Raw genomic sequence first — 55,834 nt, 5'->3', positions numbered from 1 at the left:
GTGGTCCCATAGATTTCGGCGATCCGAGACCCTTCGGCCAGGGTCGATTCATAGGCGCCCAGCCGCATGGTGCCGCCCAGGTCGCCGCCCTGCTGGCGCAGGACGCGCTGGTTGCCCTGGGTCCATTCGGTCATCAGACCCACGACCGGCTCGGTCGTAGGCCCGAACTCCGTCGAGGAGGCCTTGGGAAAACCGGCCAGGTTCCGCGCCGCCTCGATCACCGCCATCTGCATGCCGAAACAGATGCCGAAATAGGGGATGTTGCGCTCGCGGGCGAACCGCGCCGCCTCGATCTTGCCTTCCGACCCACGCTCGCCGAAGCCGCCGGGCACCAGAACGGCGTGGGCGCCCTGAAGCCGCTCCTCACAGGCTTCCGGATCGCCTTCGAAGGTGTCGGCCTCGACCCAGTCGATATTGACCTTGACGTTGTTCGCGACCCCGCCGTGGTGCAGGGCCTCGATCAGGGACTTATAGGCGTCCTTCAGCACCGTATATTTGCCGACCACGGCGATGGTGACCTCGCCGTCGGGCTGCAGCCGGCGCCGTGCGATCTCCCGCCAGCGCGTCAGATCGGGCTCGGGCGCGTCCTCGATGCCGAAATGGGCCAGGACCTCCTTGTCCAGCCCCTCGCGGTGATAGTCCAGCGGCACGGCGTAGATGTCGGCCGAGTCCATCGCCTGGATCACGCCGCTTTCGCGGACGTTGCAGAACTGGCCGATCTTGCGCTTCTCTTCGGGCGGGATCGGCTGTTCGCAGCGGCACAGCAGGATGTCGGGCTGGATCCCGATCGAGCGCAGCTCCTTGACCGAATGCTGCGTCGGCTTGGTCTTCATCTCACCGGCCGTCTTGATGAAGGGCAAGAGGGTCAGGTGGACGAAACAGCTCTTGCCGCGCGGCAGGTCCTGGCCCAGCTGGCGGATGGCTTCGAAGAAGGGCAGGCCCTCGATGTCGCCGACCGTGCCGCCGATCTCGACCAGGACGAAGTCGACGTCCTCGCCCGCATCCGTCAGGGCCGGGGTCAGGCAGAAGGATTTGATCTGGTCGGTGACGTGGGGAATGACCTGGACGGTGGCGCCCAGATAGTCGCCGCGCCGCTCCTTCTCCAGAATGGTCGAATAAATCCGGCCGGTGGTGATGTTGTCGGACTTGGCTGCCGAGACGCCGGTGAACCGCTCATAGTGGCCCAGGTCCAGATCGGTCTCGGCGCCGTCGTCGGTCACGAAGACCTCGCCGTGCTGATAGGGGCTCATCGTCCCCGGATCGACGTTCAGATAGGGGTCGAGCTTGCGCAGGCGGACCTTATAGCCGCGCGCCTGCAGAAGAGCGCCGAGAGCGGCGGAGGCGAGGCCTTTTCCCAGTGAGGAAACCACGCCGCCGGTGATGAACACATAGCGAGCCATGGGCGAACACCTTACTCCATGATTCGCGAACGACGCATGGGCCTCGGCGAATCGAACTGTTGATCAAAAGAAGAAAGCGCGCCCTGCGGCGCGCTTTCGGAACTCTGGGTCGGCGGGGCCTTACTGGGCCGGGGTGGGGGCCGGCTGCTGCGCCGGCGCCGCCGACGGCAGGCTGGCTTCCAGATCGTCCAGCGACGGGGCCGACGGTTGGGCGGGGGCGGCCGGCTGGGCTTGGGCGGGCTGTTGTTGCTGGGGCCGGGCCGTCGTCGCCAGGGAGCCCACGGCGTCGGCGTCGATCACCGAGGTGGAGGCGCGGTCCATATTGCCGACCACGGTCAGGATGATGGTCAGGCCGAACAGCAGGGCGGCCAGAACCCAGGTCACCTTGGTCAGCAGATTGCCCGCGCCGCGCGCGGTCATGAAGCCCGAAGGTCCGCCGCCCATGCCCAGGGCGCCGCCTTCCGAGCGTTGCAGCAGAACGACGCCCGTCAAGGCGACGGCGACCAGGATGATGGCGACGAGCAGGATGGTCTGGAGCATGGCGTCATTCATGTGGGCGCGGAGCTGCGCCGATCAAGCGGCGGCCTCTATCACCGATGCCGCCCAGGGGCAAACCTATAGCCGCGCCCGACCGCCCTGCCGCGTCGTTCAGGCCGCGCGGATGATCGGAAGAAAGTCCTCGGCCCTCAGCGAGGCGCCCCCGACCAGGGCCCCGCCGACCTCCGCCGTCGCCAGAATATCGGCCGCATTGTCCGGCTTGACCGAACCGCCGTACAGGATCGGGACCCGGCGCGCCGCCTCGCCCAGCCGGTCGATCAGGGCGCTGCGGATCGCCGCATGGACCTCGGCGATCTGTTCGAGGCTCGGGGTCAGGCCGCTGCCGATCGCCCAGACCGGCTCATACGCCACCGCAAACGTCCGCTCCGCCAGTCCGTGGGGCAGAGAGCCCGCCACCTGGGCGCTGACGACCGCGACGGCCTGGCCGGCCTGTCTCTGTTCCAGCGTTTCGCCGACGCAGACGATCGGCTCCAGTCCCGCCGCAACGGCGGCCTGAACCTTGTCCGCCACCTGGGCGTCGGTCTCTCCAAAGGCGGCCCGGCGTTCGGAATGGCCCAGGATCACCAGCCCGGCCCCCGCATCCGCCAGCATTTCCGCCGAGATCGAGCCGGTGAAGGCGCCCGACGGCTTGTCATGACAGTCCTGCCCCCCGGTCTCGATCGCGCTTCCGCTCAGAACCGCGCTCATCTGATGAACCAGGGTGGCGGGGGGGCACAGGGCCACGCGGGCCTCGGTCGGCGTGGCGGAGAGGGCGGTCTTCAGCGCCTCGGCTTCGGACAGGGCGGCCGTCAGGCCGTGCATCTTCCAATTGCCGACGATCAACTTCACGGATTGTTTCATCGCCCCTGTCTAGGGGGCGAAAACCGCCGCGCCAAGAGGGGCGCCCCAATCTGGACATCAAGCCGTTCTTGCGGCGGCCCGCCCGGGCCGACTATACGCCGAAGCGAAGCCATCGTCGGCAAGTCTCCGGGTCCACGAATGATCACCGCCTTCCGCGCCTTCTCGCGCTCCAAATGGGCCGCCGCCCTGCTCGTCCTGATCGCGATCAGCTTCGTGATCGTGGGCGCGCGCATGGACGTCTTCGCCAACCTGGGACCGAAACACGTCATCGACGCCGGCGACCGTTCGATGAACGAGGCCGAGTTCTCGGCCGCCTTCGGTCGGGTGCGCGAGAACATTCAGCAGCAGGCCGGTCGTCCGGTGACGAACGAGGACCTGATCGCCGAAAACATCCATGTCCGCTTTCTGGAAAGCCAGACCGAACAGCTGGGCTTCCTGAACTGGGCGTGGAAGGCGGGCATCCGCCCCGGCAAGGAGTTGATCGTCAAACAGATCCGCCAGATCCCAGCCTTCTTCAACTCGGTCACGGGGCAGTTCGACCAGAAGGCCTATGAGAGCGCCCTGGCCCAGCAGAACCTGACCCCCGCCATGCTGGAACAGGACCTGCGCGACCAGTATGCGACCGAACATTTCAACGCCGCCGTCTTCGCCGGCGCCCGTGCGCCCCGGATCTACGGCGCCCTCCTGGCCGGCGCCGCCTTCGAGAGCCGCGACGGCCGCTGGTTCGAAATCACCCCGGCCATGGCCGGCGACATCCCCGCCCCGACCGACGCCCAGCTGAACGCCTTCATCCAGGAGAACGCCGCCCGGCTGCGCGCGCCGGAGTTCCGCATGGCCTCCGTCGTCCTGTTCTCGCCGGAGCCCGGCGCCGCCCCGGCCGTGTCGGAAGAGCGGATCCGCGAGCGGTTCGAATTCAAGAAGGACAGCCTGGGCAAGCCCGAGACCCGCACCTTCGTCACCCTGACGGCGCCCAGCCGCGACGCGGCCCAGAAGATCGCCGCCGCCCTGCGCGCCGGTCAGTCGCCCGCAGACGTCGGCCGCGCCAACAGCATCCAGCCGGCCCAGTTCGACGCCACGCCTCGCTCCGCCATCGGCGACGCCGCCACGGCCGCGGCCGTGTTCGGCCTTCAGCCCGGCCAGGTGTCGGACCCGGTCCAGGCGGGCGTCGGCTTCGCCGTCGCCAAGCTGACGGCGGTCCAGCCCGGTCAGCCCGCCAGCCTCGAGGGTTCGCGCGAGCAGATCATTCAGGAACTGCGCGCCGAGGACATAAAGGGCCAGACCTACGCCAAGGTCGAAAAGTACGAAGCCGCCCGAACCGCCGGCAAGAGCCTGGCCGACGCCGCGCGTGAAGCCGGGGCGCGGATCGTCGACCTGCCCCCCTTCACCCAGGACGGCAAACTGCCGAACGGCCAGCCGCTGAACGCCCCGCCGCAGCTGTTCGAAACGGCCTGGTCCCTGACCAAGGGCGGTGAAAGCGATGTGGTGGACGCCGGCCAGGGCCAGTATTTCGCGGTCCGGTTGAACGACATCCGTCCCTCGGCCCTGCCGACCCTGGCCGAGGTGCGCGAGCCCCTGGCCGCCCAGTGGAGACAGCGTGAGATTTCGCGTCGCCTCGCCGCCAAGGCCGAGGAGCTGGCCGGTCGCGTGCGCCAAGGCCAGGACATCGCCGCCGTGGCCCGTTCCGTCAACGCCCCCCTGACCGTCCGCACCGGCGTCGTCCGTGATCAGGCCACCCAGGAGGCCCTGGGTCAGGGCGTGCTGCAAGGTCTGTTCGGCCAGTCCAAGGGCCAGGTCTTCTCGCAACCCGGCCAAGGCGGTCTGGTGATCGGCCGGGTGGACGCCATCCACGCCGCAAATCCGGCGGTCGCCGGTCCGCTCGCCGAACAGGCCCGCCCGCGCATCACCCAGGAGATCGTCCAGGCCATGGTTCAGACCGAGATGGCGGCGGCGGCCAAACGCTCCAAGGCCAAGCATGACGTCGGCCTGGCGCGTCAGGCCCTGGGCCTGTCGGCCGAACCGACCGCGCCCGCCGCTCCGGCGCAATGACGCAGGCGGACAGCGAGCCTGATTTCGACGCCTTCGCCGCCGGCCTCAGGGCCGGCCGGCCCCAGGTGATCGTGCGTCGGGTGATCGACGACCTGGAGACCCCGGTCTCGGCCTATTTGAAGCTGGGGCTCCACCGGCCTTACGCCTGTCTGCTGGAATCGGTCGAGGGCGGCGCCGTCAAGGGCCGCTATTCGATCCTGACCCTGGACCCGGACGTGGTCTGGCGTTGCCGGTCGAACGCGGCGGAACTGGCGCGCGGTCCGGCCGTCGCCGAGAGCCGGTTCATTCCCGAGGCCTTGCCGACGCTTCAGTCGCTCCGCGCCCTGATCGCCGCCTCCAAGTTCGACCTGCCCGAGGGTCTGCCGCCGATGGCGGCCGGCCTGTTCGGCGTCTTCGGCTATGACATGGTGCGTCTGCTCGAGCCGCTGGGCGAACCCAATCCCGACCCGCTGAACCTGCCCGATGCGGTCCTGACCCGCCCGTCGCTGGTGGCGATCTTCGATTCGGTAGGCCAGGAGATCATCCTGGTCTCGGCCGCCTATCCCGATACGGGCGGCGACGCGCGGCAAGCCTTCGACGCCGCCGTCGCCAGGCTGGACGCTTTCGAGACGGGCCTGCGCGAGCCCTTGCCGGTGCGCGCCGCGCCGCAGCCCACGCCCGCCCCGACCTTCGCCTCGCCCGTGGACGAGGCCGGTTTCGGCCAGATGGTGGCCCGGGCCAAGGACTATATCGCCGCCGGCGACATCTTTCAGGTCGTGCTCAGCCACCGTTTCTCGGCGCCCTGGACCGAAGATTCGTTCGCCTTCTACCGCTCCCTGCGTCGCCAGAACCCGTCGCCCTATCTCTTCTATCTGAACTTCGAAGGCTTCCAGCTGGCCGGGTCCAGTCCGGAGATCCTGGTCCGGCTGAAGGACGGCCAGGTCACCATCCGACCACTGGCCGGAACCCGGATGCGGGGCGCCACGCCCGAGGCGGATAAGGCCCTGGAGGCCGAGCTGCTGGCCGATCCCAAGGAGCGGGCCGAACATCTGATGCTGCTGGACCTGGGCCGCAACGACGTCGGCCGCGTCGCCGCGCCGGGCACGGTCGAGGTGACCGAAAGCTTCGTCGTCGAACGCTACAGCCAGGTCATGCACATCGTCTCCAATGTACGCGGCAAGGCCGATCCGAAACTGGACGCCGTCGACACCCTGCTGGCGGCCCTTCCCGCCGGCACCCTGTCAGGCGCGCCCAAGGTCCGGGCGATGGAGATCATCGACGAGCTGGAAGCCGAAAAGCGCGGCGTCGGCTACGGCGGCGGCGTCGGCTATATCTCGGCCGGGGGCGAGGCGGACATCTGCATCACCCTGCGCACCGCCCTGTTCGCTGATGACCGGATCTTCGTCCAGGCCGGCGCCGGCGTGGTCGCCGACAGCGATCCTGCGGCCGAATACGCCGAGACCCGGCACAAGGCCCGCGCCCCCATGCGGGCCGCTGACGACGCCTGGCGGTTCCGCACCGGCAACCGCTAGGGCGCGTAGGTCGCCGGGCGTTCGTCGAATCGGACGCCGGGCCCCAGCACCACCACCCCGGCCATGACCACGGCGGCCGCAGCGGCCAGGGCGGCGGCGCCTAGCGCCGCATAGGGGCTGATCGGCTTGGGTTCGACAACGACCAGCTTCGCCTTTGCGGCGGCGATCTTGTCGGCGATGTCTTGTTCGGCGGCGAGTTTCACCCCTCCACCTGCCCCCATGACCGTTAAGATGCGCTTTAGCGACGCATATGCTTGGCGCGGACGCCTGTCACGCCTAGAAGCCTGATCATGATCCTCGTCGTCGATAACTACGACAGCTTTACCTACAACCTCGTCCACTACCTCGCGGAGTTGGGCGCGCCGACCCATGTGGTGCGCAACGATGACCTGACGGCGGCCGAGGCCTGGGCGCTGAACCCCGCCGCCGTCCTGCTGTCTCCCGGCCCCTGCGCGCCGGATCAGGCAGGCATCTGCCTGCCGCTGATCGAAAGCGCACCGGCCTCCATGCCCATCCTGGGCGTCTGCCTGGGCCACCAGGCCATAGGCCAGGCCTTCGGCGGCGACGTGATCCGCGCCAAGACCCTGATGCACGGCAAGACCTCGCCGATCCATCACGACGGCAAGAGCGTCTTCGCCGGCCTGCCCTCGCCCTTCACCGCCACCCGCTATCATTCCCTGGCCGTGAAGCGCGAAACCCTGCCCGACTGTCTCGAGGTGACCGCCTGGACCGCCGACGGCGAAATCATGGGGCTCCAGCACCGCAGCCGCCCGATCCATGGCGTTCAGTTCCACCCGGAATCCATCGCTACAGAACATGGCCACGACATGCTGGCCAACTTCCTTCAGATCGCCGGCGTGAAGCGCCTCGCGGCCGCCTGATCATGGCCGCCTGACCATGGCCGATGGTTTCAAGCCGATCCTCGCCCGACTGGTCGAGGGCCACCCCCTGACGTCCGAACAGGCGCACGACTTCTTCGCCGCCTGCCTGCGCGGCGAACCGACCCCGTCCCAGGTCGCCGCCGCCGTCACCGCCCTTCGGATTCGCGGGGAGACGGTGGACGAGATCGCCGCCTTCGCCCAGGCCATGCGCGAGGCCGCCCTGACCTTGGATCATCCCTATGAGGTGATCGACACCTGCGGCACCGGCGGCGACGGCCAGCACACCTACAACATCTCCACCGCCGCCGCCCTGGTCCTGGCCGGCGCCGGCCTGAAGGTCGCCAAGCACGGCAACCGGGCCATGTCCTCGAAATCCGGCTCGTCCGACGTCCTGTCGATCCTGGGCGTCAACATGGCCGCCAGCCCGGCCCAGCAGCGCAAGGCGCTGGACGAGGCCGGCATCTGCTTCCTGTTCGCCCCCGCCTATCACGGCGCCATGCGCCATGTCGGCCCCGTCCGGGCCGAGATCGGTTTCCGCACCGTCTTCAATCTGCTGGGCCCCCTGTCCAACCCGGCCCAGGCCAGACGCCAGGTCATGGGCGTCTATGACCCCCGACTGCTCGAGCCTCTGGTCGAGGTGCTGGGCCGGCTGGGCGCGACCCGCGCCTGGACCGTCCACGGCCAGGGTCTGGACGAACTGGCGACGTCCGGCCCGACCGAAGTGGCGGAATGGAAGGACGGCGCCGTCCGCCGCTTCCAGGTCACGCCCGAGGACGCCGGCCTGCCCCGCGCCTCCATCGACGCCATTCGCGGCGGCGACGCCGAGGAGAACGCCGCCGCCCTTCGCGCCCTGCTGGCGGGCCAGACCGGCCCTTACCGCGACATCGTCCTGCTGAACGCCGCCGCCGCCCTCGTGGTCGCGGATCGGGCGGCGGACCTGTCGGAAGGCGCCGCCCTCGCCGCCGCCGCCGTCGACGACGGCCGGGCCGCCCAGGCGCTGGATCGTCTGGCCCGCATCACCTCCACGCCGCTGGAGACGGAGGACACCCCATGACCGACGTTCTGGCCCGCATCGCCGCCTACAAGCGCGAAGACGTCGCCGCCCGCAAGGCCGCGACCTCTCAGGACGCGATCGAGACCCTGGCCCAGGCCGCCTCGGCCCCGCGCGGCTTCCGCGCCGCCCTGAATCGAACGGTCGAGGACACCGGCCGCCCCGCCCTGATCGCCGAGATCAAGAAGGCCAGTCCGTCCAAGGGGTTGATCCGTCCCGACTTCGATCCCCCGGCCCTCGCCAAGGCCTATGAGGCCGGCGGCGCGTCCTGCCTTTCGGTCCTGACCGACGGCCCCAGTTTCCAGGGCGACGACGTCTATCTGGGCCAGGCCCGCGCGGCGACCGCCCTGCCCTGCCTGCGCAAGGACTTCCTGGTCGATCCCTGGCAGGTCGCCGAGAGCCGGGCGCTCGGCGCCGACTGCATCCTGATCATCCTGGCCATGATCGACGATCGGCTGGCCGCCGAACTGCTGGCCGAGGCCGAACGCTTCGGCATGGACGCCCTGATCGAAACCCACGACGAGGCCGAAATGGCCCGCGCCTGCGCCCTCGGCGGCGATCTGGTGGGAATCAACAACCGGTCCCTGCGAACGTTCGAGGTCGACCTGGACACGACGGAACGCCTGGCGATGCTCAGCCCCGTCCGCGCCCTCCTGGTCGCCGAGAGCGGCATCTTCACACCGGACGACGTCGAACGCGTCTCCGCCGCCCACGCCCAGGCCATTCTGGTCGGCGAGAGCCTGATGCGGCAAGCCGACGTCGAGGCCGCCACCCGCGCCCTTCTGGCGGCCTGATCTCGCACGGTGCATGGTGAAGCGACGCCGTTAAGTTGACATTAGGAAGGAACACTTACAGAACATCGTCAATGTTCACGGCCCGTTCCGATTCGAGGAAGGGGCTTAAGAGGGCTTGGCGATGCTCACGCGCAAACAGCATGAACTGCTGATGTTCATCCACGAAAGGATTCAGGAGACGGGCGTCTCCCCTTCGTTCGACGAGATGAAGGAGGCGCTGGACTTGGCGTCCAAGTCGGGCATTCACCGGCTGATCACGGCGCTGGAGGAACGCGGCTTCATCCGCCGCCTCGCTCACCGCGCCCGCGCACTGGAAGTGACCAAACTGCCTGAACAGGCCACAGCCGGCGCTCCGCGCGGCCGAGCCGGGTTCAAGCCCGACGTCATCGAAGGCGGCGGCGCACGTCCCGTCGCTGCGGCCTCAGCCGCCAACGATACGCGCGAACTGCCGCTCCTGGGCAAGATCGCCGCCGGCACCCCCATCGCCGCGATCCAGCACGAGCAGGAACGCCTCTCGGTGCCCGAATCCATGCTGGGCAAGGGCGATCACTACATCCTCGAGATCGAGGGCGATTCCATGATCGAGGCCGGCATCCTGAACGGCGACCTGGTGGTCATCCGGCGCGGCGACACGGCGAACAACGGCGAGATCGTCGTCGCTCTGGTCGAAGGCGAAGAGGCCACGCTGAAACGCCTCCGCCGGAAGGGCGGCTCCATCGCCCTGGAGCCCGCAAACCGCGCCTACGAGACCCGCATCTTCGGCCCCGACCAGGTCGAGGTCCAGGGCAAGCTGGTCGGCCTCATGCGCCGCTATCACTGATCCGGATCCGGCCGACGCGCCCAGGGTCGATTCCCACGCACGTCGGCCGTCCACACCGCCTTCCAGCGGTCCGCTCCGTCGCGCCACAGCTCCACCGCCCCGCCGCGTGCGAAATCCGCCCCGTCCAGAACCAGCCGCCCGTCGCATGAGGGCGGCAGGGCGTGAACCACCGCCCGCACGCTGACCACCGGGGCCGCAAGGCACAGGGCGTCCATCTGCTCCATGTCCGGCGTCCGCCTGCCCCACCACAGGGCGACCGGCCCCGCCCCAGTGAGTTCGGGACGGCATGAAGCGCGGTCGCAGGCCCAGCCGGCCTCGGGGCGGTCCGCCAAGATCAGACCGCGCCGCCGGGACCACAGGTCCGTCGCAAACTCACGCACGCCGGGCCGGACGACGATCGCCTCGCCCTCCCGATGAAAGGCCGCATTGGTCCCGCCGTCGCCGATCCAGACGTCCGGCGTCGGCGCGCGCGGCCAGACCAGCACCGCCGCCGCCAGGGGCAGGCCCAGCCACCGCAGCCGCCCCTGCCACAGGCAGATGAACAGCACGCCTAGAAAGGCCACGGGCAGCACATAGTCCGGCGCGCTGGCGACCGTCCGCACCGCGCCGGGCAGGCCCGCGGTCCAGGTTCCGATCGCCAGCATCAGATCGACGCCCCACCCCGCCACCGCAAGGAAGGGTCCGCCCAGCCCCAAGGGCGCCAGCGCCGCCCCCAGGGCCAGGGTCGGCATCAGGACGAAATCGGCCACCGGCGCCGTACCCAGATTGGCCAGTAGGCCGTACACGGCCGTCCGGTTGAAATGCTGCATGGCGAAGGGTCCGGTCGCCAGACCGGCGACCACGCTGGCCGCGACGGCCGCCGCCAGCCAGCCTCCAAACCTCTGAACCGCCACGATCGGCCAGGGAGCCGCGATCTCGCGCACCCGCCGAGGCCAGACCTCCACCAGGGCCACCAGGGCCGCCGTCGCGGCGAAGGACATCTGAAAACCCGGCGTGACGATGGCTTCCGGTTGGATCAGCAAGACCACGAAGGCGGCGACGGCCAGCCCGTGCATGGTCACGGCCTGCCGGTCCAGCAATATGGCGATGAAGGCGATGGCGGCCGTGACGGCGGCCCGCTCCGCCGGCGGCGGCGCGCCCGACACCACCAGATAGGCGCCCACGGCCGCCAGTCCCGCCCATGCGGCGATCTTCTTGCCGGCGACCCGCAGCGCCAGCCACGGCCAGGCGGCCACCCCCAGCCGGACCGCAAAGAAGACGAAGCCGCCGACGATGGCCATATGCAGGCCCGACACCGACAGGATGTGCGCCAAACCCGAATCCCGCATCACCTCCACGTCTTCGGGGCTGATCCACGCCTCGTGGCTGGTGGTCATGGCGGCGGCGATCCCGCCTGTGCGAGGCCCAAGCTGGGCCACGATCCGTTCGGCCAGGGCGTAGCGCGCGCCGTTGACCGCCATCGTCAACCGGACGCGCCAGGGCGGGGGTGGCAGGTCGATGCTCCGCGTCTCCCCAAGCGCAAAGGCCACGCCGCCCAATCCTTGGAAGAAGGCGTTGCGGCCGAAGTCATAGGCGCCCGGCGCCGCCGGCGCAGGCGGCGGATTGAGGATGGCGAACAGTCGGATCGCCTCGCCCGGACGGGGCGGCGGCCCGCGCACGGTCACGCGCAGCCGCACCGGCGTCTCCTCGGGGGCGAGGCCGCGGATCCAGGTCGGCGCCGCCACCACCCGCGCCCCGTTCTGTCCGGGACTGTCGACGTCGATGACCCAGGCCTCGATCACGGTCGCTTCGCCCAGCGCCGGCGCGATCGGGGCGGCGATCGCCTCGGTCCGCACCTTGGCCGTCGCCAGCCCGCCGAGCAGACACGCCAGCATCATCAGGGGCCAGGTCCGGCCCCGCCCCCAGCCGCGCCGCCGTCCCGCCCACCAGGCGGCTGCGGCCATTCCCGCCGCTAGCAGCAGGGGCCATGACGGGGGCTCGAACCGCAGAGTGAAATAGACGGCGCCGCCCGCCCCGAACGCCACCGGCGCCCAGAGCCGCCATCTCAGGCTCTGCGCCGCAAGCTCTTGGGCCAGCCAGGCCCGCAAACGCGCGCCGGGGGTAGGTTTTGTCGTCTCGGGGCGTATAAGGGCCTCGCTTACGGACCCTTCCCCCATGACCTTGCCTTCTTCGACAGTCGTCACCCGCTTCGCCCCCTCGCCGACAGGCTATCTGCATATTGGCGGGGCGAGAACCGCCTTGTTCAACTGGCTGTACGCCAAGAGACACGCAGGACGCTTCCTGATCCGGGTCGAAGACACGGATCGCGAACGTTCGACCGAGGAGGCCGTCCAGGCCATCTTCGACGGCCTGAGCTGGCTGGAGCTGTTCGCTGACGAAGAGCCGGTGTTCCAGTTCAGCCGCGCCGACCGCCATCGCGAAGTCGTCGATCAACTGCTGGAGACCGGCCACGCCTATCGCGATTTCACCACGGCCGAGGAAACCGGACGTCTGCGCGACGCCGCCAAGGCCGAGCGTCGCACCTTTGAATCGCCCTGGCGCGACCGCACCCCGACCGTCGACGACCTGGCCCAGCCGCACGTCGTCCGCTTTCGACGCCCCCAGTCCGCCACGGTCACCGTCGCGGACGAGGTTCAGGGTTCGGTCAGCTGGTCGACCGACGACCTCGACGATCTGGTCCTGCTGCGCTCCGACGGGGCGCCGACCTATAATCTCGCCGTGGTGGTCGATGACCACGACATGGGGGTGACCCACGTCATCCGCGGCGACGACCATCTGAACAACGCCGCCCGCCAGAGCCTGATCTATGACGCCCTCGGCTGGACGCGCCCGACCTTCGCCCACATTCCCCTGATCCACGGGCCGGACGGGGCCAAGCTGTCGAAGCGCCACGGCGCCCAGGCCGTCCACGAATACGCCGAGATGGGCTATCTGCCCGAGGCCATGCGCAACTATCTGGCGCGCCTCGGCTGGGGTCACGGCGACGACGAACTGTTCAGCGACGCCCAGGCGATCGAATGGTTCGATCTGGCCGGCATCGGCAAGGCGCCGGCGCGGCTGGACTTCGACAAGCTGGCCCACGTCAATTCGCATTGGCTGCGGCTCGCCGACGACGAACGCCTGGCCAAGCTGACGCTGGACGTCCACCTCGCCCGGGGTCGCAGCCTGGCCGAGGCCGACGAGGCCCGGCTCCAGCGCGCCATGCCCTTCGTGAAGGACCGCGCCAAGACCGTGCTGGAGTTGGCCGACCAGACCGAATTCGTGCTCAAGACACGTCCCCTGGACATCGACGACAAGGGCCGCGCCCTGCTGTCCGGCGAAACCCTGGACCGCCTGGCGCGCCTGCGCGACCGGCTGGCTTTGTTCCAGTCCTGGGACGTCTTCGCCCTGGAAGCCGAGCTGAAGAGCTTCGCCGAAGCCGAACAGGTCGGCTTCGGCAAGATCGGCCCGCCGATGCGCGCAGCGCTTACCGCAGGGTCAACATCACCTGATATTGCACGAACTTTGTCCGCTCTTGGGCGCGACGAAAGTCTCGGACGCTTGGATGATGCGCTGCAACAGACTAAGTGATCAACCACAAACCTAAGAGCGCCCGGCGCCTCCCCGCGATCGGACGTCCAAATGCAAAGGGGCATTGATGACTGACCAAGCCAAAACCGCCACGCTCTCCTTCGAGGGCAAGAGCGTCGATCTGCCCGTTCTGTCGGGTTCGACCGGTCCGGACGTTATCGACATCCGCAAGCTCTACGGCGGAACGGGCGCTTTCACCTTCGATCCGGGCTTCACCTCGACCGCCTCCTGCGAGTCAGGCCTGACCTATATCGACGGCGACGCCGGCGTCCTGCTGCACCGGGGCTATCCGATCGACCAGCTCGCGGCCCAGTCGAACTTCATCGAGGTCTGCCACCTTCTGCTGCACGGCGAACTGCCGACGGCCGCGCAGTACGAGAAGTTCGAAGACAGCATCACCATGCACACGATGCTGCACGCCCAGTTCGACCGCTTCTTCGAAGGCTTCCGCCGCGACGCCCACCCGATGGCGATCATGGTCGGCACGGTCGGCGCCCTGTCGGCCTTCTATCACGACAGCCTGGACATCCATGATCCGGTCCAGCGCGACATCTCGGCCATCCGTTTGATCGCCAAGATGCCGACGATCGCGGCCCGCGCCTACAAATATCATGTCGGCCAGCCCTTCATCTCGCCGCGCAACGACCTGTCCTACGCCGAAAACTTCCTGCGGATGTGCTTCGCCGTCCCGGCCGAGGACTATCACGTCGATCCGGCCCTGGTGCGCGCCATGGACCGCATCTTCACCCTGCACGCCGACCACGAGCAGAACGCCTCGACCTCGACCGTCCGCCTGGCCGGTTCGTCGGGCGCCAATCCGTTCGCCTGTATCGCCGCCGGCATCGCCTGCCTGTGGGGCCCGTCGCACGGCGGCGCCAATGAAGAGGCGCTGAACATGCTCAAGGAGATCGGCACCCCCGACAAGATCCCCGAGTTCATCCAGGGCGTGAAGGACCGCAAATACAAGCTGATGGGCTTCGGCCACCGGGTCTATAAGAACTATGACCCGCGCGCCAAGGTGATGCAGCAGTCGGCCTATGAGGTTCTGGCCGCCACGGGCCGCGAAAACGACCCCCTGTTCCAGGTCGCCAAGGAGCTGGAAAAGGTCGCGCTGAACGACGAATATTTCACCTCGCGCAAGCTTTTCCCGAACGTCGACTTCTATTCGGGCATCACCCTGTCGGCCATGGGCTTCCCCACCACCATGTTCACCGTCCTGTTCGCCCTGGCCCGCACTGTGGGCTGGATCGCCCAGTGGCAGGAAATGATGGCCGATCCGTCGCAGAAGATCGGCCGCCCGCGTCAGCTGTACACCGGCCCGACGCAGCGCGATTACGTGCCGATCGAACAGCGCGGCTGATCAAGCGCCACAGGCCTGAAATGCAGAACGCCGGGGCGCAGCCCCCGGCGTTTTTCTTTGTCTGGGACAGGGATGGAGCCGCCTATCCAGCCGCCTTGGCCTCGATGACCCGCAACACGGCCTCGGCGGCCAGGGTCGAGGGATCCGGCCCGCCCCGCCCCATCAGGTCCAGCGCCGCCGTCTGACGCCTTGCCTGGTCGGCCGCAGCCTCGGGATCGTTCAACAGCCGCCCGACGGCCGCCGCCAGTTTTTCCGCAGACGCCTCGCCCTGGATGAACTCCGGGGCTATCCGTTCGCCGGCGGCGATGTTGAACAGGGTGATGTGTTCGGCCGTCACCAGCCGCTTCATCAGCTGATAGCTTACCCCCCCGATCTTATAGGCGATGACCATCGGCGCCCCCGCCAGGGCCAGTTCAGTCGAGACGGTGCCGCTGGTCGCCAGGGCCGCCGTCGCCGCCCGCATGGCGTCGTACTTTTCGGCCTCATCGACGACATGGACGCGGAAAGGCCAGGCGGATACGCGCCCGACCACGTCCTTTGACACCGTCCCCGCCGCGACCACGGCGACTTCCAGGCCTGGATCCTGGGTCTTCAACCGCTTGACGGTCGCCTCATAGACCGGAGTCATCCGCGCGATTTCGGCCGGTCGGCTGCCCGGCAGGATCAGCAGCAGCTTGGCGTCAGGCGTGACGCCCCGCCGGGCGCGAAAGGCGGCGCCGTCGGCCCCGCCCATGTCGACGTGCAGGGCGGACGAGCCGACCACCGTCGTCGGCAGACCTTCACGCTCGAACCAGGGCGCGTCGAAGCTGTAGAGGGCCAGCAGATGATCCACGGCCCGCGCCAGGGTCCTGGCCCGACCAGGACGAGACGCCCAGACCTGGGGCCCGACGTATTTGATCAAGGGCACGTCCGGCCGCGCGGCGCGGATCGCCTCTGCGACCCGAATGGTGAAGCCCCAGCTGTCGATCAGAACCACCGCGTCCGGCTGTTCACGCGCCGCCAGGGCAGCCGTCTCCGCCGCGCGACGGCGCACCGTCCGGTAGGCGCGCAGACCTTCGATCCAGCCCAGAATCGACAGTTCGGCGATGTCGAAGGGGCTGACGACGCCCTCGGCCGCCATGCGCGGGCCGCCGATGCCGACGAAGCTGACCCCCTGACCCAGCCGCGCTCTCAAGGCCCGCGCCAGGCCGGCGCCCAAGGCGTCGCCCGACGCCTCGGCCGCCACCAGCATGATCTTCAACGGACGGCTCATCGCGTTTCACCCCAGACGAACAGGCCCAACCGATCCGCCGCCGCCACGATCGCGGACCGGTCGATCAGGATCAACCGCCCGGCGACGCCGGCGATCCCCGCCAGCCCTGCCGCCGCCGCCAGCTCCACCGTGCGCGGTCCGATCACCGGCATGTCCACGCGCAGATCCTGGATCGGCTTGGGCGCCTTGGCCAAGGCTCCCCTGGGCGAGGCCGGAGCGCCGCGGAGATCGGCGGGCAGGTCCGCCACCCGGCGCAGCATGGCGTCGGTGCCTTCCTGCGCCTCGACCGCCAGGACCAGGCCGTCACAGACCACCGCGCCCTGGCCGATATCCAGTTCACCTGACTTTTCGGCGACGTGCAGCGCTTTTCTTAGGTCATCTATCTGTTGCGGCGTCGGAACCACCGATCCTAGGGCGCCGGCCGCTAGACTCTCCCCGCCCAGTATGTCGTCGGCGCCCTCGACCCCGAAACCCTCCACCTCAAAGATGGACAGAATCTTCCTCAGCAGGGCGTCATCTCCCTTGGTCGCCGCCGCGACGATGCCCGGCAGCAGAGATGCCCCCTTCAGATCGGGCTTCAAGGTCTTGAAATCGGGTCGATTGACGATGCCGGCTAGACAGACGCTGGTGCAGCCTTCAGCCTTCAGAGCCTTCAATATGGCCCCGATCTGGGCCATGCCGAACTCGGCGCCGGGCCAGCGGCCCAGCTGCGGATCGGCGAAACCCGCCAGACGGATCACGAAGACCGGCCGCCCCTCGACCTCGCACCGGGCCGCCACCGCCGCCGGCAGATCGCCGCCGCCGGCGATCAGGCCCAGCTTTCCGGCGCCGATCATTCCGCGTTCGGCAGACACAGAGGCCGCCGCCCCCCGTCGCGGATGAAGGCGATGATCTCCAATATCTCGGGCAGATCGGCGTATTGGCCGGCGACGGCGTCGACCCTTCCGGCGAACTCGCCCTCGCCCTCGAACAGGTCGCGATAGGCGGCCAGCAATCTTCGTATCTGGGATTTGCCGTAACCCTTGCGCTTCAGACCGATCAGGTTCAGCCCGCGCAGTCGCGCGTGATTGCCCCAGGCCGAGCCATAGGGGATGACGTCGCGGGTCACGGCGGCCAGACCGCCGATGATCGCCCCCTGCCCCACGCGCCCGTTCTGGTGCACGGCGCACAGCCCACCCAGGAAGACCTTGTCGCCGACCTGGGCATGACCGCCCAGGGTGGCGTTGTTGGCCATGACCAGATGGCTGCCGACCACGCAGTCGTGACCGATGTGCGCGCCCGTCATGAACAGATTGTTGGAGCCGACGACGGTCACGCCCGTTCCCTGGGGCGTGCCCCGGTTGAAGGTGCAGTGCTCGCGGATCAGGTTGTTTTCGCCGATCTCCAGCCGCACCGGCTCGCCCTTGTAGCCGTTGTGCTGCGGATCGCCGCCGATGACGGCGAAGGGATGGATCACGGTTCCAGCCCCGACCGTCGTGTCCTGCTGGACCACTACATGGCTGACCAGGCGCACGCCCTCGGCCAGGGAGACATTCGGTCCGACCGTGCACCAGGGGCCGACCTCGACCCCTTCGGCCAAGGTCGCCGTGGCGTCGATCAGGGCGGTGGGGTGGATGGCCATCAGGCGGCGGGCTCCGTCGCCGGCGTGGGCACCGTCACCACCATGGCCATGAACTCGGCCTCGGCCGCCAGCTTGCCGTCAATGAAGGTCTCGCCGCGGAACTTGTAGGCGTCGCCCCGCGCCTTGATCACCTTGACCTGCATGCGCAGCTGATCGCCGGGCCGCGCGGGCTTGCGGAAACGCACGCCGTCGATCGACATGAACATGATGACCTTGTCCGCCACGGCGACGTCCAGGGTCTTGGACATCAGCAAGGCGCCGGTCTGCGCCATGGCCTCTACGATCAGCACGCCCGGCATGACCGGATCAATCGGGAAATGGCCGGGGAAGAAGGGCTCGTTGTGGGTGACGTTCTTGATCCCCACGATGGAAGTCGCGGGAACAAATTCCTCGGCCTTGTCCACCAGCAGGAAGGGATAACGGTGCGGCAGCCGCCGCATCACCTCGGCGTAGTCGATCTTGCCGTCTTCACTCATCCCTATGATTCCCTTGGGGCCTTCTTTGAAGACGCCTGTTTGGCGAGCCAGACGGTTTCACGCAAGAACTGTCGGATCGGACGGGCCGGATAGCCGGACCAGGTCTCGCCCGGCGGAATGTCCGCCAGCACCCCCGCACCGGCCGCGACGCGCGCGCCTTCGCCGATCGTCAGATGGTCGCCGACCCCCGCCTTGCCGCCGAAGATGACATTGTCGCCGCTGGTCACGGAGCCGGAGATCCCCGTATTGGCCGCCATCAGATTGTTGCGGCCGATGACGCAGTTGTGGCCCACCATGACCAGATTATCGATCTTGGTGTTCTCGCCGATGACGGTGTCGTCATAGGCGCCCCGGTCGATGCAGCTGTTGGCGCCGACCGTCACCCCGTCCTGCAGGATGACCCGCCCCAGCTGGGGAATGTCCATGGCGCCGGCCGCCGTGCCGGTGGCGCCGAAGCCGGCCTCGCCGATGCGGGCGCCGGCGTAGAGCTTCACCCGGTCGCCGATCAGGGCGAAGCCGACGGTGACGTTCGAACCGATCACACAGTCCCGGCCGATCTGCACGCCCGGGCCGATGACGGTATTGGCGCCGATCCGCGTGCCGCGTCCGATACGGACGCCCTCGCCCAGCACCACGCCCGGCTCGACCACCACGCTGTGGTCCTCGGACGCCTCAGACGGGGCGATGGCGCGGTCCAGGCTCAAGGGGCGGTGCAGCAGAGCCGAGGCCAGGGCCCAGGAGGCCTGGGGCGTGCGCGAGACGATCACCGCCGCCTCGGCCGGAACCGAGCCCACCGCCTGTTCCGGCACGATGACGCAGCCCGCCTGTGTCGCCGCCAGGGCCGCCGCGAACTTGCGGTCGCCCATAAACGCGATCGCGCCCCCGTCCGCAGAGGACAGGGGCGCGACGGAACCGATCATCCGGTCCCCGCCCCGGACCGCCTCACCCCCGGTCTTGGCCGCCAGTTCGACGACGGACAGGGGCGAAAGGGTTTGGAAGAAGCGGGAATCGGGCATGAGGGCCTTAGTTGGCGGCGGCCGGCTGTTGCGGCTGCTGCGCCGGGACCGGCATGCGGTTGAACGACAGGGTCGGCAGGGCCGTGTTCAGCCGCTGGATCGCCGCGTCGGTCAGGTCCATGGCCGGGTTCATCATGAAGACGCTCTCGCGGTCCAACAGCAGGCCGCAGCCCTTTTCCTGATAGAGGGCGGTCAGGATCGGCGACACAGCCTCGGTGATGGCCTGGCGCTGCATGGCCAGGGTGTAGCGCAGCTCGTTCTCGCGGGTGGCTTCCAGCTGTTGGGCCTCCTGGGCGCGCTGCTGCAGGGCCTGACGGCGCTGTTGCAGTTGGTCTGCGGGCAGGCTAGCCCCCGAGGTTTGCAGTTGCTGGGCTTCCGACTGGATGGCGGTGGCGTAGGGCTGGAGCTCGCCCTGAACCTCCTGGGCCAGTTGCTGCATGCGGGCCTCGACCGCCTGACCGGCGGCCGACTGGGCCAGCAGGCGGGCGTTGTAATAGACGCAGACGCCCGGAATGACCGGACCGGGGTTGGCCGGCGCGGCCGTCTGGGCCGAGGCGGCGGTGGCGACCAGCGAGGCGGCGGCCGTGGCGGCGATGATCAGAGCTTTCATGGGTATTCCTCTGCGAACGCTTTTTTGCGTCGCTTCCTTAGAATTGGGTGGAGGTCGAGAAGCGGAAGGATTCCGTCTTGTCGTAGTCTTCCTTGGACAGGACCTTTGAGATGTCGAACCGGATCGGGCCCATCGGCGACTTCCAGTGGATGCTGACGCCGGCGGAAGCCCGCAGCGACAGCTCGTCGGCGATGGTGGTGTCGACCGTGCCGGTCGAGGTCAGCTTATAGCGGTCATCCAGAACTCCCAGGGTGCCGACATCGGCGAACAAGGAGGTCTTGATGCCGTACTGTTCGGGCAGATAGTTGGGCACGGTCAGTTCGACGGTGCCGATGGCGTAGAAGTTGCCCCCCAGGGCGTCGGTGGTGTCCAGGTCGCGCGGCCCCATGCCGGCGGTTTCGAAGCCGCGGAAGCTGTTGCCGCCCTTGAAGAAGCGATCGTTGATGCGGATCGGGTCGCCGTTCCAGCCGCTGACATAGCCGGTGGAGCCTTGCAGGCTGACGATCCAGCGCGGGGTGATGCCGTAGTACCAGGCGGCGTCCGCCTCGGTCTTCACATAGTTGACGTCGCCGCCCAGGCCGGCGAAATCCTGACGCAAGGAGCCGGACCAGCCGCGCGTCGGCCGGATCGGATCGTTGGTGTAGTTCATCTGAAGCGTATAGCCCGCAGACGAGTTGATGTAGCTGCCGACCTGGTCGCACAGGGCCGAAGAGCCGCTGCCGCTGGTGTTGCAATAGCCGGTCGGGACGATGATTTCGTCGGACTTCAGGAAGTAGCGGGTGCTGAGCCACATATTGCCGTTCAGCGGATAGGTCAGACGCAAGCCGCCGCCGGTCGAACGGTAGTCGTAGGAGGAATATTCGCTGAGGTCATAGCGCGAGTGGAACAGGTCCCACCCGGCGCGCAGATCGCGGCCCAGGAATTTCGGCTCGGTGAAGCGGAAGTCGACCTGCTGACGTAGCGAACCCCACTCCAGCCGGGCCACGACGTTCTGGCCCCGACCGCGGAAGTTCCGCTCTGAAATGCCCAGGTTCACCGTAAAGGAATCGACCGAGCTGAAGCCCGCCCCGACCGACAGTTCGCCGGTGGGCTGTTCCTGGACGTTGACGTTGACGATGCTCCGGTCTGGGGCGCTGCCGCGGGTCTCTTCGATCGTCACGTCCTTGAAGAAGCCCAGCGCGCGCAGATTGTTGCGCGACCGTTCCATCAGGGCGCGGTTGAAGGCGTCGCCTTCGGTCAGCATCAGCTCGCGCCGGATGACGGGATCGATGGTGCGGGTGTTGCCGATCACATTGATGCGGTCGATGTAGACCCGCTGGCCTTCTGAGACGTTGAAGGTGACGTCGACCGTATCGGTGTCGGGATTGGCGCGGTACGTCGGATTGATTTCGACGAACGCATAGCCCGCAGAGCCGGCGGCGAAGGTCAAGGCGTCGACCGCCTGTTCGATCTTGTCGCTTTCGTACAGCTGGCCTTCGCGGATCGGGACCAGGGCCTTCAGGAACTGGGCGTTGAGGCGGTCGTTCTGAGTGACCACGTCGATCTTGCCGAAGTTGTACTTGTCGCCTTCGTTCAGCGTCAGGGTGATCTGGAAAGCCTGATTATCCGGCTGAAGTTCCGCAACCGACGAAATGATGCGGAAGTCGTAATAGCCCCGGTTGGTGTAGAACTTGCGCAGCTGCTCCTGGTCGTACTCCAGGCGGTTGGGATCGTAATTGTCGTTGTTGGAGAAGAACTTCCACCACTGCGACCGCTCCGTCACCATGACGTCCCGGACGTCGTTGTCCGAAAAGGCCTTGTTACCCAGGACGTTGATGGCGCTGATGCCGGTCTGCGGCCCTTCGTTGATCTCGAAGATCACATCGACGCGGTTCTGCTCCAACTGAACCAGCTTGGGCGTGACCGTCGCGGATATCCGGCCTTGGAGACGATAAAGCTCCACGATGGAGCCGACGTCCTCCTGAACCTTGGCGCGGGTGTAGATGCCGCGCGGCTGGAGAGTGACCTCCTTGGTCAGCTTGTCCTGAGAGACGGCGCTGTTCCCCTCGAACACCACCTGGTTGATGATCGGGTTCTCGACGATCTGAACGACCAGATCGCCGTTCTGCACGCCCAACTGCACGTCGGCGAACAGGCCGGTCCGCGACAGGGTGCGCACGGCCACGTCCAGCACGGCGGCGTCGACGGTGTCGCCGGGGCGGATCGGCAGATAGGACAGGACCGTGGTCTGGTCGATCCGCTGGGCGCCCTGAACGATGATCCGATTGACGGTCAGGGCCTGGGGCGCTGCGACCTCGACGCGCGGCGGCTGTTGCGGGGCCGCGCCCTCGGCAGCGGGCGCCGGAGCCGACTGAGCCAGGGCGGGAGCGGAAAAGCCCGCGGCCACGGCCAGCGCCAGGAGGCTGGATCGGGCGCTCAGTCGGACGGCGGCGCGAGATTTCATGTCGTTCATTCTGAAAACCATCGGGGGCTGGCGTCGGCTCACGAGACGAGCCCGCCGAGGAATTGGAAGAGGTTGAGCTTCTGTAGGTCGTTCCACGTCGCGAACAACATAAATCCCGCCAGAAGCGCAAGACCTGCGCGATAGCCCATCTCCTGATACCGCGCCGCCACGGGTCGCCGCGCCACGGCTTCATAGCCGTAGAAAAGCAGGTGGCCGCCGTCCAGAACCGGAATGGGCAAAAGATTTAGAAATCCGATTCCGATCGAAAGTATGGCGGCGAAGCTTGTCAGGGTGAGAAGGAGGTTGAGCGCCATCGCCTGGGGCGCGGGATCGGCCTCGACCGCCGCCGTGGTCAGGGCGCCGGTCGCCTTGGCGATCCCCAGCGGTCCGCTGAACTGATCGCCCGACTCTCGTCCCGTGACCAGCCGCCCCAGATAGGTCAGGGTCGAGCCGATGATTTCGCCGGTCTGACGCACCCCCTCGGTCACGGCCTCGAGCGGCCCATAGCGGAGATGGCGGACATCGGCCCGGCTGGCGCCCAGCCCCAGGCCGATCCGACCCACCTTGATGCGGCCGGCGATCGGATCGTTTTCTTCCCGGCGCTCCGGCACCGCCACCAGTTCCACCGTCTGCGCGCCGCGCTCGACGGTGAAGCGAACCGGGTCGCCGGTGGACAGCATGACCGTCTGGGTCACCTCTCCCCCGTCCCGCACTGTGCGGCCGTTGACCCCGGTGATCAGGTCGCCCACCTGGAATCCGGCGGCGGCGGCGGGGGAACCGGCCTGAATCTGGGCCACCCGCGCCGGCCGGATCTGCGTGCCGATGGTCATGAAGACCAGGGCGAAGATCGAAATCGCCAGGATGAAGTTGGCCGCCGGGCCGGCGACGACGATCAGGGCGCGCTGCCAGACGGGTTTGAAATGAAAGTAGTCGCGTTCGGCCCCCGCACCGCCCTGGGCGACCAGGCGTTGGCGCAGTTCGGCCAGCCCGGCCTGATCGGGCACGCTGGATGCATCCAGATCGCCGGAGAATTTGACGTAGCCGCCGAGCGGCATCCAGCCCAGCCGCCATTCGATCCCGTGGCGGTCGGTGCGGCTGAAGATCGCCCGGCCGAAGCCGATGGCGAACCGATCCACCTTCACGCCGAAGGCGCGGGCGACCAGGAAATGGCCCAGTTCATGGATGGTGACGATGAAGGTCAGCACCAGCAGGAACGGCACGATATAGATCAGGATCTGACCCAGGGCGCCCAGCATCGTAAATCGTCTCCCCTGGCCGATCAGGCCGCGTTCGCCAGTCCGGCGATAATGGATCCGGCGATCCGTCGAGACTCAGCATCGACCGAAAGGGCCGCGCTGCAGGCGTCTCCAGAGCCGAACACCATCCCCGCTTTCATCGCACGCTCAAGGGTTTCGGCGACGACTGCGGCAATATTGAGAAAGGCCAGCTTGCGGTCAAGAAAGGCGAAGGCCGCCATCTCATTGGCGGCGTTGAACACCGCCGGCGCCGCCCCGCCCGCCTTCAGGGCCTGACGGGCCAGGTCCAAGGCCGGAAAACGCGCCAGATCCGGCGCTTCGAACGTCAGCCGCCCCAGCGCAGGCAGGTCCAGCTTGGGCGCGGGCCAGGCCATCCGGTCGGGCCAGGCCAGGGCGCAGGCGATCGGCGTGCGCATGTCCGGCGGGCCCATCTGGGCCAGGGTCGAACCATCCACATATTCCACAAGGCTGTGGATGATCGATTCGGGGTGGACCACGACGTCGATCCGATCGGCGGGCATGTCGAACAGATAGGCCGCCTCGATCATCTCCAGCCCTTTGTTGGCCATGGTCGCGCTGTCGACCGAGATCTTGGCGCCCATGCTCCAGTTGGGGTGGGCCACGGCCTGTTCCGGCGTGATCCCGATCATCTGGGCTCGCGGAGTCTGGCGAAAGGGCCCGCCTGAGGCCGTCAGCACCAGCTTGGCCACCCGCTCCGGCGCCTCGGCCGGAAACACCTGGAAGATGGCCGAATGTTCGGAATCGACCGGGATAAGACGTCCCCCCGCCCGGTTCACGCGCTCGATCAGGGTCGCGCCGCAGCAGACCAGGCTTTCCTTGTTCGCCAGGGCCAGGGTCGCGCCGGTGTCGGCCGCCGCCCAGGCCGACTTCAGCCCCGCCGCCCCGACGATGGAGGCCATGACCCAGTCGACGGGACGGCTTGCCGCCTCGACGACCGCCGCCTCTCCCGCCGCCGCCGCCACGTCCGTGCCGGCCAGGGCGTCGCGAAGCTCGTCCAGACGCGCGGCGTCGGCGGTCACGGCCACACGCGGCTTCCAGCGCCGGGCCTGTTCAGCCAGCCGGGCGATGTTCGATCCGCCCGTCAGGGCCTCGACCTCAAAGGCGGCGGCCCCGCCCGCCTCGGCCTGTTCCATCAGGTCCAGGGTGGACGAACCCACCGAGCCGGTGGAGCCCAGGACGGAGACGCGACGGCGGATCAAGACGCGCCCCGTTCGACCATCAGAACGATCAGCCGTCCGACGGCGACGACCACGACGGCGAACATCAGCCCGTCCACCCGATCGAGCAGGCCGCCGTGGCCGGGAATGGTGTTGCCCGCGTCCTTCACCCCGAAGCGCCGCTTCAGGCCCGATTCCCACAGGTCGCCCGCCATGGTCGCCAGGGCGGCCGCAAGACCCAGCACGCCGCCCCAGAAGACGGTCAACCGCCCCATGTCGAAACAAGCCGTCATGACGGCTCCGGCGACGGCGCCCGCCAGGATGCCCCCGACGAAGCCGGACCAGGTCTTGTTGGGCGAAAAGCGGGGCCACAGCTTGGGCCCGCCGAAGGTCGATCCGGCCAGATAGGCCAGGATGTCAGCCGACCAGGCGACGGCGAAGACCAGCACGGTCCAATGCAGGCCGACCGTGGCGTCCACGTCCCGCAACCAGATCAGCAGGACCGACGGCCAGCCCAGATAGAGGACCCCATAGGCGGCGTCCAAGGCCTGTTGCCCTCGGCTGCGCGCATAGAGGCCGGCGGCGGCGGCGCCGAACACCAACATCACGAAGGCGACCGACATGACGCCGAAATAGGCGCTGACCACTGCGGCGACCACGCCCAGGCTGACGGCCCCGCCGATCAGGCGTCGCGCATGCGGGGCGCTCATCGCCGCCCATTCGAAGGCCAGAACGACGCTCGCGGCGGTGATCAGGGCCAGGAACCAGACGCCGCCGATCCAGGTCGCGGCCACAGCCGCCGGGGCCAGGACTGCGGCGGAGGCGGCCCGCAAGGCGATGTCGCGTCCCTTGACCGCCATCAGGCCGACACGCGCGCAGGCTCGACCGCACGACCGCCATAGCGGCGCTCGCGCTGCCGGAAGATCAGCACCGCCTCCTCCAGCGCCTTCGGTCCATAGTCGGGCCAGAGGACGTCCTGAAACACCAGTTCGGCATAGGCGGCTTCCCACAGCAGGAAGTTCGACAGCCGCTGCTCGCCCGAGGTGCGGATGATCAGGTCCAGCGGCGGCGAACCCGCCGTGGCCAGGCCGTCGGTGATGTCGGCCTCGCCGATCGGCTCGATCGTCTCGCCGGCCAGCATCCGCTGCATATGGCGACGGGCGGCGTCGATCAGGTCCGCACGGCCGCCGTAGTTGAAGGCGACCTGAAGCAGGAACCGATCATTGTGCGCGGTCTGGGCCTCGGCCCTTTCGATGATGGCGGCGATGTCGGCCGGAAGGCCCTCGCGACGGCCCAGAACCCTCAGGCGCACGCCCGCCTTTTCCAGACGGGCCAGATCGCTGGCCACATAGGTTCGCACCAGCCCCATCAGGTCCGAGACCTCGTCGGGCGGCCGGCTCCAGTTCTCGGTCGAAAAGCCGAAGACAGTCAGACACTGAATGCCCAGATCCGGCGCCGCCTGGATGGTGCGCTTCAGGGCCTGGACGCCCTCGCGATGGCCCACGGCGCGCGGCAGCCCGCGCGCCTTCGCCCAGCGACCGTTGCCGTCCATGATGATGGCGACATGGCGCGGTCCAGCGGGAGGACGCGAGCCTGAAGGCGCGGCGCTGTCTGCCGTCATCTGTCTTACGATCCCATCAGGCCCGGTCTGTCCGTCAGACCTGCATGATCTCTTGTTCCTTGGTCTTCAAGGCTTCGTCGATACGCTTGATGGCCGCATCCGTCTCCTTCTGGACGTCGGTCTCCAGCTTCTTCTGTTCGTCCTGGCTGATCTCGCCGGCCTTTTCGGCCTTTTTGAAGTCGTCATTGGCGTCGCGGCGGACGTTGCGAACGGCGATCTTCTGCTGCTCGGCGTACTTGCCCGCCAGCTTGACCAGGTCCTTGCGGCGTTCCTCCGTCAGGGGCGGGATCGGAATACGCAGGGTCTGGCCGTCGACGATGGGGTTCAGGCCCAGATTGGCGTTGCGGATCGCCTTTTCGACCGAGACCACCATCCCCTTGTCCCAGACATTGACCGTGATCATGCGCGGCTCGGGCACGCTGATGGCCGCGACGGCCGTCAGCGGCGAGGTCGAGCCATAGGCCTCGACCCGCACGGGCTCCAGGAGGCCGGCGTTGGCGCGTCCGGTCCGCAGGCCGCTGAACTCTTCCTTCAGAGCGGCGACCGCCTTGTCCATGCGGTCGCGGTAGGTCTTCACGTCAGGCTTGGCCATGGTCTTGGTCTCTCTCGTCTCTATTCGTCGTCCGAACGATCAGCCGCGGTCCTGGATGATCGTGCAGGTGCCCTCGCCCGTCAGGGTCCGGCGCAGGGAATCGTCTTCGCGAATGGAGAAGACGACGATCGGAATGCCCGTATCGCGCATCATGGCGATGGCGGAAGCGTCCATCACCCGCAGGTCCTTGGCCAGAACGTCCTGATAGGTCAGGGTGTCATAGCGGGTCGCGGTCGGGTCCTTCTTGGGGTCGGCCGTATAGACGCCGTCCACGCTGGTGCCCTTCAAGAGGGCGTCGCAGCCCATTTCGGCGGCGCGCAGGGCCGCGCCGGAATCGGTGGTGAAGAAGGGCGCGCCCACCCCGGCGGCGAAGATCACCACCCGACCCTTTTCCAGGTGACGCAGGGCGCGGCGGCGAATGTAGGGTTCGGCTATGGCGGCCATCGGAATGGCGCTCTGCACCCGGGTCGAGACGCCGATCTTCTCCAGCGCCGACTGCATGGCCAGGGCGTTCATGATGGTGGCCAGCATGCCCATATAGTCGGCCTGGGCCCGCTCCATCCCCGCCGCCGCCTTGGACAGGCCGCGGAAGATGTTGCCCCCGCCGATCACCAGACAGATTTCCACACCCTCGGCCGCCACCTGGGCCACAGCCTTGGCGACCGTGTCCACCGTCTTCATGTCCACGCCGAACGCCTGATCGCCCATCAGCACCTCGCCGGACACCTTGAGCAGGACGCGCTTGTAGCGGAAGTTAGACGGGGCGTCGGGCATGCGGTGTGGTCCGTTGTCTGCGGCGCCGTTGAATCAGGCGACTTCTTATAGACGAAGGGCGCGCCGGCCTTCAAAGCCGAACGCGCCCCTCTGATACAAAACCCTCACGAATGAGGGAAAGGGTCTTAGGCGCCGCCCATCATGGAGGCGACTTCCGACGCGAAATCGGGTCCTTCGACCTTCTCCACGCCCTCGCCCAGAGCCAGGCGGACAAAGCCCGCCAGGTGCAGGTTGGACGAGCCCAGTTCCTTGGCCGAGTTGGCGACCAGCTGTTCGATGGTCACGTCCGGATCCATGACGAACGGCTGCTTGGTCAGCACCACGTCCTTCTGGAACTTGTTGATCTGACCTTCCACGATCTTCTCGATCATGTTTTCCGGACGACCTTCTTCCTTGGCCTTTTCGATCAGGACGGCGCGTTCCTTTTCGATGGCGGCCGGATCCAGATCGTCGGTGTTCAGCGACAGCGGCGCCGTGGCGGCGACGTGCATGGCGATCTTGCGGCCCAGGTCGCGCAGGGCGGTCTTGTCGCCCTCGCCTTCCAGAGCCACCAGAACGCCGATACGGCCGACGCCCGGCGAAACGGCGTTGTGGACATAGGTCGCAACCACGCCTTCCGACACGGACAGACGGGCCGCGCGGCGCAGCTGCATGTTTTCGCCGACGGTGGCGATCAGGTTGGTCACCTCGTCCTGGACGGTCTTGCCGGCTTCCAGCTCGGCGCCGTGCAGAGCCTCGACCGTGTGGTGCTCAAGGCCCAGCTGGGCGAAGGCCTTGGCGGCGTTCTGAAACAGTTCGTTGCGGGCGACGAAGTCGGTTTCCGCATTGAACTCGATGGCGGCGGCGACTTCGCCCTTGCCGTCTTCCTTGGACGCCACGGCGACCAGACCTTCGGCGGCGACGCGGTCGGCCTTCTTGGCGGCCTTGGACAGGCCCTTGGCGCGCAGCCAGTCGATGGCGGCTTCGATATTGCCGTCATTTTCCTGCAGGGCCTTCTTGCAGTCCATCATGCCGACGCCCGAACGCTCGCGAAGTTCCTTCACGAGGGCGGCAGTGATCTCGGCCATGTTCTTCTCCTTGGGGGATTCGTATGTGGTAACGGCCGGGCTGACTTAGCCCGGCCGTGTGTCAGTTCAACGCACGGCCCTCGTCTTGAAGGCCGTCGGGCCTCAGCCCGCAGCCTGTTCGGTCTCGACCGCGTCCAGAGCCGCCGTATTGGCCGAGGCGTCGTCCGAGGCCAGCAGCTCTTCGGCGACCGCTTCCGTACCGGCCGGAGCGGGCTCGGCTTCGGCCGGGGCCGAGGCTTCGCGCAGCATCGGCTCGACCGGGGCTTCTGAGGCGCCCAGGTCGATGCCCGAGGCCGAGGCGCCGGCGGCCAGACCGTCCAGGACGGCGTCGGCGATCAGGTCGCAGTAGGTCTGGATGGCGCGGGCGGCGTCGTCATTGCCCGGCACCGGATAGGTGATGCCGTCCGGGTCCGAGTTGGTGTCCAGGATGGCGATGATCGGGATGTTCAGCTTGCGGGCTTCCTGGATCGCGATCGCTTCCTTGTTGGTGTCGATCACGAACATGATGTCCGGAATGGAGCCCATGTCCTTGATGCCGCCCAGCGACAGTTCCAGCTTGTCCTTCTCGCGCTGCAGGTTCAGCAGCTCCTTCTTGACCCGGCCTTCGCCGCCGTTGGCCAGGATGGTTTCCAGCTCGCGCAGGCGAGCGATCGAACCCGAGACGGTGCGCCAGTTGGTCAGGGTGCCGCCCAGCCAGCGGTTGTTCATATAGTATTGGGCGCAGCGCTTGGCGGCTTCGGCGACCGGCTCGGCGGCCTGGCGCTTGGTGCCGACGAACAGGACGCGGCCGCCCTTGGCGGCGACGTCGCGCACCGCCACCAGGGCCTGGTGGAACAGCGGCATCGTCTGCGACAGGTCGATGATGTGGATGTTCGAGCGCGAGCCGAAGATGTAGCGGTCCATCTTCGGGTTCCAGCGGTGCGTCTGGTGGCCGAAGTGGGCGCCCGCTTCCAGCAGGGTGCGCATCGAGAATTCAGGCAGAGCCATGATCGTTCAGTCCTTTTTCCGATCTAACGTGGCGCGGGGATTAAAGGTCTGAAAGACCCTCGGAATGGAGCGGAGCGGGATGTCTCCCCGAACCGCGCCTCGCCCGCGTTGCGAAGTGCGGGGGCCATGTAGTCGGGATGGCCCGCAATAGCAAGCGCCGCGTGAACAGGACGAAGGGCGGCCCCGTCAAGAGCCGCCCTTCCACCTGCGATCCTAGGACCGTCTTACATGCCGTTGACCAGGGCCTGAGCCCGGTCGCGGTGGGTGGTGATGGTCGGGATCATCTCCCGCGCCAGGGTGGCCAGGGCCGGAGCGTCGCTGTTGTCGGAGAAGCCGTTCAACAGGGTCAGGGTTTCATTATGGGCCGCGACCTGCTGGTCCAGATAGACCTTGTTGAAGTCGTCCGGGGCGGCGGCGTTCAGATTGTCGATCAGACCCTGGCGGCGCTGGTCCAGCATGGTCGGCACGGTCACGTCCGGCGCGGCGGTCGCAGCGGTCGACTTCAGCTTGTCGCCCGCGGCCATGTGATCCTTCTCGATCATGGCGGCCAGGGCCTTGACGTCGGCGTTGTTCGACTTGGCCTGGGCGATCTTGGCGGCCTCGATCTCATACATGTTGCCGACCGCCAGATTGGTGACGAAGCCGTCCACCGTATTGGCGCCCAGGGTGGCCGCCGAAGTCTGGCCCACCATGCCGGACGTCGCGTCCTGGGTGGCGTTCACGGCTTCGCCGGTGTTCTGGGCCGCAGTGTCGCCGCCTTGGTTACAGGCCGCGAGAAGAGCCAGCGACGCGGCGCCGGCGAGAACGAGATTTTTCATGGAACAGTCTCCCTATGGACTGCCAAAACCCGCCCCGCCGCTGTGAGGTTCCGAAAATTCACAAGCTTCGCCATAGGCTTGGCTGTATATGGCGGCTTCAGGGCAGGCTGTATTCCAGCTGGTAGCGGTGGACGCCGCCCTCGATCTTCAGATGAAAGACGCCCGCAATCCCAGCCAGTTCGCCTTCGCCGGAACCGGGGACGATGGTGATCAGAAGATCCTGAGCGCCCGCCTCCATGACGCCCCGATGGACCAGGGCGAAGGCGCCGCGTCGACCCTCCAGAACGCCGGACACCCGCTCCATGGCGACATAGGCGCCCGAGCCGTCCTTGAGCAGCCCCAGCATCTCGCCCGCGCCCTCGCCCTGCAGATCCCCGTGAAAGGTCTTGGCCAAACGCATCCGGCCGGGCGCGCCGCCGGGCGCATCGGCGTCTGGAGCGATCGGCGTGATCTGAACCTCGAAGGTTCCGACGGCGTGGGACATGGTCTGGCTCCTTGAGGCGGTGATCGGCTGGAGGGGCGGAGCGCCCGAAGGATCGGCCCCCGCCAGACCCAGGGCGAGGATCAGACCGCAAGCCGACATCAGGCGTCCTCCAGCATCAGGACGCCGGGCGCGGACTTCAGCGCGCCGCGCAGGGCGCCGTCCAGACGATAACGGCCGGGCAGTTTGATCTCGACCTCCTGACGACCGTCCAGCGAAGCGACCAGGGCGATCTCCCCGCCCTTGCCGATGGCGCCGGACCGGGCCCGCTCCAGACGAGTCTTCAGGGCCTCGGCGTCGGCGCTGCGGGCCGAGACGTGGATCCGCAGGCCGATGTTGGCGTCATCCAGCAGATTGTCCATCCGGCTGGCGTCGTCGCCGAAGAACCGCACCTCGCCCTCGGACGCCTTGGCGCGCACGCGCACCATGACGGTGGCGCCGGGCTCCAGCACCTCGCGGCATTTGCGCAGCTGTTCGGGCGGGAACAGACATTCAAACTCGCCCGTCGGATCGGAGAAGGTGACGAAGGCGAACTTCTCGCCGGTGCGGGCGCTGGCCCGCTCCTGCCGGCGACGCACCACACCGGCCATCTGGAAGGCTTCATGGCCGCCCTCCGCCAGGGGAATGGCCTCGGCGACGAAGGTGACGCGCTTGCGCTTCAGGGCCGAACTCATCTCGTCCAGCGGATGGCCCGACAGATAGAAGCCGACGGCCGACAGTTCGTGATCCAGACGCTCCGGCCCGACCCAGGGCTCGACGCTCTTCAGACGGGGCCGTCCCACATGGGCCTGGTCTCCGCCGAACAGACTGACCTGGGACGAGGCGCGCTCGGCCGCCACGCTCTGGCAATAGGCCATCAGGACGTCGGCCTGTTCGACCAGCTGACGCCGGTTGGGATGGATGCTGTCGAAGGCGCCGGCCTTGGCCAGGCCTTCCAGCGCCCGCTTGTTGACGCTGCGCGGATCGACCCGCTCCAGAAAGTCGAAGATGTCGGCGAAGCGGCCGCCGGTCTCGCGCACCTCGATGACGTGCCGCATGGCCTCCAGCCCCACATTGCGGATGGCGCCGAGCGCATAAAGGACAGACCCCCGCCCCTCCTCCCAAGCCACGTCAAAGTCGGCCGAGGAGCGGTTGACGTCGGGCGGCAGCACCGGCACGTCGAACCGTTTGGCGTCCTGATAGAAGACCGCCAGCTTGTCGGTGTTCGACAGGTCCAGGCTCATGGACGCGGCGAAGAATTCGACCGGATGATTGGCTTTCAGCCAGCCCGTCTGGAAGGAGATCAGGGCGTAGGCGGCGGCGTGCGACTTGTTGAAGCCGTAGCCGGCGAACTTGGCCACCAGGTCGAAGATGGAGCCCGACTGGCTTTCGGGGACAGATTTCTCCAGAGCGCCCTTGATGAAGCGCGCCCGCTGAAAGTCCATCTCCTCCTTCTTCTTCTTGCCCATGGCGCGACGCAGCAGGTCGGCCTCGCCCAGGCTGTAGCCCGCCAGGATCTGGGCGATCTTCATCACCTGTTCCTGGTAGATGATGACGCCATAGGTCTCGGTCAGCACCTCCTTCAGGCTGGGGTGCAGATAGTCGACCTCGGCCCGGCCGAACTTGCGGTCGATATAGGTGTCGATCATCTCCATCGGCCCCGGTCGATAGAGGGAGATCAGGGCGGTGATCTCCTCGATGGAGCCGCAGCGCATCTTGCGCAGGGTGTCGCGCATGCCCTGGGATTCCAGCTGGAACACCCCGACCGTCTGGCCCGAGGCCATCAGCTCATAGGTGCGGGCGTCGTCCAGCGGCAGCTGGTTCCAGACCGGGGCGGCGCCGCGCCGGGACAGATAGCCGTGCGCCCGGTCCAGGGTCGTCAGAGTCTTCAGGCCCAGGAAGTCGAACTTGACCAGACCGGCCGGCTCGACCCACTTCATGTTGAACTGGCTGGCCGGAATGGTGGAGCGCGGGTCCTGGTACAGGGGCACCAGCTCGACCAGGGGGCGGTCGCCGATGACGATGCCGGCGGCGTGGGTCGAGGCGTTGCGGTACAGCCCCTCCAGCTCCAGCGCCGTCTCCAACAGGGTGCGCACCGCCGGTTCGGCGTCCCTCGCCTCCTTCAGGCGCGGCTCCAGATCGATAGCTTGGGCCAGGGTGACCGGATTGGCCGGATTGTTCGGCACCATCTTGCAGAGCCGGTCCACCTGGCCCAACGGCATCTGCAGCACCCGGCCGACGTCTCGCAGCACGACGCGGGCCTGAAGCGTGCCGAAGGTGATGATCTGGGCCACCCGGTCCTTGCCGTAGTGGGCCTGGACATAGTCGATCACCTCTTCGCGCCGCTCCTGGCAGAAGTCGATGTCGAAGTCGGGCATGGAGACCCGTTCGGGGTTCAGGAACCGTTCGAACAGCAGGCCGAACCGCAAGGGGTCCAAATCGGTGATGGTCAGGGACCAGGCGACCAGCGACCCGGCCCCGGAGCCCCGCCCCGGCCCTACCGGGATGCCGTGCTCCTTGGCCCATTTGATGAAGTCCGACACGATCAGGAAGTAGCCGGGGAAGCCCATCTGCTGGATGATGCCGACCTCCCATTCCAGCCGGGTCCAGTAGTCTTCCTCCGGGACGGCGGGCGGGACCTGCTGAAGACGGAGCTTCAGCCCCTCGCGCGCCTGGTGGGCCAGTTCGTCGGCCTCGGACCGCCCCGCCCCGGTGTCGAAGCGCGGCAGGATGGGGGCATGGGTCTTGACCAGGAAGGCGCAGCGCCGAGCGATGTCGATGGTGTTGTCGCAAGCCTCGGGCAGGTCGGCGAACAGTTCGCGCATGGCCTCGGCCGACTTGAACCAGTGTTCGCCGGTGATCCGGCGGCGGTCCTCCTGGCCGGTGAAGGCGCCGTCGGCGATGCACAACAGGGCGTCGTGGGACTTCGCCTGGGCCGCCTTGGCGTAATAGACGTCGTTGGTGGCGACCAGGGGCGCGTCATTGTCATAGGCCCACTGGACCAGACCCGGCTCGGCCCGCCGCTCGTCTTCCAGGCCGTGGCGTTGCAGCTCGACATAGAAACGGTCGCCGAAGACGGACTTCATCGTCGCCAGGGCGGCGGCGCCCTCCCCGGACTTGCCCTGGGCGAACAGGGGATCGATCGGGCCGTCGGGGCCGCCCGACAGCAGGATCAGGCCTTCGGAGCGGGCCGCCACCATGCTCCAGGCCACGCCCGGTTCGGCCATCTCGCCGGCCTCCAGATAGGCCGCCGAGGACAGGGCGCACAGATTGCGCCAGCCCGTCTCGTTCTGGACCAGCAGAACCACCGTCGGCGTCTTGGCCCAGCGCGCGACCTGCTGACCGCCGATCCCCAGGACCGGAAGGGCGCAGCCGACGATGGGCTGGACCCCGGCGTCCTTCGTGGACTGGCTGAACTCCAGGGCGCCGAACAGGTTCGAACGGTCCGTGATCGCCACCGCCGGCATGCCCGCCTCGGCCGCCATCTTGCCCAGCTTGCCGGCCTTGATCGCGCCCTCCAGCAGGGAATAGGCCGAGCGGACCCGCAGATGGACGAAGCCCTGACTGTTCACCGTTTCGCTCACTGCACCTTCCGCCTCTCGCGTCGCCGATCAGGGCGCGCACGCCATCTTGGACCGAGTCTCACATCGTCGCGCGCGGGGGACACCGCAAACCGCCCCAGAGGCGGCCGCCCCCGGCCCCGGCTGTGGATAGAGGCTTGGGCCGGTCGTGGAAAAAACAGTGTCCGAACTGTCCGATCTGTCCGAAACCTCCGCCTAAGTCTTTGATCTATTGAAAACGGTCATTCGGACTGTCCGGCGATCTGCCGATTTCAAGCGGCGGTGACGCTGAAGGCCAGGGTCCAGACCATCCAGACGAAGCCGCCGCACGAGGCCAACGACAACAGGTCTCTCATCAAACGCGGCATTGCGGCTCATCCCCAATGAATAATGTTCCCTTCTTGTTCTATGTTCACCTCTTGTTCGCGTCAACCCCACACTTATCCACAGGGGCGTTCCGTACGAAACCACTCACGCGCGTCCGTCGTATGTAGAGCAAGCAGGGAGACGACCATGCTCAAATCAAAGATCCGCCCGACCGGCGTCGGAGCCATCGTCGCGGGGACTCGTTCTGCTCGCCCTGCCCCGTGCGGCGGCCGACGCCCAGGCCCGCGACGCGCCTGGATTTCAGACGGCGGTCTTCGCCGGAGGCTGCTTCTGGTCTGAGGAAAAGGCGTTCGACGGCCTGCCCGGCGTCCGGTCGGCGGTGTCGGGCTTCGTCGGGGGCCATAGGGCCAATCCCACCTATGAGCAGGTGGTGCGCGGCGGGACCGGCCATATGGAGGCCGTCCAGGTGACCTTCGATCCGCGCGTGGTCAGCTATCGCGCCCTGGTCGACCGCTACTGGCGCACGATCGACCCGACCGATCCGGACGGACAATTCTGCGACCGAGGCCCCTCCTATCGAACCGCCGTCTTCGCCACGGCGGATCAGCGCGCAGCGGCGGTGGCTTCGCGCGATGCGGCCATGCGGGTGCTGGGCAAGAGCTTCACCACCCCGGTCGTCGGGGCTCAGCGGTTCTGGCCCGCCGGCCCGGAGCACCAGGACTACGCCCGCCGCCACCACGCCCACTACGAAGCCTATCGCCAGGGCTGCCGCCGACCGCAAAGCCTGCGCGCCATCTGGGGCGACGCGGCTGTGGGGTGAGGCAGGCGGGCGTTCAGTAGGCCTGCCTCAATAAGCCTGGCTCTCCGCCGCCCGTTCTTCCAGATGGCCGTCCTTCAGGGCGAAGACGCGGTCCATGTGGCCGGCCAGCTCCATATTATGGGTGGCGATCAGGGCGGCGACTCCCGTGGTCTTGGCCAGGTCGCGCAGGGCTTCGAACACCGACTGGCTGGTGGTCGGGTCCAGATTGCCGGTCGGTTCGTCGGCCAGCAGCAGGCGCGGCTTGTTGGCCAGGGCGCGGGCGATGGCGACGCGCTGTTTCTCGCCGCCCGACAGCTGGGCCGGCTGGTGGGTCAGGCGTTCGCCCAGACCCAAGGCCGTCAGGGTCTCCTCGGCCTGTTTGCGCGCCTGGGCCTGGCCCATGCCGGCGATCCGCATCGGCAGGGCGACGTTGTCGCGGGCGTCGAACTCGGCCAGCAGATGGTGGAACTGATAGACGAAGCCGATGCGCGACAGACGCAGGCGGGTGCGGGCGCGCTCGTCCAGATCGCCCACCATTTCGCCGTCGATGGCGACCGTGCCCTCGGTCGGCCTTTCCAACAGGCCGGCGGCGTGCAGCAGGCTGGACTTGCCCGAGCCCGAGGGACCGATCAGGCCGACGATCTCGCCGGGCATGACGTCCAGATCCACGCCCTTCAGCACAGTCAGGCCGCCGCTCGCGGTGTCATAGGTACGGGTCAGGCCGCGCACCGACAGGATGGGAGACCTACTCATAGCGGAGCGCCTCCACCGGATCGATGCGCGAGGCCGTCCAGGACGGCGGCAAACTGGCCACACAGCTCATGCCGAACGACAGCAGGGCGACCCAGGTCACGTCGACGGGATCGACCAGGGCCGGGATGGCGTCCAGCTGATAGACGTCGGCGTTGAACAGCTGGACCCCCAGGATGGCTTCCAGGGCGTGCTGGATGGCGCCGATGTTCCAGCAGAACAGCAGGCCCAGCACCAGACCCGCTACGGTCCCGGCCACGCCGATCAGGGCGCCGGACATGAAGAAGACCCGCAGGATCGAAGACTGGCTGGCGCCGACGGTGCGCAGGATGGCGATGTCGCGCGTCTTGTTCTTCACCAGCATGACGATGCCGGAGATGATGTTCATCGCTGCGATGGCGACCACCAGACCCAGGATAATGCTCATCGCCACCCGCTCGACCTTCAGGGCGCCGTAGAAGGCGGCCAGACGCTCGCGCCAGTCGCTGACGACCGAGCCCGGCCCGGCCGCGTCGCGGATGGCGGGGGTCAGTTCGCCGACCCGGTCGGGGTCATCGACCTTGATCTCGATCGCGTCCCACACGCCTTCCTTCCCGAAGAAGAGCTGCTGCTGTTCCAGCGGCATGAACAGGAAGGCGCGGTCGAAATCGGCCGTGCCCGAGCGGAACAGACCGCCGACGAAATAGGTCTTTTCCAGCCCGCCCAGATTGCCGAAGGCGCTATCGGCTCCGGTGGGCGAATAGAGGGTGACGGGATCGCCGACCCGCAGGCCCAGGGAATTGGCCAGGGCCGCGCCCATCAGGATGCGGTCGCCGCCATAGGCGCCCTTGCCGAAGTTCGCCCGCTCCTGGGGCGTAAGGCTGTCGAAGACATATTTGGTGGTGGCCAGGTCCTGGGGCCGCACGCCGCGCACCATGGCGCCGGTCGTGAAGTTGCCGACCCGGACCAGGCTCTGGCTCTCGTTCAGAGGGGTGACGCTGGCCACACCGGGGACTGCTGCGATCCGCTTAAGGGCGGCGTCGCGATCTTCCGACGTCAGGACCGGGCCCTGGACGTACATATGGCCGTTGAACGACAGCATCCGGCCCAGCAATTCGGCGCGGAAACCGGACATGATGCTCATGACGCTGATGAGCACGGCGACGGCCAGCATGATGCCGATGAAGCTGATCACCGCAATGGTGGCGACCCCGCCCTCCTTTCGCTTGGCGCGCAGGTAACGGAGGGCGAGACCGATCTCCCAGGCGGAGAAGGGGCCGGAGGAACGGGCTGGAGGGTTCAAGCCGTCAGCCTTTCGATGGCTTCGGCCAGGGGCACGGAGACCTTTTCACCGGTGGCGCGGCGCTTCAGCTCGACCACCCCGTCCGCCAAGCCCTTGGGACCGATGGTCAGCTGCCACGGCACGCCGATCAGGTCGGCGGTGGCGAACTTGCCGCCCGGCCGTTCGTCGGTGTCGTCGTAGAGCACCTCCTTGCCCCGCTTCTCGAGCTGAGCGACCGCGTCCTCGCAGGCGGCGGAGACGGCGTCGTCATTGGCGCGCAGATTGATCACCACCACGTCGAACGGCGCCACGGCGTCGGGCCAGATGATGCCGCCCTCGTCGTGGCTGGCTTCGATGATGGCGCCCAGCAGGCGCGACACGCCGACGCCGTAGCTGCCCATGTGGACATTCGCGTCCTGGCCGTCGGGACCGGCGACGCGGGCCTTCATCGGCGCCGAATATTTCTCGCCGAAATAGAAGATGTGGCCGACCTCGATGCCGCGCGCCGACAGGCGATCGCCCTCGGCGGTCTCGGCCTCGAACCGGGCTTCGTCGTGCATTTCCTCGGTCGCGGCGTAGAGGGCGGTTCGTTGATCAACGATTGACTGAAGATCATCCCAGTCCACGTCCGCGCCCGGCGCCGGCATTTCGACCAGCTTCTTATCGCAGAAGACCGCGCTCTCGCCGGTCTCGGCCAGGACGATGAACTCGTGGCTCAGGTCGCCGCCGATCGGGCCGGTGTCCGCGCGCATCGGCACGGCCTTCAACCCCATGCGGGCGAAGGTGTTCAGATAGGCCACGAACATGCGGTTGTAGGCCTTGCGGGCCGAGGCCTCGTCGACGTCGAAGGAATAGGCGTCCTTCATCAGGAACTCGCGGCCGCGCATCACGCCGAAGCGGGGGCGGCGCTCGTCGCGGAACTTCCACTGGATGTGAAACAGGTTCAGCGGCAGCGACTTGTAGGACTTCACATAGGCCCGGAAGATGTCGGTGATCATCTCCTCATTGGTCGGTCCGTACAGAAGTTCGCGTTCGTGCCGGTCGGTGATGCGCAGCATCTCGGGGCCGTAGGCGTCGTAACGGCCGCTCTCACGCCACAGGTCGGCCAGTTGCAGGGTCGGCATCAGCAGTTCGACCGCCCCCGCCCTCACCTGCTCCTCACGGACGATCTGCTCGATCTTGCGCAGCACCTTCAGGCCCAGCGGCAGCCAGGCGTAGATGCCGGCGGCCTCCTGCTTGATCATGCCGGCGCGCAGCATCAGCTGGTGCGAAACAATCTGGGCGTCCGAAGGGGCTTCCTTCAGCGTGGGCAGGAAAAAGCGCGACAGGCGCATGATGGGGAATCCTAGGCGTAGAGACAGACCAAGGCTTTAGCCGCTGGACCGGGGCGAAAGCTAGGCCGGGATGGCGTTTAGAGAGCCGGGGCGCGCGAGAAGTCCGGCAGGGGCAGCCAGCCGGTGAAGATCAGCACCATGACGAAGGCCCAGACGATCACCGACACCCAGGTGGTGGTGATAAACTTGCGCTTCAGGTTCGGCGTGGTCGGGGCGCCCCATTGGGCGCCGTCGGTCGGCGGAGTATGGGTCTCGCGCGAGGTTCCCAGCGGCAGGACCGCGAACAGCACCGTCCACCAGACGATGATGTAGATGCCGAACATGGTGGCGGGGCCGATGGGCATGAAACCTCCTGTCGGAACTTTGGCGTCCGGTTGAAACCGGTCTAGAGGATCAGCCTCCCCACGACGAGTCCCCGCCATGCCGCAGATCAGCCAGGCATACAGCCTTGCCTGGAAGAGATCGACTGCAGGACCCAGCCGCGCCCTCAGGGATGCGGCCGACCGATCCCGTAGCGGGCCGCCAGATAGGGGGCGATGGCGTGGTCCTGGAGGAAGCGGCGGCCGGTGACTTCGCTGACCTGGGCCTCGGGCCAGTCCAGTTCGCCGTCCAGGATCAGGATCGGGCAGCTCTGATGCGCCTCGCCGACCTCGGCGACGACTGGCGCGCGCGGCCGGGGGTGGTCCAGATAGACCACCTCAAGCGCCTCCCGCAGCTGGGGATAGAAGGCCAGGACGCCCTCGATATAGGCGCCGGGCGGACAGAACCAGGGCCCGCCCTGATCGTCGTGCCAGTCGGGGTTCAGCAGGAAGAGTCGTTCGGCCATGAGCGCGATATAGATCGGCTCATGACCGAAGCGCCAGAGGGAGGCGCCGTCAGACTCGCAGGACGACCGTCTCGACGATGGGACGGCGATCCCAGATCTGCTGGCTGGCCTTCTTCAGCACGCGGGCGACGGCCTGTTCGATGACCAGTTCGTCCTCCAGAGCCTCGCCCTTCAGGCTCTTGACCACCTGCTCGACCCGCTCGGCCAGATTGTCCAGGGCGTCGCCCAGAGGCGTGGCGGTGTCGCCCGGCAGGCCGACGCTGCGGATGTCGATGTCGCTGACGATCCGGCCGCGCTTGTCCAGGGCGAAGCTGACGATCAGCACGCCATTGGTCGAGGCGTGGCGACGCTCCTTCAGGGCCTCGCCCTGTTCGGTCACCAGCATGCCGCCGTCGACATAGAGCCGGCCGTTCGGCACTTCGTCGATGATCTGCGCCGGACCGGGCGCCAGGCGGACCATGTCGCCGTTGCGCGGGGTCACCGTCTCCTTGACCCCGACCTCCTTGGCCAGGTTGGCGTGCTCCAGCAGGAAGCGGCGCACCCCGTGGGTCGGAACCGCGATCTGCGGCCGGACCCATTCGTACATCTGCTTCAGCTCGTCGCGGCACGGGTGGCCGGAGACGTGGATGCCGGGGTGATCCTTCTCGGTGTAGAGGCGCACGCCCCGGTCCGCGAGACGGTCCTGCAGATTGCCGATGGCCAGTTCGTTGCCGGGGATCTGGCGCGACGAGAAGATGCAGTGGTCGCCCAGGCCCAGTTTCACGACCGGGTGCGTGCCGTCGGCGACGCGCGACAGGGCCGCCCTCGCCTCGCCCTGGCTGCCGGTGCACAGGTACAGGATCTGGTCGGCGGGCCAGACGCGCGCCTCCTCGTCCGACAGGAAGGGCTTCACGTCCTGCAGCATGCCGACGTGTTTGGCGGCGGCGGTGATCCGGTGCATCGAACGGCCGGCCAGGGCGACGCGACGGCCGCAGGCCTCGGCGGCGCGGATGACGCTGTCCATCCGCGCGACGTTGGAGGCGAAGCATCCGACGGCGACCCGGCCCTTCAGAGTCGAGATCAGCTTGGCCAGGGCCACGGCCACGTCGCCTTCGGACCCGGCCACGCCCGGCACGAAGACATTGGTCGAGTCGCAGACCATGGCCAGGACGCCCTCGTCGCCCAGGCCGCGGATGGTCGGGGCGTCCGTCTTGGTCCCGATGACCGGTTGGTTGTCGATCTTCCAGTCGCCGGTATGGAACACCGTGCCCAGGGGGGTGTCGATGGCCAGGCCGCTGGGCTCGGCGATCGAATGGGTCATGTTGACGAAGGTGACGCCGAACGGGCCGATGTCGACGGTTCCGCCCAGGGGAACCTCGATCAGTTCGACCTCGTCGAGAATGCCGCGCTCGCGCAGCTTGTCGCGGATCAGATAGGCGGTGAAGGGCGTCGCATAGACCGGCGCCTTCAGGCGCGGCCACAGCCAGCCCAGGGCGCCGATATGGTCTTCGTGCGCATGGGTCAGGACGATGCCCTTGATCGTCTCCCCTTCCAGATAGGTGGGGTCCGGCACGATCACGTCCACGCCGGGCGTCGACAGGTCCCCGAAGGTGACGCCGACGTCGACGATCAGCCATTCACGATTGGCCTCTGGCCCGAAGCCATAGGCGTTGAGGTTCATACCGACCTCGTCCGAGCCGCCCAGCGGCAGGAAAACGAGTTCGTCTTGGGTTTGCTTTTTCATTCAGTCCGTCAAATGGGCGTTACGACGCCAGATTTCGAGGAGGCCGCGGATAGTCAGGTCGGGATCGAAGTGATCGATGCTGTCGGTCGCGCCTTCGAACAGGCTGGCGACCCCGCCGGTTCCAATGACGGTCATGGGCCGCGCCCATTCCGCCTTGATGCGCGCGACCAGGCCTTCGATCAATGAAATATAGCCCCAGAAGACGCCGGACTGCATGGCCTCGACCGTGCCCTTGCCGATGACGTGTTCGGGCTTCTGTATGGCGATGCGCGGCAGTTTGGCCGCCGCCTCGTGCAGGGCCTGGAGCGACAGATTGATGCCCGGCGCGATCAGGCCGCCCTCGAAGGCGCCGTCAGCGGCGACGATGTCGAAGGTGGTGGCCGTGCCGCTGTCGATCACGATCAGGTCGCCCGGATAGACCAGCTTGGCCCCGATGGCGTTGACCAGACGGTCGGCGCCGGCTTCGCTGGGCTTGGCGATGCGGACGTCGATGCCCAGCTCGGCGTTCTCGCCGATCACCAGGGGTTCGATGTTCAGATAGCGGCGCGACAGGTTGCGCAGATTGAAGATCGACTGGGGCACCACGCTGGAGATGATGCAGCCGGTCAGAGCGGCGAACTGAAGCCCTTTCATGACCATCAGCTGGTTCAGCCAGACGGCGTATTCGTCGGCGGTGCGGCTGGCCTCTGTGGCGGCGCGCCATTGGGCGATCCAGTCCGAACCGTCGTGAACGGCGAACAGCGTATTGGTGTTGCCCTGTTCGATGGCGAGCAGCATCAGTTCGCCTTGCCGAAGAAGACGTCGCCGGCCGAAATCAGGCGAACCGAACCGTCGGCCAGACGCAGGCGCAGGGCGCCGTCGGCCTCGACACCCTCGGCCACGCCCTCCAGGGTTTCATTGTCCAGGCGGGCGACGCACGGGCCGTTCAGGCCGGTCAGGCGGCTGGTCCAGGCGTCCAGCACAGGCTCGAAGCCCAGGGTCTGCCAGCGGCCCCACCAGACGGCGAAGGTCTCGGCCAGGATCTCGGCGGCGGCCTCGATGGGGGGAGCGAAGGCCAGGTCGGCGCGCAGACGCTCGGCGACCGCAGTCGCGCCGCGCTCCGTATTGTCCGGCGCATGGGCCAGGTTCACGCCGATGCCGACGGCCAGCCACAGGTCGCCGTTCGCATGGGAGCCGGACTCGACCAGGATGCCGGAGACCTTGACCCCGTCCAGCAGGACGTCGTTCGGCCATTTGATCGAGACCAGGGCCGGCGAGACGAAGACGTCCAGCAGGTCGGCGACGGCCAGGGCGGCGACGAAGGTGGCCTGGGCCGCCTCGGCCGCCGACTTGGGCGTGGTGATCAAAAGGGTGGCCGCCAGGTTGCCCTGTTCGGTCTCCCACTTGCGGCCGCGGCGACCGCGACCGGCGGTCTGGCGCCGAGCCACGATCCAGCGCGGCCCGGCTTCTCCGGCCTCGGCGAGACGCCGGGCCTCGGCGTTGGTCGAGTCGATCTCGTCGAGGATGACCAGGGGGGCGGGCGTCAACGCCCTAACCGTTCCCGAAGCCGGCGCTCGCAACCCGGGTCAGCGGTTCCAGCCAGGTCAGACCGACGATCACCAGGGGGAAGGCGAAGGCGGCGCAGGCCCAGCCGATCAGGCTGGTTTCCGGCGAGGCCTTGTCGGTCACGATCTCGTCCACGGGCGCATCGAACCACATCAGCTTGATGATCCGCAGATAGTAGAAGGCGGCGACGACCGAGGCGACCAGACCGACGGCGGCGACCGGCCACAGGCCGGCCGATGCTGCGGCCCCGAACACATAGTATTTGGCCCAGAAGCCCGACAGCGGCGGCATGCCCAGCACCGACAAGGACAGGACGGTCAGGGCCACGGCGGTGACCGGACGGTCCTTCTTCAGACCGGCGAGATCGGCGATGCGACGGATCGGGCGGCCCGACTTGGACAGGCTGAGCAGGATGGCGAAGAAGCCCAGTTGGTCGATGACATACAGGGTCATGAACATCAGCATGGCCTGCAGGCCTGCGCTGGTGCCCGCGGCGATGCCCAGCAGGGCGTAGCCGATGTTGGCGATCGACGAATAGGCCAGCAGCCGCTGGATGTCCTTCTGGGCGATGCCGCCGAAGGCGCCGACCACGAAGCTGAGCAGGGAGATGGCGATCAGGACCTGCGACCACTGGGCGTGGGCCTCGGCGAAGCCGCCTTCCAGAACCCGGGCGATCAGGACCATGGCGGCCACCTTGGGCGCGGTGGCGAACAGGGCCACGACCGGGGTCGGGGCGCCTTCGTAAACGTCAGGCGTCCACATGTGGAAGGGGGCGGCCGAAACCTTGAACGCCAGGCCGCAGATCAGGAAGACCAGGCCGAACACCAGACCCGGGCCCGGATGGTCTTGGGCGAAGGCGGCGATGTCCTCGAATCGCATCGAGCCGGCGAAGCCGTAGATCAGGCTGGCGCCGTACAGCAGCAGGCCGGACGACAGGGCGCCGAGCACGAAATACTTCAGGCCCGCTTCCGACGCCTTGGCGTCGTCGCGGTGGAAGGCGGCCAGGACGTACAGGGCCAGCGAATGCAGCTCGATGCCGACATACATGGAGATCAGGTCGCCCGAGGAGGCCATCATCCCCATGCCGACCGCCGCGAGGACGATCAGGACCGGATACTCGAACTTGGCGATGCGGGTGCGCTTCATCCAGCCGTCGCCGAGCACGACGGCCACGGCGGCGGACAGATAGATGACGCTCTTGCCGTAGATGGCCAGCGGGTCGGCCACATAGGCGCCGTTGAAGGCGACGCCCCACGGTCCCATGACGGCGATGGCGGCGGCGGCGATCAGCAGCAGGACCGACAGGATGGACACCAGCCGGGCGCTCTTGTCGCCGATGAAGGCGCCGACCATCAGCAGGACCAGGGCGCCGACCGCGAGGGTCAGCTCCGAGGCGGCGAGGTGCAGGGCGGAGGACAGATCAGGCATGCTTGGTCTCACCCGCCGATCGCGGCGCGATAGGCGCTGGTCAGGGCCTCGACGGCGGGCCCGGTGTAATCGAGGACGGCGGCCGGATGGACGCCCAGCCACAGGGTGCCGACGATCAGCGGCACGAACAGCGCAAGCTCACGCTTGTCGATGTCGGCGATGGTCATCAGCTTCGGATTGGTGATCTCGCCGAACATGACCGAACGATACAGGGTCAGGGCGTAGACCGCCGAGAAGATGACGCCCGAGGCCGCCACCAGGGCCGCCCAGGTCGAGGCCCGATAGGCGCCCGTCATGGTCAGGACTTCGCCGATGAAGCCCGAGGTGCCCGGCAGGCCGACATTCGCCATGGTGAACATCAGGAAGATGGCGGCGAACCAGGGCATGCGCGAGGTCAGGCCGCCGTAGAAGGCGATCTCGCGCGTGTGCATCCGGTCATAGACCACGCCGACGCACAGGAAGAGCGCGCCCGAGATCAGGCCGTGGCTGATCATCTGGAAGACGGCGCCCTGCATGCCCTGGTCGTTGCCGGCGAAGATGCCCAGGGTCACAAAGCCCATGTGGGCGACCGACGAATAGGCGATCAGCTTCTTGATGTCCGTCTGACGCCAGGCGACCAGCGAGGTGTAGACGATGGCGATCACCGACAGGGTGAAGACCAGCGGCCGGAACATCTCGGACGCGACCGGGAACATGGGCACGTTGAACAGGATGAAGCCGTAACCGCCCAGCTTCAGCAGGATGCCGGCCAGGATGACCGAACCGGCCGTCGGCGCCTGAACGTGGGCGTCGGGCAGCCAGGTGTGGACCGGCCACATCGGCATCTTCACCGCAAAGGAGGCGAAGAAGGCCAGCCACAGGATGGGCTGAACGGCGGGGCTGAAGGCGTACTGCTTAAGCTCCGGAATGCTGGTGGTGCCGGCGGTGTGCGACATCCACAGCATGGCCAGCAGCATCAGCACGGACCCCAGCAGGGTGTAGAGGAAGAACTTGTAGGCCGCGTAGATCCGGTTGGCGCCGCCCCAGATGCCGATGATCAGGAACATCGGCACCAGGGTGCCTTCGAAGAAGATGTAGAAGAGATACAGGTCCAGGGCCGTGAAGACGCCGATGACCAGGGTCTCCAGGATCAGGAAGGCGATCATATATTCGACGACGCGCGTCTCGATCGACTTCCAGCTGGCCAGGATGCAGATCGGCATCAGGAAGGCTGTCAGCAGGACGAACAGCACCGACACCCCGTCGACGCCCAGATGATAGCTGGCCCCGGCGAACCAGGGGACCATTTCGACGAACTGATAGGCGGTGTTCGACGGATCGAAACCGGCGACCAGCACGACCGAGACGCCCAGGACGACCAGGGTCATCAGCAGGGCGATCCAGCGCGCGGCCGGGGCGGCGGCGTCCTGGGACTTGGAGGCCAGCCGGGCGAGATAGATCGCCAGGGCGCCGACCAGCGGCAGGAAGGTAACGAGGCTCAGGATGTAGGGCACGGGATCAGGCTCCCCACGCGAGGATGGCGAAGGTGAGCAGACCAGCCACCCCGAGCAGCATCACGAAGGCATAGTAGTAGAGGAATCCGGACTGGAACTTGGACAGCCAGCCGGCCGATTTCAGCGAGGCCCAGGCGGCGCCGTTGGGGCCGAAGCCGTCGATGATCTTCACGTCGAAGATCTTCCAGAAGGCGTCGCCCAGGGCCCGGAAGCCGCGCACGAAGACGAAGTCGTACAACTCGTCGAAGTACCACTTGTTGTAGAGGAAGCGGTAGATCGCGCCGTCCCGCTCGGCCATGCGACGGCCCATGCCCTCGCGCGCCACATAGATCCAGTAGGCGAAGGCCGTGCCGATCAGGGTCAGGATCAGCGGCGACCACTTCACCCAGGTCGGAACCTCGTGGCTTTCGTGGAGCACATGATTGTGCTCGCCGGTGAAGATGGCGCCACGCCAGAACTCATGCTCGTGGTGGCCGATGAAGTGCGGCGAGAAGACGAAGCCTGCAGCCACGGCGCCGACCGACAGCAGGATCAGCGGAACCAGCATGACCCAGGGGCTCTCGTGCGGGTGCAGCGGGCCGTGGTGGCCGTGGTCGTCGTGGGCATGGTCGTCGTGACCGTGCGTGTCGTGACCGTCGGCGATCGGCTCGGAATGGGTTTCCAGCTGGGCGTGCGAGGCGTGGTCGTCGGCGTGGTGAGCGTCGCCCTCTTCCTTCCACACAGGCTTGTTGTGGAAGGTCATGAAGACCAGACGCCACGAGTAATAGGCGGTCAGACCGGCGGCGATAATGCCGACGAAGAAGGCGAACAGCCCGACTGCGCTATGGCCGCTGGCGGCCGAGGCGTAGGCGCTCTCGATGATCGAGTCCTTCGAATAGAAGCCGGCGAAGCCGCCGACGCCGGGGATGCCCAGGCCGGTGATGGCGATCGTGCCGATGGTCATCACCGCATAGGTGACCGGCAGCAGCTTCCACAGGCCGCCCATCTTGCGCATGTCCTGCTCGTGATGCATGCCGTGGATCACGGAGCCGGCGCCCAGGAACAGCAGGGCCTTGAAGAAGGCGTGGGTGAACAGGTGGAACATGGCCGCCTGATAGGCGCCGACGCCCGCCGCGAAGAACATGTAGCCCAGCTGCGAACAGGTCGAATAGGCGATGACCCGCTTGATGTCGTTCTGGGTCAGACCGACCGTGGCGGCGAACAGGGCGGTGATCGCGCCGATGATGGCGATGATCTGGGCGGCGCCGGGGGCGTGCTCATAGATCGGCGACAGCAGGCAGACCATATAGACGCCGGCGGTCACCATGGTGGCCGCGTGGATCAGGGCGGACACCGGCGTCGGGCCTTCCATCGCGTCCGGCAGCCAGGTGTGCAGGAAGAACTGGGCCGACTTGCCCATGGCGCCGATGAACAGCAGGAAGCCGGCCAGATCCAGCGCGGACCACTGGACGCCCAGGAACTCCCAGGTCGTCCCCGCCTTGGAGGCGACCAGCGGGAACAGTTCGGCGAACTCGATGGTGCCGTACATCCAGAAGACGGTCATGATCCCCAGCACGAAGCCGAAGTCGCCGACCCGGTTGACGACGAAGGCCTTGATGGCGGCGGCGCTGGCGGTCGGCTTCTTGTACCAGAAGCCGATCAGCAGATAGGAGGCCAGACCCACGCCTTCCCAGCCGAAGAAGATCTGCATGAAGTCGGCGGCCGTCACCAGCGCCAGCATCATGAAGGTGAAGAGGGACAGATAGGCGAAGAAGCGCGGACGGCTGTCGTCCTCGGCCATATAGCCCCAGGAGTAGAGGTGCACGAGCGACGAGACGCTGGTGACCACGATCAGCATGGTCGCCGACAGGGCGTCGATGCGGATCGACCAGGCCGACTGGAAGTCCCCCACATTGATGAAGGGCGCCAGGCGGATGGTGAAGGGCTCCAGATGGCCCCAGGTCCACTGGCCGAACACCGTCCAGGCGACGGCGCACGAGAAGAACAGCAGGCCGGTCGTGACGGTCTGCGACGGGATGTTGCCGATCCGACGGCCGAACAGGCCGGCGACGGTCGCGCCCAGCAGCGGGGCGAAGATCCCGAGAATGATCAGGGTGTGGAGGTTCACGCTCAGCCCTTCATCACGGAGGCGTCGTCGACGGCGATGTCGCCGCGGTTACGGAAGAAGGTCACCAGAATGGCCAGGCCGACGGCGGCCTCGGCGGCGGCCACGGTCAGGACGAACATGGCCATGATCTGCCCCGACACCTCATTGAGATAGGCCGAGAAGGCGACGAAGTTGATGTTCACGGCCAGCAGGATCAGCTCGATCGACATCAGGATGATGATGACGTTCTTGCGGTTCACGAAGATGCCGAAGACCCCGATGGTGAACAGGGCGGCGGCCGTGCTGAGATAGTGGATCAGACCGATTTCCATCAGAGAAGCTCCTCGGGCGAGACGCCCTGCCCGGTCTGCACCGACTTGACCTCCATCGCCTTGGCGGCGGAGCGGTTGACCTGGTCCGAAATGTTCTGGCGCTTGATATGCGGCTTGTGGCGCAGGGTCAGGGTGATGGCGCCGATCATGGCGATCAGCAGCACGATCCCGGCCGCCTGGAAGAAGTAGACATAGTCCGTATAGAGCACCCGACCGATGGCCTCGACATTGGTCATGTCGGCGCTCGGCGCGCCCGGCGCCGTCAGGCCGGCGGTCGCGCCGCCCTGGATGACGGCGATGGACACAAGGATCATCTCGAACAGCAGCACGGCCGCGACGATGGCCCCGATCGGCAAGTAGCGGGCGTAGCCGCCCCGAAGCTTCAGAAAATCGACGTCCAGCATCATCACGACGAACAGGAACAGCACCGCCACAGCCCCGACGTAGACGACGACCAGCAGCATCGCCAGGAACTCGGCGCCGAGAAGGACGAACAGACCCGCAGAGGAGAAGAAGGCCAGGATCAGGAAGAGAACGCTGTGCACGGGATTGCGCGCGGTCACGACCAGAAGGCCGGACACCACGGCGGTGGCCGCCAGCAGATAGAAGGCTATGCCTTGCAGCATGTCGGGACGAGGCCCCTTTCGTCTCGGTCGTGACCCCGTTTGGGAATCGCCGACCCGTTAGCGTGAGCGCCTTAGCGGTAAGGCGCGTCGAGTTCCAGATTCTTAGCGATATGGCGTTCCCAGCGGTCGCCGTTGTCCAGCAGCCGGGCCTTGTCGTACAGCAGCTCCTCGCGCGTTTCGACGGTGAACTCCGAGTTCGGACCCTCGACGATGGCGTCCACCGGGCAGGCCTCCTGGCACAGCCCGCAGTAGATGCATTTCACCATGTCGATGTCGTAGCGGGTCGTGCGGCGGCTGCCGTCGGCGCGGGGCTCGGCCTCGATGGTGATGGCCTGGGCCGGGCAGATGGCCTCGCACAATTTGCAGGCGATGCAGCGCTCTTCACCGTTCGGATAGCGGCGCAGAGCGTGTTCGCCGCGGAAGCGGGGCGATTGCGGGTTCCGCTCGAACGGATAGTTCACGGTCGCCTTGGGGCGGGCCATGTATTTGAGGGTCAGGCCGATGGCGCCGATGGCGTCGAGCATCATCGCGCCCTTGGCGGCCTGGGCGATACGGGTGAACATCAGAGGCGATCCTCTGGCGCCGGGGCGCCGTTGGTTGAAGTCTGGGCCGGGGCGACGGCCTGGGTCTTGGTCGGGGTCTGGGCTGGACCCTGGGTTTGGGCGGCGCGCCATTCGCGCTCGATCCGCTCCTGGCGTTGCTGCCACTGATAGCCGGATTCAGGCATCCGGGTGTCGGGGGCGCAGGCCGTCATCACAAGCGCGAGGACCAGCAGCGGGAGGATCAGACGGGTCATGCTCCGCCCCTCCGCAGCACGTCCTTGCAGTCCATCGTCTTATAGCGGGGATCGTCGCGGTTCATCATCCGGCACAGATTGACCGTCTCGCCGTCACGGCGCGCCCCGTCCTCGCGCCGCTCCAGCGACGCGACCGGATCGGTCGGCGCCGGCGCCGGCGCGGGAATGGGCGCGAAGGTGCAGGCGGCGAGCCCCCCCGACGCGGCCAGAACCAGGATGACGGCGCGCGAGACCATCTAGGCCCCCACCGCGAAGACGCGCCAGGCGGCGGTGACCACCACGGCGACCAGAGAGGCAGGCAGGAAGATCTTCCAGCCCAGCCGCATCAGCTGGTCATAGCGGAAGCGAGGCACGAAGGCCTTCACCAGGGCGATCGCCAGGAACCAGAAGACCGTCTTGGTGACGAAGGTCAGCAGATAGATCGTATAGGCGATCCAGGCCGGCAGGTCGTCCAGCGTCTCCTGCGACAGGAAGCCGGGGTTCCAGCCGCCGAAGAACAGGATGGTCATCATCGCCGACATGAAGACGATGTTGACGTACTCGCCCATCATGAACAGCAGATAGGTGGTCGAGCTGTATTCGACCTGATAGCCGGCCACCAGTTCCGACTCCGCTTCGGGCAGGTCGAACGGCGGGCGGTTGGTTTCCGCCAGGGCCGAGACGAAGAAGACGATCGACATCGGGAACAGGATGACGATCAGGGGCCAGGTGCCCTGCCCGCCGCCGAAGGCGTACCAGTTCCAGAAATAGCCGCTTTGACCTTCGACGATCTGCGACAGGTTCATGGTGCCGGCCAGCAGGATCACATTGATGATGATCAGGCCCAGCGAGACCTCATAGGACACCATCTGGGCCGCAGAACGCAGCGAGCCCAGGAACGGATACTTCGAGTTCGAAGCCCAGCCGCCCATGATGATGCCGTACACGCCCAGCGACGACACGGCGAAGATGTACAGGATGCCGACGTTCAGGTCCGACACCACCCAGCCCGGCGCGAAGGGGATCACCGCCCAGGCCATGAAGGCCAGGACGACGGTGATGACCGGCGCCAGGATGAAGACCGCCTTGTCCGCGCCGGAGGGGATGACCACCTCCTTCAGCACGAATTTGATCATGTCCGCGAAGGACTGGAGCAGGCCGAAGGGACCGACGACGTTCGGCCCTTTGCGCATCTGCACCGAGGCCCAGACCTTGCGGTCGGCCAGCAGCAGGAAGGCGACGGCGACCAGGACGCCGACGGTGATCAGCAGGATCTGACCGAGGGTGATCAGCGTCCAGCCGCCGGGCGTGGCCCAAAAGGAGGTAGCAGCGTCCATGACTTACTCCGCCGCCATCGCGACCGGGGCGATCCGCAGGGCGGACAGTTCGGCCATGGTCGCACTGGCGCGCGCGATCGGGTTGGAAAGATAGGGATCGGCGACGATCGAGGTGAAGGCCCGGTCGCCCAGGTCGCCCTTGACGCCCAGCTTCGACGGGTCAAAGGCGGCCGGCGTCGGCAGATAGTCGATCCGGCCGAAGGTCGGATGATCGGCCATCATCCTGGCGCGCAGCTGGTCCAGGGTGTCGTACGGCAGGGTCTGGTCGACGCGGGCGGACAGGGCGCGGATGATCGCCCAGTCTTCCTTGGCCTCGCCCTTGGGGAAGACGACGCGTTCAGCCATCTGCACCCGGCCTTCGGTGTTCACATACAGGCCCGACTTCTCGGTATAGGCCGCGCCCGGCAGGATGACGTCGGCGCCGTGCGCGCCCCGATCGCCGTGGCTGCCCAGATAGACGCGGAAGGCGTTCGAACCGGTCGGATCGACTTCGTCGGCGCCCAGCAGGAACAGAACGTCCAGCGCGCCCGGCTTCAGCATGTCCGCTGCCGTCAGGCCGCCCTCGGCCGGCACGAAGCCCATGTCCAGGCCGGCCACGCGCGCGGCGGCGTGGTGCAGGACGTTGAAGCCGTTCCAGCTGTCGGTCACGACCCCGACCTTCTTGGCCAGGGCGCCCAGGGCGTTCAGGACGGCGGCGCCGCCCTCCCCGCCCAGAGCGCCGGAGCCGACGATGATCGCCGGCCGCTCGGCCTTGGTCAGGAAGTCCATCGCCGACTTGGGCAGCTTGGCCAGGGTCTTCGACCCGGCGCCCAGATAGGCATAGTCGAAGGTCAGATCGGCCTGTTCGCCGATGACGCCGATCTCGACCCCGCCCTTGATCCAGCTCTTGCGCAGACGGGCGTTCAGCAGCGGCGCCTCGACGCGCGGGTTGGCGCCCACGATCAGGATGGCGTCCGCCTTTTCAATGCCTTGCAGGCCGGAGTTGAACAGCCAGCCCTCGCGCGGGCCATAGCCCAGGGCGGCGCCGTCCTGGCGGCAGTCGGTGTTCTTGGAGCCCAGGGCGCGGAACAGGTCCAGGGTCGCCTTCATCGACTCGGCGTCCTGCAGGTCGCCGGCGATGACGCCGATGCGGTCGGCCGAGGCGGCCTTCAGCCGGGCGGCGACGGCGTCCAGCGCCTCGTTCCAGGTGGCGGCGCGCAGCTTGCCGTTCTCGCGGATCCAGGGGCGGTCCAGGCGGCGCGCGGTCAGACCGTCGACGACATAGCGGCTCTTGTCCGACAGCCACTCCTCGTTGATCCCCTCGTTCACGCGCGGCAGGACCCGCATGACCTCGGAGCCGCGGTAATCGGCGCGGATGTTCGAGCCCAGGCCGTCCATGACGTCGATGGTCTCGGTCTTCTTCAGTTCCCACGGACGATAGTGGTACTGCCAGGGCCGGTGGGTCAGGGCGCCGACCGGGCACAGGTCGTTGACATTGCCCGACAGCTCCGAGGCGACCGACTTCTCGAGATAGGTGGTGATCTCGGCGTCCTCGCCGCGCGAGATCATGCCGATGTCCGGCACGCCCGCTACCTCGGTGATGAAGCGAACGCAACGGGTGCACTGGATGCACCGCGTCATGAAGGTCTTGATCGTCGGCCCCATGTTCTTTTCTTCGACCGCGCGCTTGTTCTCGGCGTAGCGAGAACCATCGCGGCCATAGGCCATGGACTGGTCCTGCAGGTCGCACTCGCCGCCCTGGTCGCAGATCGGGCAGTCCAGCGGGTGGTTGATGAGCAGGAACTCCATCACGCCTTCGCGGGCCTTCTTCACCATCGGGGTGTCGGTGAAGATCTCCTGGCCGTCGGCGGCCGGAAGCGCGCACGAAGCCTGGGGCTTGGGCGGTCCGGGCTTCACCTCGACCAGGCACATGCGGCAGTTGCCGGCGATGGACAGGCGTTCATGGTAGCAGAAGCGCGGGATTTCCTGCCCCGCGCGCTCGGCGACCTGGAGCACGGTCATGCCGGGCTCGAACTCAACTTCGACGCCGTTGACCTTGGCGACTGGCATCAGCGGGCCTCTTCTTCAGCAGGAACGGCCAATTCGGCCTGTTCCGTCGTCCCATCCGGGAGGGTCTGGGTGATGGTGATCGTCTCGCCGTCCATGACGTAGCGGACCACCGGATCGTCCGACTGGTTCATCCAGCGCACGAAGGTTGGATCGGGCAGATCGAGCGGTTTCCACACGATCAGGTCTTTCTCGACGCGGCAATCGGCGCGCATCCGGCCGCCGTCGACCGGCGCGCGCCACGAGGCGTGGACCACCTCGCCCTCCACGCCGTCGATGGCGACGGCGCCGGGCTGCTGCCCGTGAATGGCGGCGAGGCCCGCGCGACAGACCCGGCGCAGATCGGCCGGGGTCAGGACCGCCGGCGCCGTCTTCACGGCGTCGGACGGCTTGGCCGCGGCCGCGACCTTTTCCGCAGGCGTGGGCGCAGCCTCGCGCTCGCCGCAAGCGGCGAGAGCCAAGGCTCCGATCACGAGGGCGGACAAGCGGCGCATCCCTACTCCGCAGCGATCGCGTGGCCGGCGAAGTTCGCGCGGCGGCTGCGGTAGTTGGCGATACGCTCTTCAATCTCGTGACGGAAGTGACGGATCAAGCCCTGAACCGGCCAGGCGGCCGCGTCGCCCAGGGCGCAGATGGTGTGGCCCTCGACCTGACCGGCGACGTCCAGCAGCAGGTCGATTTCCGACGGATCGGCCTCGCCCACGGCCATACGCTCCAGCACGCGCCACATCCAGCCGGTGCCCTCGCGGCACGGCGTGCACTGGCCGCAGCTCTCGTGCTTGAAGAAATAGCTGATGCGGGCGATCGCCTTCACGATGTCTGTGGACTCGTCCATCACGGTGACGCCGGCGGTGCCCAGCGACGAGCGAACCTCGCGCATGGAATCGAAGTCCATCAGCACGGTTTCCGCCTGTTCGCGCGTGATGACCGGGCAGGAGGCGCCGCCGGGGATGATGGCCTTCAGATTGCCCCAGCCGCCGCGAACGCCGCCGCCGTGCTCTTCGATCAGCTGGCGTAGCGGGATCGACATGGTCTCTTCGACGACGCAGGGCGTGTTCACATGGCCCGACAGCGACATCAGCTTGGTGCCGGTGTTGTTCGGACGGCCGAAGCTGGCGAACCAGTCCGCGCCGCGGCGCAGGATGGTGCCGACGACGGCGATCGACTCGACGTTGTTCACCGTGGTCGGGCAGCCGTACAGGCCCGCGCCGGCCGGGAACGGCGGCTTCAGGCGCGGCTGGCCCTTCTTGCCTTCCAGGGATTCCAGCAGGGCGGTCTCTTCGCCGCAGATATAGGCGCCGCCGCCGTGGTGGATATAGACGTCGAAGTCCCAGCCATGGACATTGTCCTTGCCGATCAGCCGGGCCTCATAGGCCTGTTTGACCGCCGCCTCCATCCGCTCGCGCTCGAGCACATATTCGCCGCGCAGATAGATGTAGCAGGCGTGGGCCTGCATGGCGAAGCTGGCGATCAGGCAGCCTTCGATCAGCAGATGCGGATCGTGGCGCATGATCTCGCGATCCTTGCAGGTCGCGGGCTCGGATTCGTCGGCGTTGACGACCAGGTAGTGAGGGCGATCCTTCACTTCCTTGGGCATGAAGGACCACTTCAGCCCGGTCGAGAAGCCGGCGCCGCCACGGCCGCGCAGGCCGGACGCCTTGACGTTATTGATGATCCAGTCGCGGCCAAGGTCCAGCATGTCCTTGGTGGCGTTCCAGGCGCCGCGGCTCTTGGCTCCGTCCAGCGTCCAATCATGGAAGCCGTACAGGTTGGTGAAGATGCGGTCCTTGTCTTCGAGAATGCCGACCATCAGGCTGCTCCTCCGTCTACGCCGACGGGGGGGACCGAGAGCGGACTGGCGTTCGAGGCCGAGATCGCGTTGGCCGGGCGGCGGCTGACGCGGTTCAGGGCTGGGTTTGTTACGCGGTTCGGAAGCATCAGCAGGACCGGGTGAAGGCGTAGAGGGAGCGGTCGCGGGTGCGACCGAAGGGGATGTGGGCGGGGTTTGCGCCGATACGGGCCCGGCGCTCAGCGACAGACTGGCCGCGCCGGCCAGATTGACCAGCAATCGACCTGTCCCGGCGGGGCTCCACCCGCCTCGGCCGCGCTTGGGCGCGCGGCGCCCTGCCCGCTTCTGATCCGTCGACATGGCGCCCCCCGGCACGCTGCATCGAGTTCAAGAAACCACAGTAGATCGACGCGCTCATGACGAAGCGCCTTCCAGCTCGCGCATACGGCGTCGGTGATGTTGGGTGCGGGTGTAGACGGCGCCGATGACGCAGGCCCAGCCCAGGCCCAGCATGACGTAGGAGGCCGTATAGGCCCAGTCGCCCAGGCCGGGCGTGCCCTGCCGGGTGAACAGGATCAGCATGGCGGCGCCGACCACGAGCGCGAGTCCGCCCGCGCGCAGGGGGCGCGCGACCTGGCGCAGCTCCTTGCGGTATGCGGCGCGGCCTTCGTCGCTGTCGAGGTCAGGGGCAGGCATCAGGCCGGAGCCTTCTCGACCGGCGCGGGATCGCTGTTGGGCAGTTTCTTGATCGGCTTGGCGGCCGAGCCGTCATACAGCTTCGGGTCCAGCAGAGTC

54 protein-coding genes (2 of these 54 running past the window's edge) are annotated in these 55,834 nt (G+C 67.3%); 9 read left to right on the top strand and 45 right to left on the bottom strand.

The window, feature by feature from the left end; all coding sequences use genetic code 11:
- From pyrG to tpiA, 3 genes are all read right to left on the bottom strand, one after another.
- Positions 1-1,400 carry the 5' portion of a CTP synthase gene (gene pyrG, locus AC1RKE_RS08465; RefSeq protein WP_054765579.1) on the bottom strand. Its footprint begins 253 nt before the window's first position, so only the first 1,400 of its 1,653 coding nucleotides appear in the window; its start codon is at positions 1,398-1,400; its stop codon lies off the left edge, out of view.
- A gap of 120 nt (positions 1,401-1,520) precedes the next feature.
- Positions 1,521-1,940: a preprotein translocase subunit SecG gene (gene secG / locus AC1RKE_RS08460; RefSeq protein ID WP_348683692.1), complete on the bottom strand. Its 420-nt coding sequence runs from the start codon at positions 1,938-1,940 to the stop codon at positions 1,521-1,523.
- A gap of 108 nt (positions 1,941-2,048) precedes the next feature.
- Positions 2,049-2,798 carry a triose-phosphate isomerase gene (gene tpiA / locus AC1RKE_RS08455; protein WP_054765577.1) on the bottom strand — a complete coding sequence of 250 codons (750 nt, stop codon included), beginning with the start codon at positions 2,796-2,798 and terminating at the stop codon, positions 2,049-2,051.
- A 138-nt stretch (positions 2,799-2,936) separates the two neighbouring features.
- Here tpiA and AC1RKE_RS08450 point away from each other — a divergent pair, with 138 nt between their 5' ends.
- Complete coding sequence (locus AC1RKE_RS08450) at positions 2,937-4,844, top strand: peptidylprolyl isomerase (RefSeq protein WP_287105852.1); 1,908 nt, start codon at positions 2,937-2,939, stop codon at positions 4,842-4,844.
- The gene (trpE, locus tag AC1RKE_RS08445; RefSeq protein WP_191558405.1) at positions 4,841-6,355 is read left to right on the top strand and encodes an anthranilate synthase component I; all 1,515 of its coding nucleotides are present in this window, start codon (positions 4,841-4,843) and stop codon (positions 6,353-6,355) included. The genes AC1RKE_RS08450 and trpE overlap by 4 nt, the downstream gene beginning before the upstream one ends.
- Here the strand turns inward: trpE and AC1RKE_RS08440 are convergent.
- On the bottom strand, positions 6,352-6,558 hold the full coding sequence (locus AC1RKE_RS08440) for a peptidoglycan-binding protein (RefSeq protein ID WP_183215699.1): 207 nt from the start codon (positions 6,556-6,558) through the stop codon (positions 6,352-6,354). The two genes, trpE and AC1RKE_RS08440, sit on opposite strands and share 4 nt — an antisense overlap.
- Before the next feature lie 87 nt (positions 6,559-6,645).
- Between AC1RKE_RS08440 and AC1RKE_RS08435 the strand changes: the two genes are divergently transcribed.
- The 4 genes from AC1RKE_RS08435 to lexA all read left to right on the top strand — a co-directional run bounded on the left by AC1RKE_RS08435 (position 6,646) and on the right by lexA (position 9,901).
- On the top strand, positions 6,646-7,236 hold the full coding sequence (locus tag AC1RKE_RS08435) for an anthranilate synthase component II (protein WP_183215701.1): 591 nt from the start codon (positions 6,646-6,648) through the stop codon (positions 7,234-7,236).
- 16 nt (positions 7,237-7,252) lie between these two features.
- A complete protein-coding gene (trpD, locus tag AC1RKE_RS08430; protein WP_348683693.1) occupies positions 7,253-8,290 on the top strand; it encodes an anthranilate phosphoribosyltransferase in 1,038 nt (345 codons plus the stop codon).
- On the top strand, positions 8,287-9,081 hold the full coding sequence (trpC, locus tag AC1RKE_RS08425; protein WP_348683694.1) for an indole-3-glycerol phosphate synthase TrpC: 795 nt from the start codon (positions 8,287-8,289) through the stop codon (positions 9,079-9,081). The genes trpD and trpC overlap by 4 nt, the downstream gene beginning before the upstream one ends.
- A 121-nt stretch (positions 9,082-9,202) precedes the next feature.
- The gene (gene lexA, locus AC1RKE_RS08420) at positions 9,203-9,901 is read left to right on the top strand and encodes a transcriptional repressor LexA (RefSeq protein WP_348683698.1); all 699 of its coding nucleotides are present in this window, start codon (positions 9,203-9,205) and stop codon (positions 9,899-9,901) included.
- Here the strand turns inward: lexA and AC1RKE_RS08415 are convergent.
- On the bottom strand, positions 9,895-11,988 hold the full coding sequence (locus AC1RKE_RS08415; RefSeq protein ID WP_395942172.1) for a ComEC/Rec2 family competence protein: 2,094 nt from the start codon (positions 11,986-11,988) through the stop codon (positions 9,895-9,897). The genes lexA and AC1RKE_RS08415 overlap by 7 nt on opposite strands.
- A gap of 67 nt (positions 11,989-12,055) precedes the next feature.
- Here AC1RKE_RS08415 and gltX point away from each other — a divergent pair, with 67 nt between their 5' ends.
- Together gltX and gltA are read left to right on the top strand one after the other, a co-directional pair.
- A complete protein-coding gene (gene gltX, locus AC1RKE_RS08410) occupies positions 12,056-13,471 on the top strand; it encodes a glutamate--tRNA ligase (protein ID WP_348683696.1) in 1,416 nt (471 codons plus the stop codon).
- A 67-nt stretch (positions 13,472-13,538) separates the two neighbouring features.
- The gene (gltA, locus tag AC1RKE_RS08405; RefSeq protein ID WP_054765568.1) at positions 13,539-14,831 is read left to right on the top strand and encodes a citrate synthase; all 1,293 of its coding nucleotides are present in this window, start codon (positions 13,539-13,541) and stop codon (positions 14,829-14,831) included.
- 82 nt (positions 14,832-14,913) lie between these two features.
- Here gltA and lpxB read toward each other — a convergent pair whose 3' ends face one another.
- The 18 genes from lpxB to dnaE all read right to left on the bottom strand — a co-directional run bounded on the left by lpxB (position 14,914) and on the right by dnaE (position 34,586).
- A complete protein-coding gene (gene lpxB / locus AC1RKE_RS08400; RefSeq protein ID WP_348684863.1) occupies positions 14,914-16,083 on the bottom strand; it encodes a lipid-A-disaccharide synthase in 1,170 nt (389 codons plus the stop codon).
- Positions 16,080-16,919 carry a UDP-2,3-diacylglucosamine diphosphatase gene (gene lpxI / locus AC1RKE_RS08395; protein ID WP_348684862.1) on the bottom strand — a complete coding sequence of 280 codons (840 nt, stop codon included), beginning with the start codon at positions 16,917-16,919 and terminating at the stop codon, positions 16,080-16,082. Before lpxI ends, lpxB begins: the two co-directional genes overlap by 4 nt.
- The gene (gene lpxA, locus AC1RKE_RS08390; RefSeq protein ID WP_348684860.1) at positions 16,916-17,704 is read right to left on the bottom strand and encodes an acyl-ACP--UDP-N-acetylglucosamine O-acyltransferase; all 789 of its coding nucleotides are present in this window, start codon (positions 17,702-17,704) and stop codon (positions 16,916-16,918) included. Before lpxA ends, lpxI begins: the two co-directional genes overlap by 4 nt.
- Positions 17,704-18,180, bottom strand: coding sequence for a 3-hydroxyacyl-ACP dehydratase FabZ (gene fabZ, locus AC1RKE_RS08385; RefSeq protein WP_054765564.1), 477 nt, complete (start codon positions 18,178-18,180; stop codon positions 17,704-17,706). The genes lpxA and fabZ overlap by 1 nt, the downstream gene beginning before the upstream one ends.
- Positions 18,181-18,182: 2 nt before the next feature.
- Positions 18,183-19,196 carry a UDP-3-O-(3-hydroxymyristoyl)glucosamine N-acyltransferase gene (gene lpxD, locus AC1RKE_RS08380; protein WP_395942401.1) on the bottom strand — a complete coding sequence of 338 codons (1,014 nt, stop codon included), beginning with the start codon at positions 19,194-19,196 and terminating at the stop codon, positions 18,183-18,185.
- 7 nt (positions 19,197-19,203) lie between these two features.
- Positions 19,204-19,806: an OmpH/Skp family outer membrane protein gene (locus AC1RKE_RS08375; RefSeq protein ID WP_054765562.1), complete on the bottom strand. Its 603-nt coding sequence runs from the start codon at positions 19,804-19,806 to the stop codon at positions 19,204-19,206.
- Positions 19,807-19,843: 37 nt separating this feature from the next.
- Positions 19,844-22,258: an outer membrane protein assembly factor BamA gene (gene bamA / locus AC1RKE_RS08370; RefSeq protein WP_348683094.1), complete on the bottom strand. Its 2,415-nt coding sequence runs from the start codon at positions 22,256-22,258 to the stop codon at positions 19,844-19,846.
- Between the two features lie 29 nt (positions 22,259-22,287).
- On the bottom strand, positions 22,288-23,505 hold the full coding sequence (locus AC1RKE_RS08365) for a M50 family metallopeptidase (protein ID WP_183215710.1): 1,218 nt from the start codon (positions 23,503-23,505) through the stop codon (positions 22,288-22,290).
- A gap of 23 nt (positions 23,506-23,528) precedes the next feature.
- The gene (gene dxr / locus AC1RKE_RS08360) at positions 23,529-24,725 is read right to left on the bottom strand and encodes a 1-deoxy-D-xylulose-5-phosphate reductoisomerase (protein ID WP_348683092.1); all 1,197 of its coding nucleotides are present in this window, start codon (positions 24,723-24,725) and stop codon (positions 23,529-23,531) included.
- Positions 24,722-25,543, bottom strand: coding sequence for a phosphatidate cytidylyltransferase (locus AC1RKE_RS08355; protein ID WP_348683091.1), 822 nt, complete (start codon positions 25,541-25,543; stop codon positions 24,722-24,724). The genes dxr and AC1RKE_RS08355 overlap by 4 nt, the downstream gene beginning before the upstream one ends.
- Positions 25,543-26,304: a polyprenyl diphosphate synthase gene (uppS, locus tag AC1RKE_RS08350; RefSeq protein WP_054765557.1), complete on the bottom strand. Its 762-nt coding sequence runs from the start codon at positions 26,302-26,304 to the stop codon at positions 25,543-25,545. Before uppS ends, AC1RKE_RS08355 begins: the two co-directional genes overlap by 1 nt.
- Positions 26,305-26,338: 34 nt before the next feature.
- Entirely contained in the window at positions 26,339-26,896 is a 558-nt protein-coding gene (frr, locus tag AC1RKE_RS08345) for a ribosome recycling factor (protein ID WP_152950085.1), read from the bottom strand.
- A 39-nt stretch (positions 26,897-26,935) separates the two neighbouring features.
- Positions 26,936-27,670, bottom strand: a complete 735-nt coding sequence (gene pyrH, locus AC1RKE_RS08340; protein ID WP_054765555.1) for a UMP kinase — start codon at positions 27,668-27,670, stop codon at positions 26,936-26,938.
- A 125-nt stretch (positions 27,671-27,795) separates the two neighbouring features.
- Positions 27,796-28,737 (bottom strand): translation elongation factor Ts, encoded by a 942-nt coding sequence (gene tsf, locus AC1RKE_RS08335; RefSeq protein WP_348683090.1) that lies wholly within the window; start codon positions 28,735-28,737, stop codon positions 27,796-27,798.
- 102 nt (positions 28,738-28,839) lie between these two features.
- Entirely contained in the window at positions 28,840-29,724 is an 885-nt protein-coding gene (rpsB, locus tag AC1RKE_RS08330) for a 30S ribosomal protein S2 (RefSeq protein WP_182714651.1), read from the bottom strand.
- Between the two features lie 224 nt (positions 29,725-29,948).
- Positions 29,949-30,542: a DUF4142 domain-containing protein gene (locus tag AC1RKE_RS08325; protein ID WP_054765552.1), complete on the bottom strand. Its 594-nt coding sequence runs from the start codon at positions 30,540-30,542 to the stop codon at positions 29,949-29,951.
- A 97-nt stretch (positions 30,543-30,639) separates the two neighbouring features.
- Positions 30,640-31,125, bottom strand: coding sequence for a DUF3224 domain-containing protein (locus AC1RKE_RS08320; RefSeq protein WP_348683089.1), 486 nt, complete (start codon positions 31,123-31,125; stop codon positions 30,640-30,642).
- Positions 31,125-34,586, bottom strand: a complete 3,462-nt coding sequence (gene dnaE / locus AC1RKE_RS08315) for a DNA polymerase III subunit alpha (RefSeq protein ID WP_492896815.1) — start codon at positions 34,584-34,586, stop codon at positions 31,125-31,127. The genes AC1RKE_RS08320 and dnaE overlap by 1 nt, the downstream gene beginning before the upstream one ends.
- Positions 34,587-35,133: 547 nt before the next feature.
- On the opposite strand from dnaE, the gene msrA reads away from it, so the two are divergent.
- On the top strand, positions 35,134-35,709 hold the full coding sequence (gene msrA, locus AC1RKE_RS08310) for a peptide-methionine (S)-S-oxide reductase MsrA (RefSeq protein ID WP_395942389.1): 576 nt from the start codon (positions 35,134-35,136) through the stop codon (positions 35,707-35,709).
- A 27-nt stretch (positions 35,710-35,736) separates the two neighbouring features.
- On the opposite strand, the gene AC1RKE_RS08305 is transcribed toward msrA, so the two are convergent.
- The 22 genes from AC1RKE_RS08305 to nuoE all read right to left on the bottom strand — a co-directional run.
- The gene (locus AC1RKE_RS08305; RefSeq protein WP_348683087.1) at positions 35,737-36,441 is read right to left on the bottom strand and encodes an ABC transporter ATP-binding protein; all 705 of its coding nucleotides are present in this window, start codon (positions 36,439-36,441) and stop codon (positions 35,737-35,739) included.
- The gene (locus tag AC1RKE_RS08300) at positions 36,434-37,720 is read right to left on the bottom strand and encodes a lipoprotein-releasing ABC transporter permease subunit (RefSeq protein ID WP_348683086.1); all 1,287 of its coding nucleotides are present in this window, start codon (positions 37,718-37,720) and stop codon (positions 36,434-36,436) included. The genes AC1RKE_RS08305 and AC1RKE_RS08300 overlap by 8 nt, the downstream gene beginning before the upstream one ends.
- On the bottom strand, positions 37,717-39,033 hold the full coding sequence (gene proS / locus AC1RKE_RS08295) for a proline--tRNA ligase (RefSeq protein WP_182713789.1): 1,317 nt from the start codon (positions 39,031-39,033) through the stop codon (positions 37,717-37,719). Before proS ends, AC1RKE_RS08300 begins: the two co-directional genes overlap by 4 nt.
- A gap of 77 nt (positions 39,034-39,110) precedes the next feature.
- A complete protein-coding gene (locus tag AC1RKE_RS08290) occupies positions 39,111-39,377 on the bottom strand; it encodes a DUF1467 family protein (protein WP_183215750.1) in 267 nt (88 codons plus the stop codon).
- A 143-nt stretch (positions 39,378-39,520) separates the two neighbouring features.
- Positions 39,521-39,859 (bottom strand): DUF3088 family protein, encoded by a 339-nt coding sequence (locus AC1RKE_RS08285; protein ID WP_182713790.1) that lies wholly within the window; start codon positions 39,857-39,859, stop codon positions 39,521-39,523.
- A 49-nt stretch (positions 39,860-39,908) separates the two neighbouring features.
- The gene (locus tag AC1RKE_RS08280) at positions 39,909-41,582 is read right to left on the bottom strand and encodes a ribonuclease J (RefSeq protein WP_395942287.1); all 1,674 of its coding nucleotides are present in this window, start codon (positions 41,580-41,582) and stop codon (positions 39,909-39,911) included.
- Complete coding sequence (locus tag AC1RKE_RS08275; RefSeq protein WP_348684700.1) at positions 41,583-42,362, bottom strand: type III pantothenate kinase; 780 nt, start codon at positions 42,360-42,362, stop codon at positions 41,583-41,585.
- Complete coding sequence (locus AC1RKE_RS08270) at positions 42,359-43,108, bottom strand: biotin--[acetyl-CoA-carboxylase] ligase (protein WP_348684697.1); 750 nt, start codon at positions 43,106-43,108, stop codon at positions 42,359-42,361. The genes AC1RKE_RS08275 and AC1RKE_RS08270 overlap by 4 nt, the downstream gene beginning before the upstream one ends.
- A 4-nt stretch (positions 43,109-43,112) precedes the next feature.
- Positions 43,113-44,555, bottom strand: coding sequence for an NADH-quinone oxidoreductase subunit NuoN (gene nuoN / locus AC1RKE_RS08265; RefSeq protein WP_228185544.1), 1,443 nt, complete (start codon positions 44,553-44,555; stop codon positions 43,113-43,115).
- Positions 44,556-44,563: 8 nt separating this feature from the next.
- Positions 44,564-46,048 (bottom strand): NADH-quinone oxidoreductase subunit M, encoded by a 1,485-nt coding sequence (locus AC1RKE_RS08260; RefSeq protein ID WP_492896810.1) that lies wholly within the window; start codon positions 46,046-46,048, stop codon positions 44,564-44,566.
- 4 nt (positions 46,049-46,052) lie between these two features.
- On the bottom strand, positions 46,053-48,155 hold the full coding sequence (gene nuoL / locus AC1RKE_RS08255) for an NADH-quinone oxidoreductase subunit L (RefSeq protein WP_348685103.1): 2,103 nt from the start codon (positions 48,153-48,155) through the stop codon (positions 46,053-46,055).
- A 2-nt stretch (positions 48,156-48,157) separates the two neighbouring features.
- Entirely contained in the window at positions 48,158-48,466 is a 309-nt protein-coding gene (nuoK, locus tag AC1RKE_RS08250; RefSeq protein WP_054765540.1) for an NADH-quinone oxidoreductase subunit NuoK, read from the bottom strand.
- Entirely contained in the window at positions 48,466-49,092 is a 627-nt protein-coding gene (locus tag AC1RKE_RS08245; protein ID WP_054765539.1) for an NADH-quinone oxidoreductase subunit J, read from the bottom strand. The genes nuoK and AC1RKE_RS08245 overlap by 1 nt, the downstream gene beginning before the upstream one ends.
- Before the next feature lie 71 nt (positions 49,093-49,163).
- Entirely contained in the window at positions 49,164-49,655 is a 492-nt protein-coding gene (gene nuoI / locus AC1RKE_RS08240; protein ID WP_054765538.1) for an NADH-quinone oxidoreductase subunit NuoI, read from the bottom strand.
- Complete coding sequence (locus tag AC1RKE_RS08235; protein ID WP_348684730.1) at positions 49,655-49,888, bottom strand: hypothetical protein; 234 nt, start codon at positions 49,886-49,888, stop codon at positions 49,655-49,657. The genes nuoI and AC1RKE_RS08235 overlap by 1 nt, the downstream gene beginning before the upstream one ends.
- Positions 49,885-50,124 (bottom strand): hypothetical protein, encoded by a 240-nt coding sequence (locus AC1RKE_RS08230; protein WP_348684732.1) that lies wholly within the window; start codon positions 50,122-50,124, stop codon positions 49,885-49,887. The genes AC1RKE_RS08235 and AC1RKE_RS08230 overlap by 4 nt, the downstream gene beginning before the upstream one ends.
- Positions 50,125-51,204 carry an NADH-quinone oxidoreductase subunit NuoH gene (nuoH, locus tag AC1RKE_RS08225; protein WP_152950066.1) on the bottom strand — a complete coding sequence of 360 codons (1,080 nt, stop codon included), beginning with the start codon at positions 51,202-51,204 and terminating at the stop codon, positions 50,125-50,127.
- A 3-nt stretch (positions 51,205-51,207) separates the two neighbouring features.
- A complete protein-coding gene (nuoG, locus tag AC1RKE_RS08220; RefSeq protein ID WP_182713800.1) occupies positions 51,208-53,253 on the bottom strand; it encodes an NADH-quinone oxidoreductase subunit NuoG in 2,046 nt (681 codons plus the stop codon).
- On the bottom strand, positions 53,253-53,744 hold the full coding sequence (locus AC1RKE_RS08215; RefSeq protein WP_054765533.1) for a hypothetical protein: 492 nt from the start codon (positions 53,742-53,744) through the stop codon (positions 53,253-53,255). Before AC1RKE_RS08215 ends, nuoG begins: the two co-directional genes overlap by 1 nt.
- A gap of 2 nt (positions 53,745-53,746) precedes the next feature.
- On the bottom strand, positions 53,747-55,060 hold the full coding sequence (gene nuoF, locus AC1RKE_RS08210) for an NADH-quinone oxidoreductase subunit NuoF (RefSeq protein ID WP_054765532.1): 1,314 nt from the start codon (positions 55,058-55,060) through the stop codon (positions 53,747-53,749).
- A gap of 393 nt (positions 55,061-55,453) precedes the next feature.
- Positions 55,454-55,735 carry a hypothetical protein gene (locus tag AC1RKE_RS08205; protein ID WP_054765531.1) on the bottom strand — a complete coding sequence of 94 codons (282 nt, stop codon included), beginning with the start codon at positions 55,733-55,735 and terminating at the stop codon, positions 55,454-55,456.
- Positions 55,735-55,834 carry the end of an NADH-quinone oxidoreductase subunit NuoE gene (gene nuoE, locus AC1RKE_RS08200; RefSeq protein ID WP_182713803.1) on the bottom strand. Its footprint extends 578 nt past the window's final position, so only the last 100 of its 678 coding nucleotides appear in the window; its start codon lies beyond the right edge, outside the window — the gene reads right to left on this strand; it ends in the stop codon at positions 55,735-55,737. The genes AC1RKE_RS08205 and nuoE overlap by 1 nt, the downstream gene beginning before the upstream one ends.

This window comes from Brevundimonas sp. GW822-FHT03E11 (assembly GCF_058801445.1).
Note: the sequence above shows the minus strand (reverse complement) of the source record. Positions and strands in the feature narration are given on the sequence as shown.

What these genes read in the sequence shown, in the direction of transcription:
- bamA (WP_348683094.1), bottom strand. Translation starts at nt 22,258, where the DNA reads ATGAACGACATGAAATCTCGCGCCGCCGTCCGACTGAGCGCCCGATCC.
- AC1RKE_RS08435 (WP_183215701.1), top strand. Translation starts at nt 6,646, where the DNA reads ATGATCCTCGTCGTCGATAACTACGACAGCTTTACCTACAACCTCGTC.
- AC1RKE_RS08325 (WP_054765552.1), bottom strand. Translation starts at nt 30,542, where the DNA reads ATGAAAAATCTCGTTCTCGCCGGCGCCGCGTCGCTGGCTCTTCTCGCG.
- nuoF (WP_054765532.1), bottom strand. Translation starts at nt 55,060, where the DNA reads ATGGTCGGCATTCTCGAAGACAAGGACCGCATCTTCACCAACCTGTAC.
- lpxB (WP_348684863.1), bottom strand. Translation starts at nt 16,083, where the DNA reads ATGAGCCGTCCGTTGAAGATCATGCTGGTGGCGGCCGAGGCGTCGGGC.
- lpxI (WP_348684862.1), bottom strand. Translation starts at nt 16,919, where the DNA reads ATGATCGGCGCCGGAAAGCTGGGCCTGATCGCCGGCGGCGGCGATCTG.
- AC1RKE_RS08215 (WP_054765533.1), bottom strand. Translation starts at nt 53,744, where the DNA reads ATGCGCCGCTTGTCCGCCCTCGTGATCGGAGCCTTGGCTCTCGCCGCT.
- nuoI (WP_054765538.1), bottom strand. Translation starts at nt 49,655, where the DNA reads ATGTTCACCCGTATCGCCCAGGCCGCCAAGGGCGCGATGATGCTCGAC.
- AC1RKE_RS08355 (WP_348683091.1), bottom strand. Translation starts at nt 25,543, where the DNA reads ATGGCGGTCAAGGGACGCGACATCGCCTTGCGGGCCGCCTCCGCCGCA.
- trpD (WP_348683693.1), top strand. Translation starts at nt 7,253, where the DNA reads ATGGCCGATGGTTTCAAGCCGATCCTCGCCCGACTGGTCGAGGGCCAC.
- fabZ (WP_054765564.1), bottom strand. Translation starts at nt 18,180, where the DNA reads ATGAGTGAAGACGGCAAGATCGACTACGCCGAGGTGATGCGGCGGCTG.
- secG (WP_348683692.1), bottom strand. Translation starts at nt 1,940, where the DNA reads ATGCTCCAGACCATCCTGCTCGTCGCCATCATCCTGGTCGCCGTCGCC.
- AC1RKE_RS08205 (WP_054765531.1), bottom strand. Translation starts at nt 55,735, where the DNA reads ATGCCTGCCCCTGACCTCGACAGCGACGAAGGCCGCGCCGCATACCGC.
- AC1RKE_RS08320 (WP_348683089.1), bottom strand. Translation starts at nt 31,125, where the DNA reads ATGTCGGCTTGCGGTCTGATCCTCGCCCTGGGTCTGGCGGGGGCCGAT.
- AC1RKE_RS08365 (WP_183215710.1), bottom strand. Translation starts at nt 23,505, where the DNA reads ATGCTGGGCGCCCTGGGTCAGATCCTGATCTATATCGTGCCGTTCCTG.
- rpsB (WP_182714651.1), bottom strand. Translation starts at nt 29,724, where the DNA reads ATGGCTCTGCCTGAATTCTCGATGCGCACCCTGCTGGAAGCGGGCGCC.
- AC1RKE_RS08450 (WP_287105852.1), top strand. Translation starts at nt 2,937, where the DNA reads ATGATCACCGCCTTCCGCGCCTTCTCGCGCTCCAAATGGGCCGCCGCC.
- trpC (WP_348683694.1), top strand. Translation starts at nt 8,287, where the DNA reads ATGACCGACGTTCTGGCCCGCATCGCCGCCTACAAGCGCGAAGACGTC.
- AC1RKE_RS08305 (WP_348683087.1), bottom strand. Translation starts at nt 36,441, where the DNA reads ATGAGTAGGTCTCCCATCCTGTCGGTGCGCGGCCTGACCCGTACCTAT.
- pyrH (WP_054765555.1), bottom strand. Translation starts at nt 27,670, where the DNA reads ATGCCCGACGCCCCGTCTAACTTCCGCTACAAGCGCGTCCTGCTCAAG.
- nuoK (WP_054765540.1), bottom strand. Translation starts at nt 48,466, where the DNA reads ATGGAAATCGGTCTGATCCACTATCTCAGCACGGCCGCCGCCCTGTTC.
- gltA (WP_054765568.1), top strand. Translation starts at nt 13,539, where the DNA reads ATGACTGACCAAGCCAAAACCGCCACGCTCTCCTTCGAGGGCAAGAGC.
- nuoN (WP_228185544.1), bottom strand. Translation starts at nt 44,555, where the DNA reads ATGCCTGATCTGTCCTCCGCCCTGCACCTCGCCGCCTCGGAGCTGACC.
- AC1RKE_RS08245 (WP_054765539.1), bottom strand. Translation starts at nt 49,092, where the DNA reads ATGCTGCAAGGCATAGCCTTCTATCTGCTGGCGGCCACCGCCGTGGTG.
- lpxD (WP_395942401.1), bottom strand. Translation starts at nt 19,196, where the DNA reads ATGCCCGATTCCCGCTTCTTCCAAACCCTTTCGCCCCTGTCCGTCGTC.
- proS (WP_182713789.1), bottom strand. Translation starts at nt 39,033, where the DNA reads ATGCGCCTGTCGCGCTTTTTCCTGCCCACGCTGAAGGAAGCCCCTTCG.
- tpiA (WP_054765577.1), bottom strand. Translation starts at nt 2,798, where the DNA reads ATGAAACAATCCGTGAAGTTGATCGTCGGCAATTGGAAGATGCACGGC.
- AC1RKE_RS08235 (WP_348684730.1), bottom strand. Translation starts at nt 49,888, where the DNA reads ATGACCCGTCTGATCCTCCCGCTGCTGGTCCTCGCGCTTGTGATGACG.
- nuoG (WP_182713800.1), bottom strand. Translation starts at nt 53,253, where the DNA reads ATGCCAGTCGCCAAGGTCAACGGCGTCGAAGTTGAGTTCGAGCCCGGC.
- trpE (WP_191558405.1), top strand. Translation starts at nt 4,841, where the DNA reads ATGACGCAGGCGGACAGCGAGCCTGATTTCGACGCCTTCGCCGCCGGC.
- AC1RKE_RS08375 (WP_054765562.1), bottom strand. Translation starts at nt 19,806, where the DNA reads ATGAAAGCTCTGATCATCGCCGCCACGGCCGCCGCCTCGCTGGTCGCC.
- AC1RKE_RS08230 (WP_348684732.1), bottom strand. Translation starts at nt 50,124, where the DNA reads ATGGTCTCGCGCGCCGTCATCCTGGTTCTGGCCGCGTCGGGGGGGCTC.
- AC1RKE_RS08285 (WP_182713790.1), bottom strand. Translation starts at nt 39,859, where the DNA reads ATGGCCGAACGACTCTTCCTGCTGAACCCCGACTGGCACGACGATCAG.
- tsf (WP_348683090.1), bottom strand. Translation starts at nt 28,737, where the DNA reads ATGGCCGAGATCACTGCCGCCCTCGTGAAGGAACTTCGCGAGCGTTCG.
- lexA (WP_348683698.1), top strand. Translation starts at nt 9,203, where the DNA reads ATGCTCACGCGCAAACAGCATGAACTGCTGATGTTCATCCACGAAAGG.
- AC1RKE_RS08290 (WP_183215750.1), bottom strand. Translation starts at nt 39,377, where the DNA reads ATGCCCATCGGCCCCGCCACCATGTTCGGCATCTACATCATCGTCTGG.
- lpxA (WP_348684860.1), bottom strand. Translation starts at nt 17,704, where the DNA reads ATGGCCATCCACCCCACCGCCCTGATCGACGCCACGGCGACCTTGGCC.
- nuoH (WP_152950066.1), bottom strand. Translation starts at nt 51,204, where the DNA reads ATGGACGCTGCTACCTCCTTTTGGGCCACGCCCGGCGGCTGGACGCTG.
- AC1RKE_RS08280 (WP_395942287.1), bottom strand. Translation starts at nt 41,582, where the DNA reads ATGAAAAAGCAAACCCAAGACGAACTCGTTTTCCTGCCGCTGGGCGGC.
- gltX (WP_348683696.1), top strand. Translation starts at nt 12,056, where the DNA reads ATGACCTTGCCTTCTTCGACAGTCGTCACCCGCTTCGCCCCCTCGCCG.
- uppS (WP_054765557.1), bottom strand. Translation starts at nt 26,304, where the DNA reads ATGACGGCAGACAGCGCCGCGCCTTCAGGCTCGCGTCCTCCCGCTGGA.
- frr (WP_152950085.1), bottom strand. Translation starts at nt 26,896, where the DNA reads ATGGCCAAGCCTGACGTGAAGACCTACCGCGACCGCATGGACAAGGCG.